This is a genomic window from Variovorax sp. GW531-E2 (genome assembly GCF_059423125.1).
In genome coordinates this window covers 1-52402 of the sequence record NZ_JBWKXQ010000044.1, presented here as the reverse complement: position 1 = coordinate 52402, position 52402 = coordinate 1, and the positions used below count along the sequence as shown (strand labels likewise).

Sequence of the window (52402 nt, the reverse complement as noted above, 5' to 3'; positions counted from 1 at the left end):
CCCGCCCACCCGCAGTCCCTCGTTCGCACCGGCGCCAAGGCCGGCTTCGCCTTCGCCGGCTCGGCCATCAAGGGCGCGCTGATCGGCCTGTTTCTCGGCGGCGGCGTGTTCTTCTACTACCTGAGCCAGCTGCAGGGCCCGGGCATCCCGGCGGCGCGCGCCGGTGGCGCGGGCGCCATCCTGGCGCTGATCATGTCGCCGCCGCTGTTGGTGGCCGTGCTGCTGTCGCTGTTTGTCGGTGTGTACTTTTTGCTCGGCGTGCAGCGGGGCCGCGCCCGCGCGATGCAGCACCTGGTCGCGGCGCGCGGCGAGGCCGTGTCGCAGCGGCTGGGCGACGCGATCGCGGGCCGCATCGAAGCCATGCCGCGCACCCATGGCGGCTTGCAGCGCGTGGCCGACTGGCTGTCGCCCGACGCCCTGTGCCAGCAGCTCGCACCGGTGCTCGGCGAAGGCCGGGCCGTGCGCGCGGTGGTCGGCTTCGTGCTGGGTCGCCTGCCCCTGAGCGACATGCTGGCCGAGTGGCAGCAGGAGCGTGCCGCGCACGGTGCGACGACGCCGGCGACGGGCGAAGACCCTGCCCTGCGCGCCCTGCTCACGCGCCGCATCCACGAGGTGCTGCAGGAGATGGCGACGCCCTCGCGCAAGCTCTTCTACATCGCGCTGGTGGCGCAGGCCGTCCTGCTGGGCGTGGGGCTGTGGCTCGTGCGCTGAGCCCGACCGTCTTCGTTGGTCTTGGGGCGCCCCGCCGCCCTCGCGCTGACGCCTCGGCGACAATCAGCGCCCGCGCGGGCCTTGCGGTGTGCGCGGCCTCCATGCCTGCCTGTCTCCCCTGCCCCCCGCTTTCATGATCGTCCGGAAACGCCCGTCCGGGCTCAAGCTGTTTCTGTCCTGGCGGGGCTCCGTCCTGCCGCGCATCGCCGCGGCGCTGACGCTCAACGTGATCGTGGCGATCGTCGTCACGGTGCTGCACGGGCGCTTCGGCTCCATCAAGATTCCGCTCGGCACCGTGCCCTTCGCGCTGCTGGGCCTGCCGCTGGCGATCTTCCTGGGCTTTCGCAACACCGCGGCCTACGACCGCTTCTGGGAGGCGCGCAAGCTCTGGGGCGAGGTGATCCTGCGTTCGCGCAACCTGGCGCGTCAGTGCCAGAGCCTCATCGACGGCGATGCGCCGGTGAACGCCGGCGCCGACACCGTCCGCCGCCTGGACGACCTGCGCGTGCGCATGACCTTGCGCGCCGCGGCCTTCGCCCATGCGCTGCGCCACCAGCTGCGCGGCACCGATGCCGCCGCCGACACAAAGCCCTTCCTGCGCGAAGCGGAGTGGCAGGGCCTGACCCAGGTCGCCAACCGGCCGCATGCGCTGCTGATGCATATGGGCGCCGACCTGCGCGAAGCGCTGCGTGCGCGGCGCATCGATCCGGCGCTGGCGGCGGGCGTCGACGGCACGCTGTCGGCGCTGAGCGCCGCGGCCGCGTCGTGCGAGCGCATCCTCAGCACGCCCATTCCCTTCTCGTACACGCTGCTGCTGCACCGCACGGCGTACCTGTACTGCTACCTGCTGCCCTTCGGGCTGGTGGACTCGGTCGGGTTCATGACGCCGGTGGTGGTGCTGATCGTGGCCTACACCTTCTTCGGCCTGGACGCGCTCGGCGACGAGATCGAGGAGCCCTTCGGCACCGAGTCGAACGACCTGCCGCTCGAGGCCCTGTGCCGCACGCTCGAGATCGACCTGTGCCAGTCGGTGGGCGCCCCGGCGCCGGCGCCGCTGGTGCCGGTCGACTACTTCCTGCGCTGACACCCGCCGCGCGCGCGGTGCCGGCTTTTCCTTTTCCTGCCTGACGAAAGAAAGACGTTTTGTCCCCCATGCCGCACGAAGACCGCATCCGCCTGCCCGCCCTGCGCAGCAGGATCACCACCGCCGAGGCCGCCGCCGAATGGATCCGCGACGGCATGGTGGTCGGCATGAGCGGGTTCACGCGCGCCGGCGACGCCAAGGCCGTCCCGCTGGCGCTCGCGGCCCGCGCGCGCCGCGAGCCGATGAAGATCACGCTCATGACCGGCGCCTCGCTCGGCGGCGACGTGGACCGCCAGCTGACCGAGGCCGGCGCCATCAGTCGGCGCATGCCGTTCCAGGTCGACACCGTTCTGCGCCAGGCGATCAACCGCGGCGAGGTGATGTTCATCGACCACCATCTGTCGGAAACCGTCGAGATGCTGCGCACGCGGCAGATCCCGCCGATCGACATCGCGATCATCGAGGCGGTGGCCATCACCGAGACCGGCGCGCTGGTGCCGAGCACCTCGATCGGCAACAGCGCGAGCTTCGCGATCCTGGCCGACAAGGTGATCGTCGAGATCAACACCTCGCAGTCGACCGCGCTCGAAGGGCTGCACGACATCTTCATTCCCAAGCACCGCCCGCAGCGCGAGCCGATGCCGCTGGTGGCGCCGCACGACCGCATCGGCACCAGCGCCATCGAGATCCCGCCCGAGAAGATCCTGGGCATCGTGATCACCGACAAGGCCGACAGCACCTCCACCGTGCTGCCGGCGGACGCCGAGACCGCCGCCATCGCGGCGCACCTGGTGGCGTTCTTCGAGCGCGAGGTGGCGCAGGGCCGGCTCACCGAGCGGCTGCTGCCGCTGCAGGCGGGCATCGGCACGGTCGCCAACGCGGTGATGTCGGGGCTGGGCGCCGGGCCGTTCGAGCACCTCACGATGTACTCGGAGGTGCTGCAGGACTCGACCTTCGACCTGTTCGACGCCGGCAAGCTCGACTTCGCCTCGGGCTCGTCGATCACGCTGTCGCCCGCGAAGGCGCGGCAGGTGTTCGGCGACCTGGCGCGCTACAAGGACCGGCTGGTGCTGCGGCCGCAGGAGGTGAGCAACCACCCGGAGATCATCCGGCGCCTGGGCATCATTGCGCTGAACACGGCGCTGGAGGCCGACATCTACGGCAACGTCAATTCGACCCACGTGCTGGGCACGCACATGATGAACGGCATCGGCGGCTCGGGCGACTTCGCGCGCAACGCCTACCTGTCGATCTTCGCGACCAAGTCGGTCGCCAAGCAGGGCGCGGTGTCGAGCATCGTGCCGATGGTGTCGCACGTGGACCATGCGCCGCAGGACGTCGACATCCTGGTCACCGAGGTGGGCCTGGCCGACCTGCGCGGGCTGGCACCGCGCGAACGGGCGGCGGCGATCATCGCGAACTGCGCGGCCGAGCCGTACCGCGCGATGCTGCAGGATTACTACACGCGTGCTGTGGCGACCTGCGGCGGCCACACGCCGCACCGGCTCGAAGAGGCGTTTTCATGGCACGTGCGCTACCGCGACACGGGCACGATGCGGGCCGACTGAAAGCAAAAAAGGCCGGTCCTTGCGGGCCGGCCTTTCTCTTATCAGCGCTTGAAGCGGGGGCTCAGAGCGCCAGCATCAGCTTGAGGTTCTGCACCGCGGCGCCGCTGGCGCCCTTGCCCAGGTTGTCCAGGCGTGCGATCACCACGGCGTGGCGGTGGTCCTCGTTCGGGAACACGCGGATCTCCAGCTGGTTGGTGTCGTTGAGCGCGAGCGCGTCGAGCTTGCCGTCGTCGGTCGGCGGCAGCACCTTCACGAACTGCTCGGGCGTGTTGCTCTTGGCGTAATGGGCGGCCAGGGCGTCCTGCAGGTCGCCGGCCTTGGGCTTGCCGGGCAGCAGGTCGAGGTGCAGCGGTAGCTGGACCAGCATGCCCTGCTTGAAATTGCCCACCGACGGAATGAAGACCGGCCGGCGCGTGAGGCCGGTGTAGGTCATGATTTCGGGGATGTGCTTGTGCTTCAGGCCCAGCGCGTAGGTCTCGAACAGCGGCGCCTTGCCGGCCTCGTAGTCCTCGATCATGGTCCGGCCGCCGCCCGAATAGCCGCTCACCGAAGGCAGCGACACCGGGAAATCGGCCGGCAGCAGGCCCGCGTCGACCAGCGGGCGCACCATGGCGATGGCGCCGGTGGCGTAGCAGCCGGGGTTGCCGACGCGGTCGGCCTGGGCCACGGCCTGCCAGTGGCCTTCGACGAGTTCGGGGAAGCCGAAGACCCAGCCCGGCGCGATGCGGTGGGCGGTCGAGGCGTCGATGATCTTGGGCTTCTTGCCCGGGAGCTGGTCGATCAGCGCGACCGATTCGCGCGCCGCGTCGTCGTGCAGGCACAGCACCACGAGGTCGACGCCGGCCATCAGCTCGCGCTTGGCGGCCACGTCCTTGCGCAGCTCGGGCGCGATGCTCACGAGCTCGATCTGCGGCATCGTCTGCAGCCGCTCGCGAATTTGCAGGCCGGTGGTGCCGGCTTCGCCGTCGATGAAAACCTTGGCCATATCGGAGTATGCGTAGGGTGGCTAGAAGAAAGTACGTATTGACCGCAACCGCACATCAAGTATTGGTGCGGCGCACCATGATACAGTCCGCGGTTGTTCGCCGCCCCCAGCCGTCAGGCTGCCGTCGCCCGCGAACAACAGAGCAGAAACAACAGTCTCACTCCCGATCTCCCGTTCTCAACCTCCTCCTTCCGAGAGACATCCCTCATGAAGATTCACGAGTACCAAGGCAAGGAAATCCTTGCCAAGTTCGGCGTGCCGGTGCCGCGCGGCATCCCGGCCTATACGGTTCAGGAGGCGGTCGAGGCCGCCCAGAAGCTTGGAGGCCCGGTCTGGGTCGTCAAGGCCCAGATCCACGCGGGTGGCCGCGGCAAGGGCGGCGGCGTCAAGGTCGCCAAGTCGATCGAAGACGTCAAGAAGCTGGCTGGCGAGATCCTCGGCATGCAGCTCAAGACCCACCAGACCGGCCCTGAAGGCCAGAAGGTGCGTCGCCTCTACATCGAAGACGGCGCCGACATCAACAAGGAATACTACATTTCGGCCGTGACCGACCGCGCCACCCAGAAGGTGGCGTTCATCGCTTCGAGCGAAGGCGGCATGGACATCGAGGAAGTGGCCCATTCCACCCCCGAGAAGATCATCACGGTCTACGCCGACCCCAAGGACGGCCTGACCGACGCGCAAGCCAAGGAAATTGCCGACGGCATCGGCATGCCGGCCGATTCGACCGCCCAGACGGTCGACATCCTGAAGAAGCTCTACACCTGCTACATGGAGACGGACGCCTCGCTGGTCGAGATCAACCCGCTCAACCGTGACAGCAAGGGCAACGTCGTCGCCCTGGACGCCAAGTTCAACTTCGACAGCAACGCGCTGTTCCGCCACCCCGAAATCGTGGCCCTGCGCGACCTGGACGAAGAAGACGCGGCCGAAGTCGAGGCCTCGAAGTTCGACCTCGCCTACATCTCGCTGGACGGCAACATCGGCTGCCTGGTGAACGGCGCCGGCCTGGCCATGGCCACCATGGACACCATCAAGCTGTTCGGCGGCGAGCCGGCCAACTTCCTGGACGTGGGCGGCGGTGCCACCCCCGAGAAGGTCACGGAAGCCTTCAAGATCATGCTGAAGAACAAGAACGTGGAGGCCATCCTCGTGAACATCTTCGGCGGCATCATGAAGTGCGACACCATCGCCACCGGCGTGATCGCAGCCTGCAAGGCCGTGAACCTGCAAGTGCCGCTGGTCGTGCGCATGAAGGGCACCAACGAAGTCGAAGGCAAGAAGCTGCTGGCCGAGTCGGGCCTGCCGATCATCAGCGCCGACACCATGGCGGACGCGGCCCAGAAGGTCGTGGCAGCAGTCAAGAAGGCCTAAGGAACAAGTCATGTCGATCTACATCAACAAAGACACCAAAGTCATCACGCAAGGCATCACCGGCAAGACCGGTCAGTTCCACACCGAGAAGTGCCAGGAATACGCGAACGGCAAGAACGCCTTCGTGGCGGGCGTGAACCCGAAGAAGGCCGGCGAGTCGATCTTCAACATCCCGATCTTCGGTTCGGTGAAGGAAGCCGCCACGCAGACCGGCGCCACCGTGTCGGTGATCTACGTGCCGCCGGCAGGCGCCGCGGCCGCCATCTGGGAAGCTGTCGAAGCCGACCTGGACATGGCGATCTGCATCACCGAAGGCATCCCGGTTCGGGACATGCTCGAAGTGCGCAACAAGATGAAGGCCAAGGAAGCGGCCGGCGGCAAGAAGACCTTGCTGCTGGGCCCGAACTGCCCTGGCCTCATCACGCCCGACGAAATCAAGATCGGCATCATGCCCGGCCACATCCACCGCAAGGGCCGCATCGGCGTGGTCTCGCGCTCGGGCACGCTGACGTACGAAGCCGTGGCTCAACTGACGGAAATCGGCCTGGGCCAATCGTCGGCAGTCGGCATCGGCGGCGACCCGATCAACGGCCTGAAGCACATCGACGTGATGAAGGCTTTCAATGACGATCCGGACACCGACGCCGTCATCATGATCGGCGAAATCGGCGGCCCCGACGAGGCTGACGCAGCCCGCTGGTGCAAGGACAACATGAAGAAGCCGGTCGTCGGCTTCATCGCCGGTGTCACCGCCCCTCCCGGCAAGCGCATGGGCCACGCCGGCGCGCTGATCTCGGGCGGCGCCGACACGGCCGAAGCCAAGCTCGCCATCATGGAAGAGTGCGGCTTCACCGTGACGCGCAACTTCTCGGAGCTGGCCAAGCTGCTCAAGGGCAAGCTGTAAAAAGCACACCCACCGCTGGCGGCATTCCCGCCGCTCGCATTACCACGCAGAAATGAAAAAGCGCCCGCATTGAGTTGCGGGCGCTTTTTTAACTACAACACAGTGGAATCAGAGACATGGAACTTCTTCAAAGCACGGACTTCTGGATCGGTCTGATCAAGATCGTCTGGATCAACATCATCCTCTCGGGCGACAACGCCGTCGTGATCGCCATGGCGGCGCGATCGCTGCCGCCCGCGCAACAGAAAAAAGCCGTGCTGTTCGGCTCGGGCGCGGCCGTGGTGCTGCGCATCGTGCTGACGGTGGTGGCGGCCAAGCTGTTGGCGCTGCCCTACCTGCAGATCATCGGCGGCGCCCTGCTGCTGTGGATCGGCCTGCAGCTGCTCAGCGAGGAAGACGAAGGCGACGGCGAGTCCAAGGAATACGGCAGCATGTTCGCGGCCGTGCGGACCATCCTGCTGGCCGACCTGGTGATGAGCCTGGACAACGTGATCGCCGTGGCGGCCGCCGCGCAAGGCAGCATGGTGCTGCTGGTGTTGGGTCTGGCCATCAGCATCCCCTTGGTGATTTTCGGCAGCACGCTCATGATCAAGCTCATGGAACGCTTCCCGATCATCGTCATGCTGGGTGCCGCGCTGATCGGCTGGGTCGGCGGCGAGACCATCGTGAGCGACGTGTCGCTGCACGAGGCGCTGGCAGCCAACCCCTGGATGCACTACGCGGGCGCGATCGCCGGCGCGGTGCTCGTCGTGGCCCTGGGCCGCTTCCTGCAACGGCGCGCACGCGCTGCTGCGCACTGATCCCTTCAAAAAGCGAGCGCTGACAAACGATGGCAGGTGTTGGCGTTTCCCTTTTCTCCAGTCGACCGGCGCTTAGCTGGGAGTTTGCGGCGCTGACCGATGTCGGGCGCCTGCGCGCTCACAACGAAGACGCTGTGCACGTCGACCCGGCCCTCGGCCTGGCGCTGCTGGCCGACGGCATGGGCGGCTACAAGGGCGGCGAGGTGGCCAGTGCCATGGCCATTTCGCTGATGCACGCGAGCTTCGGCCGCTGGTTCGCCCAGGCCGGCATGCAGGCGCCCGCCCGCGTGGTCCGGCGTGCGCTGCAGGCGGCCACCGACGAGGCCAACGGCGCCATCCTCCAGGCGGGCATCACCCACGAAGAACTGCGAGGCATGGGCACGACCCTGGTGCTGGCGGCGTTCCGCCCCCAGCGCGTGGTCGTCGGCCACATCGGCGATTCGCGCTGCTACCGCCTGCGCAACAACAAGCTGGAGCAGCTCACGCGCGACCATTCGCTGCGCCAGCAGCAACTCGACGCGGGCGCCATCACGCCCGAAGAGGCCCTGAACTCCCCCACCCGCAACCTCGTGACGCGGGCCGTGGGCGTGGAAGCCCAGGTGTTGCTGGAGATGCACGAGCACAGCGCCAGGCCGGGCGACCTGTACATGCTGTGCTCCGACGGGCTCAGCGAGATGGTGCCGGATGCGCAGCTTTTCACGCTTTTGAGCCGTGATCTGGGGCTGAAGGAGATGGCTTCACTTTTGGTTGCAATTTCAAACGACAATGGCGGACGGGATAACATTTCAGTTGTTCTGGCCAAGGCGGGCGTCAGCGAAGCGACCCGCGGGGCCATGTAGCAGCCAACCCAGGCGGCGGACCGTTTGCGCCGCCTGACGGTGCTGGATCTTTGCAAACGGGGAGTAATCGGCCATGCCGAAGATGATCATTTCGGTCGATGGCGTCGTCATCGGCCAAGTGGCGCTCGCCAAGAACCGCACGACGTTGGGCCGGCGCGCCTACAACGACATCGTGATCGACAATCTCGCCGTCAGCGGCGAGCATGCCGTGCTGCACATGAGCGGCGGCGAAGTCGAAATTGAAGATCTCAACAGCACCAACGGCACCTACGTCAATGCGCTGGCCGTCCAGAAGCAGGCGCTCCAGGACAACGACGTCATCGAGGTCGGCGGCTGCCGCATCCATTTCCGTTCGCACAGCAACCTCATGGCCGGCCCCGGCTCCGTGCGGGCCTCGCTCTCCGAGTATTCGGCGCCGATGCCGCTCTCGTCGGCGCCCACCGAATCGGGCGCACTGGTCGAGCTGGGCGTGCCCGTGCTGCGCGTGCTCTCGGGCGCCAACGAAGGCCAGGACGTCCCGCTGCAGAAGGTGGTCACCACCATCGGCAAGCCCGGCGTCGCCGTGGCCGTCGTCACCCGCCGCCGCCAGGGCTACGTGGCGGCCACCGTTGTCGGCAGCGTCACGCTCAACGGCGCCCCGCTGGGCGCCGAAGCCGTCGCGCTGCAGGAAGGCGACGTGCTCGAACTCGGCGGCGCCTCGCGCATGCAGTTCGTCCGGATCTGAGCCGCTTCCGGCGCCCCGCTCCGCCCCCCGTTTTTTCGCCGACAGGCATTTGTTGTCCAAGGCTGACCAGCCATGAGCGCATTGCGGCGGCACTGGCCGCGCATCGCCATCACGCTGCTGCCGGTGGTGCTGGCGCTGCTCCATGCCACCGGCGTTTGGCGGCTGGGTGTGATCGAGCATCTGGACCACCTGATCTACGACGCCCGCCTGCGCGCCACCATGCCGGGCACGCCCGACACGCGGGTCGTGATCGTCGACGTCGACGACGCCAGCCTGGCGCGCGAGGGCCAGTGGCCCTGGCCGCGCGACAAGATCGCCAGCCTCACGACGGAACTGCTGGCCCGCCAGCACGTGGCCGTGCTCGGTTTCGACGTGATGTTTCTCGAGCCCGATCGCAGCTCCGGCCTCGGGCGCCTGAAGGAGATCGCAGCCGGGCCATTGAGTGGCGTGCCGGGCCTCGCTGCCGAAATCGACCAGCTCGCGCCCACCCTCGACCACGACGCCACACTGGCCCAGGCCCTGCGTGGCCAGCCCGTGGCGCTCGGCTACTACTTCACGCGCACCGAACAGCCCAGCGCCAAGGGGCTGCTGCCGGCGACGCCCGTGCTGCCGCCCGACGCCTTTCCGCCCCATGCTTCCTTCGTCACGCTCTGGAACGGCTTCGGCGCCAGCCTGCCGGTGCTGGGGCGCGCGGCGCCGGTCGCGGGGTTCCTGAATACCCTGGTCGGTGACGGCAGCGACGACGGCGTGATCCGCAGCGTGCCGCTCATCGCCCGCTACGAAGGCGAGCATGCGTCGCCCGGGCACTACGAGTCGCTGGCGCTGGCGGTGTACCGGCTGGCGAACGGCTCGCCGCCCGTGCGGCCGGCGCTCGTGGCCGGCGACGGCAACTTTCCGCGCCTGCAGGCGCTGGTGCTGGGGTCGCTGCGCATCCCGGTCGACCAGAGTGCCAGCCTGCAGGTGCCGTTCCGCGGCCCCGGCGGGCCGCGCGCAGGGTCGTTCCGCTACGTGGCCGCTGCCGACGTGCTCGAGGGCCGGCTGGCGCCGGGCGAACTCAAGGACAAGATCGTGCTGCTCGGCGCCACCGCGCCCGGCCTGCAGGACCTGCGCGCCACCCCGGTCGGCGCGGCGTTCCCGGGCGTCGAAGTGCACGCCAACATCGTCTCGGGCTTGCTCGACCGGCGCCTGCTGGCCGTGCCCGACTACGCGCCGGGTTATGAAGTGCTGACCGTGCTGGCGGCGGGGCTGCTGCTCGCGTTCGGGCTGTCGCTGCTGTCCGCATCGCGCGCCGTGCTGCTCGGCGCGGGCGTGGTCGCCGCGCTGGTCGGCCTCAACACCTGGCTCTACGTCGGCCACAGCCTCGTGCTCCCGTTGGCGTCGGCGCTCGTCATGGTGGCGCTGGCCTTCGCGCTCAACATGAGCTGGGGCTACTTCGTCGAATCGCGCGCGCGGCGCGGGCTGGTGCGGCTCTTCGGCACCTACGTGCCGCCGCAGCTGGTCGACGAAATGCTCGTGCGCCCTGGCCGCTACAGCATGCGCGCCGAGAGCAAGGAAATGACCGTGATGTTCTGCGACATGCGCGACTTCACCCGGCTGTCCGAGCAGATGGCGCCGGCCGAGCTGCAGGCCTTCCTGAACACCGTCTTCAGCCGGCTCACCGAGGTGATCAGCGCGCACCGCGGCACCGTCGACAAATACATGGGCGACTGCGTCATGGCCTTCTGGGGCGCACCCATCGACACCCCCGGCCATGCCGCGCTCGCGGTGCAGGCGGCGATCGACATGGCGGCCGCCGTGCACGACATCAACCGCCAGCACCGCGCCAACGGCCGCCCCGAAATCAGCGCGGGCATCGGCCTGAACAGCGGGCTCATGAGCGTCGGCGACATGGGCTCGACCGCGCGCCGCAGCTATACCGTGGTCGGCGACGCGGTCAATCTCGCATCCCGGCTCGAGGGCCTGAGCGGGCACTACGGGGTCGAGATCGTGGCCAGCGGCGCCACCCGCGAGGCGGCGCCCGGCTTCGTCTGGCAGGAACTCGACAGCGTGCGCGTCAAGGGCAAGGCCCAGGCTGTCGCCATCTACACCCCGCTCGTGCCGGAAGCTGCGGCCGAGGCGCAGGACACACGGCAGCAACTCGACTGCTGGAGCCAGGTGCTCGCCGCCTACCGCCGCCAGGATTGGGCGCTGGGCCGGAACTTGCTGGCTCCCCTGCTCGCCGCGGATGCGAAAAAAGTCCTTTACCAGCTCTACGCCCAGCGTTTAGCCTCGATGGCGCTTCGCCCGCAAGACCCGGACTGGGACGGCGCCACCCGGTTCGACACCAAATGACGACAGACGCATACAAGGGGTCTTCCACAATGCAGGTTCGCGTGCTGGGTTGCTCGGGCGCCATCGCCAAGGACTGCCGCACCACCTCGTTCCTGGTCGATGCGGACCTGCTCGTGGACGCCGGCACGGGCGTCGGCGACCTCACCCTCGACGAGATGGCCGCCATCGACGACGTGGTGCTCACCCACTCGCACCTCGACCACATCGCCGCCCTGCCCCTGATGCTCGACGCCGTCGGCAGCCGCCGCACCCGGCCCCTGCGCGTGCATGCCCTGGCGGCCACCATCGACGCGCTGCGGGCGCATGTGTTCAACAATGTCATCTGGCCGAATTTCGAACGCATTCCCAGCCCCGAATCGCCGTTCGTGAGCTTTCACGAGATCACGGTCGGGCAGCGCCTCGAGCTGGGCAGCGACGCCCCCAAGCTGATCGAGGTGCTGCCGGCCGTCCACACCGTGCCGGCCTGCGGCTTCGCCATCCGCCGGGCGGAAGGCGGCGCCCACTGGGTTTTCAGCGGCGACACCGAGCGCAACCCGCCCTTCTGGGAGCGGATCAACGCGATCGACGTGGCGATGCTGGTCATCGAGACCGCCTTCAGCTCCCGCGAGGAGGCTTTGGCCGAGCGCAGCCTGCACCTGTCGCCGGTGGCGCTGGCGCACGAGCTGGCGCAGATCGATCCGGACAAGCAATATCCGATCTACATCACCCACACCAAGCCGGCAGAGACCGAAGAAATCATGAGCCAGATCGAGATGCTGGCGGGGCGCGAGGTGGCGGGCTTGGCGCAGCGGGACATCCGCTGGCTCAAGGCGAACGGGGTGCTGACCTTCTGACCGGGGCCGGTCGGGCATGACAAATTTGTCGACACAATTGGCATCTGAGTGCGAGTTGTGTCACATCATGTAACCATCTTGTGACCAAAGACGGCCCGAACGGGGGTCGCAGGGTGGGGAAGCCGGGTGGCACGGATGCTGCGGAAGTTACCCCGCTCCGGGCTGGTTCCCGGGCTCTACAAACCAACCTGGAGTTAATCGAATGAACCGTCGCACTCTCGCTCGCCGCGCACAAGCCGGCTTCACCCTCATCGAATTGATGATCGTTGTGGCGATCATCGGCATCTTGGCCGCCGTGGCTCTGCCGGCATATAAGGACTACACGGTTAAGGCCCGCATGTCTGAAGTGGTCCTGGCCGCATCGCAATGCCGCACCACCATCAGCGAGGCCGTTCAATCCATGGGCGTGACCAGCATCGGAGCGACCCCCTGGGGCTGTGAAGCTACCGACCCGACCAAGATGGTGAAGTCGATTGCCACCGACGCGGAAGGCGTCATCACTGTTACCCCGAACTTCACCGCGCTGGGCCAAGCGACCGCTTTCGTGGCTGCTGACGTTTTGACGCTGACTCCCTGGGTTGGCACGGGCGGCGGTGCCGCTGGCTCAAAGCTGACCCTGGCCGCGGCAAATGCGGACCAAGGCAAGCAAATTTCCGAATGGAAGTGCGCTGGGGCAACTCCCGCAATTCAGAAGTACCTGCCAGGCTCCTGCAAGTAAGGCAGACAGCATCTAGAAAGGCCGCCTTCGGGCGGCTTTTTTGCGTCTACGCGATACCGGGCGGTGTGGCTCGGCTGCGCGCAGGGTTTGAACTGGGCTGAGGCGCCCCTATTGGTTTTGGCAGGCAGGCCAAGACCAGCGGGACAGCTGGCATTTGACCTGAGTTATTCGAATTTGTTGAATGCCGCCAAGCGGTTGTTGTTGCGCGACGTGCGGCATTTGTTGATCGAATGCATCGCATAGCATCAAAAGTCACATCAAGACACATTTTCAAATAAGTGCAAAAACTCCTTCGGCCGGCTGATCAAGCTGTTGACCACGAATGGCGTGGACTTTTGTGCGCGGCATGCCTTGGTCTTCAGCCCTCGCGTCGCCAACGCGGTCTGACAGCCATCGAACTGTTGGTCACGCTCTCCATTTTGGCGATCCTGCTCGGCATTGCCGCCCCTTCGATGTCGCGCTTCGTCAACCAGTGGCGTGCTTCCAATACCGTCAACGCCCTGACCGGCTCGCTGCGCATTGCGCGCACCGAGGCCATTGCACGTGGGCGCCCGGTCGTCGTGTGCCGGGTAGCGTCCAGCACCGCCACCGCCTGTGAGACCGCCGCGGGCGCCAAAGGCTACGCCAGCGGCTGGATCGTGTTCGTCAACAACGATCGCGACGCCAACAACGACTTTTCTTCGACGAACGGCGATGAACTGTTGCTTCGTCAGGTGGAGCCCTCCGGCATCGCGTCCATCAAGCTCAAGACCGCAGGGCGCTTTGTCTTCATGCCCAACGGTCTGCTGAACGGCGCTGCCAACGGCATCGACATCGACGCCACCGGTTTCAGCAGTGCCAGCGCCACGCCGTGGGCGCGCAAGGCCCTCTGCATCACCAAGCCTGGTCGTGTCCGCTACGTAGCGAACGCGACCGACTGCGATAGCAACGAGGGATGAGGTCGCCCGACAGCTCGGCTGTACCTGGACAGCCCCGCCCTCTCTTCACGGACATGAAAACCCACAACAGACAACGAGGCGCCACCCTCATCGAGGTGCTGGTGGCCATCGTCATCCTGGCCGTTGCCCTGTTCGGCATGGCGGGGCTCACGTCTTCGGCCATCAAGTACAACCAGTTCTCCCGCATGCGGGCCACCGGCTTGAGCCTGGTGACCGACTACACGGAGCGCGCCCGAGCCAATCTCTCCGGCTTTGCGAACTACGCCAACACCACGGCGTACACCGCCAGCACGCGTTCGGCCGCTACGACCGACCCCACGGAGGCACCGGCCAGTTGCCAGGTCGACACCTCCAACCCCACGAATCCCATCAATACCTGCGGCGCGGCCATTGCGAACTACGACAAGTCCCAGTGGCTCACCAACGTCGCCAATCGGTTGCCGGGCGGCACCGCCTACGTCACCGCAGACCTGACGGACGCACCGGCGGGCGTGAACGGCCTGCCAGCCACCCGCGTGCTGAACATCTGGTTGATCTGGACCTCGATCCAGGAGGGCGATGGCTTTCGTCAGTCGCAGCCGTGTCCCAAGGGCGCCAACATTTCCGAGACGACCGAGGCTTCGCTGACCTGCATGTATTTCCGGGTCACGCTATGAGAAACACCGCAACCTTCTCGCCCCGTGCGCGCCGGCAGCACATCGCCGGCTTCACCCTGCTCGAATTGCTGATCGCGCTGACGCTCGGGCTGGTGATTCTGGCGTCCAGCCTCTCGATCTATGTCGCATCCAGTCGGGGCAGCCAGATGTCCCAGGTCGAAACGCAGATGAACGAGGACGGCATCCTCGCGCTCAACCTGATCCAGCAGCAACTCAAGCAAGCCGGTTACTCACGGCAGATCATTCCAGGCAGCGGTGCCACTGTGATGGGCAACTACGCGGGTCCGGCTGTGCGTGGGTGCGACGGTGGCTTTACCGATGCCACCGCTGCGGGCGCCTTTGGCAGCCTGGCGTGCAAACCGGGCGGTGGCAGCGACGCCATTGCCATCCGGTACGAGGCCACCACGGACAACACGACGCCCTCGACCGACAGCACGCCGTTGGCGACAAATTGCGTGGGCACCGGCATCCTCGAGGCGACCCCCTCGCAGGTGGCCCCACCCCCGACGCCCGCGTCTGCAGCGCCAAACTACACCCTGGCAGACAACCGCTACTCGGTGACTGACGCGAGTACGCAGCCCATGCTGTCCTGCCGCGGATCGGAGAAAAGCAGCGCCACAGCCAACGCCATCGGCGCCGCGCAGCCATTGCTGGCCAATGTCGAAGACATGCAGATCCTCTACGGGGTGGCCAATCGCCCCAGCGCCGAACTTGCCTCTACCTACGACCCCATGCGGCACCAGATCGTCAAATACCTGGATGCTTCGGGGGTTGACGCATTGGCCAGCAGCGGTGTCCTTCCCGATCTCACTGAAGACCGCTGGAGCCGAGTGTTGAGCGTGCGTGTGTGCCTGCTCATGCGCAGCGATCGGACCGTGAAGGACGTGCCCGCCGGTGGGACGTCTTACAAGAACTGCAGCAACGTTGACGTCACGAACAACGATGGCTATCTGCGCAGGGCCTACATCACCACGGTGCTGCTGAGAAACCGCCTGATCATCCAATGAGCACCATGCCCTCCAACCATCGTGGCCCGTGCAGCTTCTCGGGACACACCCCTTTCCGGCAAGAACGCGGCGCAGTGCTGGTCATCACCCTGATCCTGATCGTGATCATGTCGCTGCTGGGCACTTTCGCGATCCGCAATGCGACCCAGAGCGAGCGCAGCATCAACGGCATCCGCTCGGCTGAAGTGGCCCGCGAGGCTGCAGAAACCGCGTTGCGCTTTTGCGAACAGGTGGCCATCTTCGATGGCGACGGCAAGGATTACACGGAGTACGGCACGGCCACCCAAGGCCTGCGCGGCAGGATCATCACCACCACCATCGGGTCGGAGTTCGATCCCGACGCGGAGTGGCGCAAGAGTGCCAGCTGGACTGGCAACAAGGTGATCAAACTTCCGGCGGACTACTACAACAAGAAACCGTCCGGCTCAGACATCGACTCTGCGCAGTTGGACATCGAACCACGCTGCCTCATCCAGAAGATCGAAAGCACATCCACGCCCAAGCTCACGGGTTACCTGATCACCGCGCGGGGCTTCGCCAACAACGCCAAGTTCGACGACGCGACCGGGAAATCCGTCCGGGGCGCCGAATCGTGGATGCAGTCCGTGCTGTCGCGTAGCAGTTGATTCCCATGCACCCGCCTATTTCCGCCATGACACACCCATCTTTCGATTCCCGCAGGCACCGTCGCGGCTTCACGTTGATCGAAGTCATGATCGTCGTCGCGATCGTTGCCATCCTCGCGGCCGTCGCGTTGCCGAGCTATCAGGAGTACGTGCGCCGTTCCAAGCGTGCTGAAGCTCAGGCCATCCTGATGGAAGCCGCGCAGTTCATGCAGCGCTATTACTCGGCCAATGACCGCTACACCGTCAGCACGGGGGGGAGCAGCGCCGCTGAGGTTGAACAGAAGAATGGCAACGTCAGCATGCTTCCCGAGCACCTGCGCAATTCGCCCAAGACGGGCACCGCCAACTACACCATTGCCGTATTCGCGCCCGACACCACGCACAGCTACACCCTCAAGGCCACCCGCACCGGCAGCATGAGCGCAGACAAGTGCGGCACGTTGACCCTGAACAGCCAAGGCGTGAAGGGGGTAGCGAGCCCAGCCACGGGCATCGACGTTGCGGATTGCTGGAAATAGCGAACGCAACGGTTCGCTCAAACAAATAGCAGTGCCTGAGATCCGGTTGGTTGCGCGCCACGAGCGTCGCACCACGTCACCGGCCTCACGGCACCTTTGAAGAAGTACCAGATCGCCCGGGGAAATCGCGATGAACAATGCATTCCAGACCTTTGCACCGACCACCTACGCGTGGCAAGCTTTTCGACGGATCGCGCACCGCTTGATCGCTGCGCTCGTTGTTGCAGCTTTTCCTGCGGTCGGCGCGTTTGCTGCCGGCTCGCCCAGCCAAGCGCCATTGTTCAGTGCAGTGCCGGGCGCCAAGCCCAACCTGATGTTCGTACTGGACAATTCAGGATCGATGGCGTACGAATACCAGGAAGGGTATTCGATGCCTGAAAGATGCAAAGGCAGTTCGTGTGATTACGCGTGGTATCGCATGCGATCGAGCAGCGTCAACACGCAGTACTACAACCCTTCGATTACTTATTCGCCTCGAGTCAATTCAAACGGTGTCGCAGAAGTCAATCCGCTTGTTTTCATAGACAACCAATCATCCAGAAAATTTACATATTCGGCGCCGGGCATCGATTACACGATCAATGACGATAATTACGTCCCGTCCTATGTCACGTACACGACGGCGGGCAGCATAGACAGTGATGCGAAATTTTCCTATGTTCGATGCACGAACACCAGCTGCTCCTCCAATACCACGACAGATATCACTCCGACATCAGGCGGCGTGACGTTGCCCACCGGGCACAAGCGCACAGATTGCGGAGCAAATGCGACCGAGTGCACCAAGGCAAAAGAACTTCAAAACATTCTCAATTGGTATCGCTGGTATCGCACTCGCACCCTCGCGGTCAGTACGGCCGTGGGTCAGGCGATGCAAAACTATGACAACAAGTTTCGTGTGGGATATGTTCAATACAACTACACCAACACGGCAACCGAAAAAAGCGGAACGGCAACCAGCATCGTACGAGGTGTTCGGTATTTCAGCGACGACAAGGATGATGCCAATAAGAAGTGGAAAACACAGTTCTACAACTGGATCTATGGAATCATTCCGGCTCAAGGAACGCCAAGCCATAATACGTTGTCCCTCGCAGCCAGCTATTACAATGGTGACGTCAAATCGACTTACGGAAATCCCTGGAAAAATGATCCGACGAGCACGGGTGAAACCAGTGCAACCAACGATCTGAGCTGCCGGCGTGCTTACTCGATCGTGTTGTCCGATGGCGCGTGGAATTCTGCAACCACAAAAAACGCCGATATCAAATATGCCAGCACGCAAGGCACGAATTACAGCGGAAATCCGTCTGGCAACCCCGCCGCGCTTCAATTCAATCCGAGCGGAGCCACGGGGTCCAGCAATACCAATACCAATCTGGCAACCAAGCTCGCAGCCCGCAATCTCTACATCCCTTACAGCGATGGAGAGGCCAGCAGCTACGGTTTCGCCGACCTGACGGCCCGTTACTTCTGGCGCACGGACTTCTCTGACACGCTGCCTAATAACGTCCCTCCCATTGAAGGCCAGCACAACCCCACTTTCTGGCAGAACATGACAACCTTCACGATTGGCTGGGGGTTGACGCCGTCGGGGGAGTCTGGAACGGCCAACGGTTTGACCTGGGCACAAATCAATGCATACAACAACGATTGGCTTGCCGGTAATTCAACAACGCGTCCCAAGTGGGCATCTGGCGATTTGAACTCGACCTCTGGCAGTGCGGCCGATGCCCGGCGCGTCGATGACTTCATCCGCGCCGGCTTCACTGGTGGTGGTCGCGCGTACAGCGTCTATTCGGGCGAAGATGTTCGCCAAGCTCTCGACAATGCGCTCAGCAGCATGGTGGGTTCGGGCAACGATGCCGGTGTGGCCGTGTCAGGCAACAGCAGCGAATTCCAGACACTGGAAAACCAATACAAGTACACGACGGAATATCAAACGGCCGACAACAGCGGTGACATCAAGGCTTTCCAGCTGAATGCCAGCGGCGGCTATCTTTCTGTGGATTCGTCCGGCAAGGCAGTTCCCGCATGGTCCGCCAATGCCAAGATGCCGGCCCTGACGAGCCGGAAGATTTTTTCCCTGTCGGACTACGACGCCAATGCGCCCAGCAAACTCGCCACCAAGCGTGTGGAGCTGAACTACAACACGACGCTGAATAATTTGCCGCTCGACTTCAAGGCGCTGTTGAATGCGGACAACCTGCAAAAAACCGACAGCAGCTTCATCCGCTACCTGTTGGGTGAGGACCCGCAGAAGGACATCAACAACACCGTCTATCGCTCACGCAAGCAGCCGATCGGCGCCTCGGTCAATTCGCCGCCGGTGTTCGTGGGTGGACGTATCGACATGGGCTACAACATCTATGGCTCGGTCGATGGCAAGGACACCTATGCCGCCTATAAGGGCAACAAGACATCGCTGCCTCCGACCATCTTTGCGGCCACCAACAACGGCAAGGTCCATGTGCTGAACGCCGCCAAGAACGACACCACGCTGTCGGGCATTCCGGCCGGTACGGAACTGGCCGAATTCATGCCCAAGGGGGCCATGGCCTCACAGATCGATCTGGCCAACTCGAATTTCCGCTTCCGCTACACGCTTGATGGGCCATTGGTGGAGCACGACGTGTACGACACGAACAACCTGACCCCTGCGGGCGGAGCCGCCGCATGGCGCCAACTGGTGTTCGGCACGGGTGGGCGCGCGGGCAGCTTCATGTATGGCTTGGAGTCACCCATGAACTCGGGGAACCGGACCCCGACCAAGGATCACTTTCTCTGGGAATTGAACAACAAGACCGAGGGATACGACAACCTGACCAATGTGACCAACAACCCCACCGCAGGTCAGCTGGACGACGGCACTTGGGTTGTGCTGACGGGCAGCGGCCACTACCCGGCGACGGGTAAGCAGGTCGGGCTGTACGTGGTGGAGGCGATCACCGGAAAACTCAAGAAATTCATCCCGCTGCCAGCCGCGTTTGGCAACGCCGTCACCGGCGGCAACCGCGGCCTGGGCGGTGTAGTCGCCGTGCGGGACACCACCCGCAAGATCGTTGCCGCCTATGCCGGTGACGCCAACGGCAATCTGTGGCGTTTCGACCTGCGTAGTTCGAAGTTCGTGGTGTCCTATGACCGGCCGCTGTTCACCACGCCGGGTGGCAAGACGCAGCCCATCTATGCGGCGCCGACATGGCAGGTCCACCCCGGCGACGCGAGCGCCTGCACGTACAGCACCACGTCGCAGTGCGGCGCCATCGTGGTGGTGGGCACCGGCATCCTGTTGGACGAGGACGACCTGACGACGCCTGCAACAAAGCAGGCCATCTACGGCATCTGGGACCAGACGCCGATCGGGGGCAACGACAAGACGGGCTTCAACAAGGTCGTGCTCACGGATCTGGTGGCGCAAACCATCGACATGGGATCGGCGAAACTGGGAACCGGCATCGAGAATGGCAAGAATTTCTACCAGGTCAGCGCCAACCCCGTGGACTGGAAAACCAAAAAGGGGTGGTTGCTGAATCTGGGGGTGATCAACTACACCGGGGCCATGGCCAATGGTGAACGCGTTGTGGGCGACCTGGCCAACCTGGGCAGCAGCGTGATGATCACGTCATTCCTGCCGGAAGACCGGAACCTGGGCCTCGAGTCCTGCACGGCCACTGGCAGCCTGCCCAACATCATTTACGTGCTCGACGCGCTGACGGGCAAGAACAAGTATTCCTTCGACGTCGATTCCAACGGCAGCTTCGATTTCTATTCGATCGTCTCCATTCCTGCTGGTGGCTTCACACGTGGCAACGTGAGTTCGCGCAACATGATCGGCCAGCCGAACGAAGGCCGGCCGGACCTGAGGCCCGATGTCGATTGCACCAACGAGACTGGCTATCTGACCGGGGTGGGCGGCACGCAGAAGGCCGGTGACGGCTGCTCGGCGCCCAAGGTCTGGCGCCGCGCCTGGAGGCCGGTGGTTTCGCCACCGTTCTGAGATCCTGCCGGTACGGCGAGCTGTCGCCGGCAGGGTTGTCGGGCGTTGCTCTCTGGCCCGACCGGGCCGCCGTTCGGAAATTCGGGCCAAGGGCACAATGTCAACGGATGACCGTTGACATTGCCTGCGCCCCCGCACCTGTGGCCGACCGCGCAAGTCTCGTGATGCTTGCGGGGCTGGTGGCATTCCCTTTCTTGAGCCCGTTGGTCGCGGGACCCTCAGTCAATACTTGGCAGTCGTTCGTCACAGGGGCATGCCTTGCAGGACTGCTGGTGCTGATGCCAACAGCCCCTCTGCAACGAAAGATGTGGATCTGGGTGGCCGCAAGTGCGTTCTTCGTCGTGCTGTCAGACGCGGGCCGAGTCACCGCGATCCTGTGGCCCACATTGGGCGTGTTCGTGGGAATAGGCGCTGCAGCCTCTATTGGCGCGGGGGCGGTCAGCGGTCAAGGGCCGCATGCCCGTTCAGTGGCGGTGGGCCTGCTCGTCGCAGGCTCGCTGACCGCGGTCCTTGGCCTGCTCCAGTACTACGGCTGGGCGGAGTTTCTTGGTCACCTGACCACCTCTCCCTCCGAAGGACGTGCCTGGGGGAATCTTCGCCAGCGCAACCAGTTCGCGACGCTGATCAACCTGGCCTTGGTCGCGGCGCTATGGCTGTATGCGTCGCGGCGATCTCGACGCGCCGACTGGGCGTTGGGTGTCGCCGCCGTTCTGCTGGTTGCAGCCGTGGCGGCGTCAGTGTCCCGCACGGGCTTGCTGCAACTGCTGTCGATCACCGGCATCGCCGCCGTCGCGGCCTGGCGGGAGCGCCGCGGATCGCCAAGAGGCCCGCAGAGCGAGCGTTTCGGTCTTCCTGCACCGTGGGTCCTGCTCGGCGCGATCCCCTTGTATGCTGCATTTCATTGGCTGCTGCCGTACCTGGCCAGCGGCGGTGACGCTGGCCACGCGGTCGCCTCCGGCACCGGCATGCTCCACCGCCTGCAGCCCGCCGCCGTTACTACCGACAGCCGCGTCGTCCTCTGGCAGAACGTCCTGACCCTGATCGCTCAGCGCCCCCTCACCGGCTGGGGCTGGGGCGAACTCAGCTTCGCCCACTTCGCCACGCTGTACAACGGCCCGCGTTTCCCCGTGATCCTCGACAACGCCCACAACCTGCCGCTGCACCTCGCGGTGGAGCTGGGCATTCCGGCGGCGCTGCTGATCTGCGGCGGATTTCTGTGGATGGTGGGGGCGGCAAAGCCGTGGCGCGAGCGCGATCCCTTGCGGCTGATGGCGTGGGGCCTGCTCGGCGTCATCCTGTTGCACAGCCTGCTCGAGTATCCGCTCTGGTACGGCCCGTTCCAGCTGGTGTTCGGCCTGTGCCTCGGCATCCTGTGGCCGGCATCGTCCAAGTGCCCGGAACCGAGCGGCAGAAAGCGCGCCGCATTCGCCGCCGCCGCAGCCTGGATCGCCCTCATCGGCTACGCCGCCTGGGACTACACCCGCATCAGCCAGATCTACCTGCCGCGCGACGCCCGCATGTCGGCCTACCGCGACGACACGCTCGCCAAGCTCCAGGGCTCGTTGCTGTTCTCACGCCAGGTGGATTTCGCCGAGGTGACGCTCACGGCCGTCACCCCGGCGAATGCGGCGCACATGCACGAACTGGCCGGGCGCGTGCTGCATTTTTCGCCCGAGCCGCGTGTCATCACGAAGTTGATTGAAAGCGCCGAGTTGCTGGGCCGCGATGCCGAAGCGCACGCGCTGGCCGAGCGCTTCCGTGTAGCGTTTCCAGCCGCGTTCGCCCGCTGGCTGGACAACCGCCCGGACGACGCGCCCGAGCTATAGCCGCTGGATTTCAACCCGCCGTCGCGACGTAGCTGCCCGACTTCCCGCCGTGCTTCTCCAGCACATGCACGTCGGTGATCCGCATCCCGCGGTCGACGGCCTTGCACATGTCGTAGATGGTGAGCAGCGCGACCTGCACGGCGGTCAGGGCTTCCATTTCCACGCCGGTCGGGCCGACGGTCTCGACGGTCGCGGTGCAGGCCACCTGCGGCGCCTGGCCGCCCTCGGCGAGCGCGAAGGCCACGGCCACGCGGGTCAGCGCGAGCGGGTGGCACAGCGGGATCAGGTCGCTGGTCTTCTTGGCCGCCTGGATGCCGGCGATGCGCGCGATGCCCAGCACGTCGCCCTTCTTGGCGGTGCCCGATTCGATCAACGCCAGCGTCGCAGGCTGCATCTCGATGCGGCCGGTGGCCACGGCCACGCGGTGGGTGGCAGGCTTGGCCGCCACGTCGACCATGTGGGCCTGGCCCTGGGCGTCAAAATGGGTGAGGGTGCTCATCGGTGAACGTTCGTTTTGAAGATGCATCATACGAGCCCGAGCCACAGACGAGGAATGCCGCGCTTGACTCCCTCTTCCCACAAGAAAACCCGCCCGACGCCCCTCCGGCATGCGGTGTGTGCTACCTTTTTGATAGCTTCCCAGGTGCTGCTGCCGGCCCCCGCGCTGGCGCAGGTGCAGCAGATCCTGCCGGGCCTCGGTGACGGCGGCGAGATGACGGCCAGCGCCGAGCGCCGACTGGGCGACCAGATCGTGCGCGAGCTGTACCGCGACACCGACTACATCGACGACCCGGTGATCGCCGCCTACGTGCAGGACATCTGGCAGCGCCTGCTGGCCGCCGCGCGCGCGCGCGGCGAGCTCACGCCGGAGCTCGATGAGCGCTTTGCCTGGACCATCCTGCTGGGGCGCGACCGCAACATCAACGCCTTCGCGCTGCCCGGCGGCTACCTCGGGCTGAACCTTGGGCTGCTGGCCGCGGTCGGCAGCCGCGACGAGCTGGCGACGGTGCTCGGGCACGAGCTGTCGCACGTCACGCAGCGCCACATCTCGCGCATCATGAGCAAGCAGGGCAAGCAGATGCCCCTGATGATCGCCGGCCTGATCCTCGGGATGATCGCCGCCAGCAAGAGCCGCAATTCCGACGCCGGCCAAGCCGTGATCATGGGCAGCCAGGCGCTGTTCATGCAGAACCAGCTGAGCTTCTCGCGCGACATGGAGCGCGAGGCCGACCGCATCGGCTTCGGCGTGATGACGCAGGCGGGCTTTGCGCCGCAGGGCGCCGCGGCGATGTTCGAGAAGCTGCAGTACGCCTCGCGCCTGAACGATAACGGCTCGTACCCGTACCTGCGCAGCCACCCGCTGACGACCGAGCGCATCTCGGACATGCAAGGGCGGTTCCAGTTCCGCGCCGACGCCGCACCGCCGGTGGTGCCGCTGGTCATGGACCACGCGATGGTCGCCTCGCGCGCCCGCGTGCTGACGCGCCCGGGCGTCGACGTGCTGCGGCTGTGGGTCAATGCGGCCTCGAGCGGCGAGTTCGCGGGCAGTTCACCGGCCCAGCAGGCGGGCACGCTCTACGCGGCGGCGATGGCGGCCAAGGAGCTGCGCGATTTCAAGGCGGCGCGCGCGCTGGCCGAGCGGCTCGTGGTGCGCACGGCCGACGATGCGGCCGCAAGCAAGCAGGCGCGCTGGCTGCAGGCCGAGATCGAACTCGCGGCCGGTGGCGCCTCTCGCGCGGCGGCACTGCTCGACGCCAAGTCGAAGGAGCGGCCCGAGATGATCCTCGCGGCCGAAGCGGCGATCGCCCAGCGCCAGCCCGCGCCGATGGTGCCCGTGCTGCGCGACTGGGTGGCCGTTCATCCGCGCGATGCCACGGCCTGGCGCACGCTGGCCAATTTGTACGGGGCGCAGAACGACACGCTGCGCGCCATTCGTGCCGACGCCGAGGCCAACGTGGCGATCCTCGACTACCCGGCGGCGCGCGACCGCTTCAAGGCGGCGCAGGAGCTGGTCCGCAAGTCGGGTGCGCCCATCGACCACTACGAGGCATCGATCATCGACACGCGCGCACGCGCCGTCGACGTGCTGGTCAAGCAGCAGGCCGAGGAGCCGCCGCTGAAGTAGTGAAGTGTCGAGGGGCGGCGCTCAGCGCCGGGAGGACAGCAGCCCGCCCAGTGCGCTTTCGATGAGCAGCCCGAGCAGTGAGTAGATCAGCGAGCCCAGCAGCGCGGCGAGGAAGCCGTTCACATGGAAGCCGCCGAGCAGGCCCGAGGCGGCCCAGAACAGCAGGGCGTTGATCACGAACAGGAACAGCCCGAGCGTGACGATGGTGACCGGCAGCGTCAGGATCACCAGCACCGGCCGCACGACCATGTTGAGCAGGCCGATCACGGCCGCCGCGAGCAGTGCCGAACCGAAACTCTGGACCTGGACGCCGCTGTAGAGGTAGGCGACCGCGAGCAGCGCGACGGCGCTGAGCAGCCATTTGAGGAGGATGCGCATGCGCCGCAGGATACCCCACGGGCCCGCACAAAAGAACAAGCCCCGCTGCGTTGCCGCAGCGGGGCTTGTGTCGGTTCGGGAGGGCGTGCGGCCCTGATCAGGCTTACTCGGCCAGCTCGTTGGCCAGTACCAGCAGCGCGCCCATGCCCATCACGGCGCCGGGAAAGGCCCAGCCCGATTGCTTGGGCGGGGTCTGGTCGGGCGTGACCGGTTCCAGGTCGACGCCGATCTTCGGGCGGCGCGCATCGACCACGTGGGTGGCCGCGTGCTCGCGCTTGAGTTGCTGCGTCAGGTCGGTCAGCGGGCCCTTGGCCAGCACCGCCGTCACCTGGCCGCCGTTGCGTTCGAGCAGCGGCAGCATCTGCGCCTGCACCTTGCTGAACCACTTGGCGCGCCAGTTCTCGCGCGCGCTGTGGCTCACCCACTTGCTGATCCGGTGTGTCATGCGCGGCGCGCAGGCCACGAGCACCCAATGGCGCGCCACGACGTTGTCGGCATCCGGCGCCAGTTCGGCGAACTGCTCGCTGGCATAGACGGCGTCGTCGACGTAAAGAATGATCTTTTCCATGAGTGCTCTCCTTTGATAGTTAGAGTGACAGAGACCGGATTGATGCAAGAAGTTTCAGTGCGGGGCGTTTATCGTTCAACGAACGCTCAGTGGGCCGGGGTGGCGGGAGCCGGCTTGCGCGAAGCCACCCACTTGCCGATGGCCAGCACCAGCAGCGCACCGATGATGCCGGCGGCGTACTTGATGGTGTCGGTCTGCGGCACCTTCGGCACCCAGGTCCAGTTGGCGGGGTTCGCCAGGGCCGGGTCGGACACGGCCATGGTGCCGGCGATCCAGCCCAGCAGCATGCCGCCCAGTGTGATGATCATCGGGAAGCGGTCCATCAGCTTGATGACCAGCTGGCTGCCCCAGACGATGATCGGGATGCTCACGAGCAGGCCGAAGATCACCAGCGGCATCTGGTGGCCGTCGCCCGCGCCTTGTGCGGCACCGGCGATGGCGATCACGTTGTCCACGCTCATGACCAGGTCGGCCACGATCACGGTCTTCACGGCGCCCCAGAGGCGGTCGCTGCCGGCGATGTTGCCGTGCGCGTCGTCATGGTCGGGGGCCAGCAGTTTCACGCCGATCCACAGCAGCAGGATTGCGCCCACCAGCTTCAGGAACGGAATCGCGAGCAGCGTGAGCGCGAAGAAGATCAGGATCACGCGCAGCACGATGGCGCCGGCGGTACCCCACAGGATGCCCTGGGTGCGTTGCGCGGGCGGCAGCTTGCGGCAGGCCAGCGCGATGACGACGGCGTTGTCGCCGCCCAAAAGAATGTCGATCATGATGATCTGACCGACTGCGACCCAGAATTCCGGGGCCATGAACTGTTCCATAGATTCCTCTTTGTCTTGGCGCCACGCCCGCAGCTCCCTGATGGGGACCACGACGGGCAGCGGCATGCCGATGCGTTTCGATTCACCCTGCACGGGTGCGGTCGAAAGCGGGGGAGCGAAGGCCGGGTGACACCGGGGACTTGCGAACGCTTCGACCAAACCTGCGCAGGTTCAAATCGAAGGTCTCGCTCGACAACAGCAAGCGCGCCGACCTGCGTCCGCGCGTGTGTCGCCCGACAGGCCGGAAGTGTTGTGCTTCGTATTGACGACCTGACGATTCACGCTGCCCGGGGACAGCGATCGGGAGCTACTCCCCTTCGTGGGCGGGATTAGATCATTGAAGACCGCGCCGAGGCAACCAAAAGTTTTCTTTACATTTGAAGGCAAATGTCCGGAGGGGCGCATGCAGCGGGCATTTGATGCTCCATTTTTGGGAGCGACTATGGCCCTAAAAAGGAGCGGGACATTGCGGGACTATGATCGCCGCTCGCTGTTTTTTCACTCTCCATGGCCGCCATCCACATCACCGACATCGAGGCCGCCATCAACCACTGGCGCGAGAAGTCTCCCTCGCCCGACGGCATCACGCTGGCGCCCGAGCTGCGCGCGCTGGCCGAGGTCTACGCGCTCATGGTCTTCCACCACGAAGACGAGGTCGACGAGGTCGGCTTTCCCGCCAAGGCCTGGGCCGCTTGGCTCGACTGGTACCACAGCACGCCCGACACGCCCTGCATCGCGATCTGCTCGACCAGCCAGGGCGACGACGAGTGCAAGGGCTGCGGACGCACCTTCGACGAGGTGCAGTACTGGCCGGCCATGACGCCGGTCGAGAAGCGCGTCACCTGGCGCCGCATCACCATGGAAGACTCGGCCTGGCGCTTCAACCGCTATGCCGAGCGCGCACGCGAAGCCGAGCCGACCGCTGCAGAGACCGAGTTCGACCCGGACGACGAGAAGCACTGGGCCCCTTGACCATGCGCCGCCTCGCGCAAGCCCCCAACCTCGCGATCGCGACCGTGTGGGCGCACGCCTTGCGCGAGGAGGGCGTGGCCGCCACCGTGCAGCGCGAATTCCTCGGCGCGGTCATGGGCCAGCTGCCGCCCGACCAGTGCCTGCCCGAGATCTGGATCGACGACGAATCGCAGTACGAGCTCGCGAAGCGCCTGCTGCACGAACTGCAGCACCGCCCGCAACGCAGCTGGCGCTGCGTGTGCGGCGAGCAGGTCGAAGGCGGTTTCGAGCAGTGCTGGCAGTGCGGCGAGATGATGCCGGCGGCCTAGCCGCGCGGACCCTTCACTTCCACTTGAGCAGTTCGACGTCGATGCTGTTGACGCCGTCGCCCAGCGTCAGCGTGCTTTCCTGGATCGTCGCCTGCAGCTGCATGCTGCGCTGCGCCAGCCTGGCGAGCGCCTGCGAGGCCTCGGTGGGCACGCGGTAGACCTTCAGGTTCTGCGGGCGTGTGAGCTTGCTCTCGATGCCGCGCCACCAGATCTCGGCCGCGTGGTTGAAGCAGTAGACGATCACCTCGTCCGCCTTGCCGCAGGCCTTGATGATGGGCTTGTCTTCCGGCTGGCCGACCTCGATCCAGATCTTGGTCTGGCCCGTGAAGTCGCGCAGCCACACGTCGGGCTCCTCGACGTTCGACAGGCCCGCGCCGAAGGCCAGCGTGCCGTCGCCGTTGCAGATGTCCTGCAGCTGGTGCGCGTTGAGCGCGAGTGCGACCAGCCGGATCATCATCCGCTCGTCGGTCTCGCTGGGGTGGCGCGCCAGGGTCAGCGCATGGTCGGCGTAGTAGCCGTGGTCGATGTCGGCCACCGCGAGGGTGGCCTTGAAGATGGTGGATTTGAGAGCCATGGGTGCGCGAGTGTATGCGCGCGCCCCTCCGGCCTCAGAACGCCAGCGACGCCTGCAGGTACAGCGTGCGCGGCTGGCCCACGTACTTGCCGCCGTTGTTGTCGACCGAACGGTTGTAGTAGCGGCGGTCGAACAGGTTCTTCACGCCCACCGCCAGCTTCAGGTGGCTCAGCGAGGGGCCGAAGTCGTAGGCGGCGCGCAGGTTCACCGTGCCGTAGCCCGGGATGTCGCCCAGCCGCCCGCTCGGGTCTTCCACGGTGATGTACTTCGCGCCGTCGTCCGGCGAGCCCGGCGAACGCTGCTTGGATTGCGCGTAGAGGTCGGCGTTGAGCGTCCACGGCCCGCGCTCGTAGCGCGCGCCGAGCGTCGCGACATGGCGCGAGTAGAAGGGCAGGTCGCGCCCCGCGAACACGCCGGCCTTCGAGGTGGCCTGCGTGTACGTGTAGGTGCCCGACACCGACAGCCCCTTGAGCGCGTCGCTCAGGCTGCCCAGGTCGTAGCGCAGCGCCGACTCCAGCCCGCGGTGGCGCGTGGCGCCCAGGTCGGTCCACTGGCCGACGTCGCCAGTGATGGAGCGCGCCAGCTGCAGCTCCTTGTCGAAGTTGATGTTGAACAGCGTCAGCTCGCCGCTCCACGATTCGCCCTTGTACTTGGTGCCGATCTCGTAGGTCTTGGCCTTTTCGGGGTGCAGGCTGGTGGTCGACTGCGCGAGCTGGGCGTACTGCTGCGGGCCGAACGACACGCCGGCATTGGCGAACAGCGTCCAGCGCTCGCTCATGCGGTAGAGCACCGACAGCGTGGGCAGCACCTCGTTGGAGTCGATCTTCGGGTAGATCGCGTTGGTGATGCGGTTGTTGGCCACCGTGAACACGTCGTTGTGCGAGCGGAAGGACTCGTAGCGCACGCCGGGCGTGACCGTCCAGTTGCCGAAGTCGATGCGGTCGTCGATGTAGAACGCGTGCGCGGTCGTGCCGCCCTTGCTGGTCTGGTAGGCGGGCTGCGCGAGCGCGTAGGCGTCGAAGCCCGGCGCCGGCCGGTAGTAGCTGCTGCGCGTGGCCGTTTCGGAGGCCTCTTCCTTCAGGTAGCGCGCGCCGATGCTGATCTCCTGCACCACGCTGCCCGAGTCGATCAGGCGCGAGTAGCGGGGCTCGAAGGCGTAGGTCTTGTAGTTGCGCGGCGCGGTGGTCAGGCGGCGGCGGTTGGCGTTGGCGCCCGTGCCTTCCTGCTCGAGGTAGCTGCTGCGGTACGAGTCCGTGTAGTAGGTCAGCATCTCGAACTTGTTCACGCCGTCGTTGTGCGTGTACTTGAGCGAGCCGTCGGTGCGGCGCCCGGTGAACTCGTCGAAGGGGCGGTCCGACTGGAACGGGTTGGCGGCGAACTGCGCCGTCGTCAGGCCGCCGGGCATGCGCCCCTTGCCTTCGAAGTGGTGCAGCGAGATCGCGATGTCGTCGGTCTTCGAGAGGCGGTAGGCGCCCTTGAGCATCAGGTCGTCGATGCGGGTCTTGTCGTTGCTCTGGCGAAAGCCGTCCCCGTGCGTACCCGAATAAAGCAGTGCCAGCCCCAAACCGTTCTCGTTGGTGCCGCCGATGAACAGGCTGGGCGTGCTCTTGGTGCCGCCGCCGTGGCTGGCGCTCTCGACACCCACGCCGACTTCGCCCGCGAACTGCTTGGGGATCGAGCGCGTCACGAAGTTGATGATGCCGCCCACGTTCTGGGGGCCGTAGCGCACCGAGCCCGCGCCGCGCACCACGTCGACCGCCTCGAGGCTGCCCAGCGACACCGGCGCCAGCGACAGCTGCGGCTGGCCGTAGGGCGCGTAGGCCAGCGGCACGCCGTCCAGCAACACGGTCGAGCGCGGCGACAGCCGCGAGGTCAGGCCGCGCACGCCCACGTTGAGCGAGATGTCGCTGCCGCCGGTGCCGTTGCTCTCCTGCACCTGCACGCCGGGCACCTGGCGCAGCACGTCGCGCACGCTGGCCGAGCCGCTTTCCTGGATCTGCTGGCGCTCGACGATGCTGCGCGCGCCGGCGTGCTCGAGTACCTTGGTCTCGGTGGGCGTGCCGAGCCAGTCGCCGGTGACGGTGATGGCCTCGAGCGACTTCGACGGCTCGGCGTCGGCCGCGAAGCTGTGCAGGCTCAGGGGCAGCAGGGCCAGGGCGATGGCGGTCTTTTTGTGCGGGAACAAGGGGAGTCCTCCTCGATGTATTTGTGATGGATGAAGGGATGGGGTGCGTGCGTCGTTCAGGGCGCCGTGCCGCGGGACAGCGCCTGGCTGCGGGCGGCCGCGGCGCGCCGGCGCCACCAGAGCCACACGCCGCTCAGGCCGAGGCCGGCCAGCGCCAGGCCCAGCAGCGCGGTGACCGCCTGGTGCACCACGCCGCCGAGCACGCCGGTGTGCAGCGGGTAGATCACGACCACCACGCCGTTGCCGGTGTCCATGTCCTGCCAGCGGCGCACGCCGAGCAGCTCGCCCGTGACCGGATGCACCCACACCGAGCCGATGCCGTTCGGGTGCGGGTCGTCGGCGAGCCGGAAGCGCACGCGCAGCGGCCGGTCCGCGCGGCCGGGCACCTGCACGTAGCCGATGGGCTGGCCGGGGAACACGGCCTGCGCGCGGGCGACGAGATCGTCGAGCGGCAGGCGAGGGCCGGTGGCGGTGCCCTTGGGCACCCCGGGCGCCTTGGCAGGTGTTTGCCCGAGCGCGGTCGAGATGAAGCCGCCCAGCGGTCGCCAGGCCATGTAGGCGCCGGTCAAGACCGACACCGCGATCAGAAGCCCGAGCACGGCGCCGCCGGTGCGGTGCAGGTCGAACAGCCCGCGCAGCAGGCCGCGGTCCAGCACGATGCGCAGCGAGGGCGGCCAGCGCGCCGGCCACCACAGCACCACGCCGGTGACCAGCAGGAACAGGTAGGCCAGCGCGGCGATGGCGAGGATGCCCTTGCCCGTGTCTTCCAGCAGCAGGCTGCTGTGCAGCTCGAACAGCAGGTTGTAGGCGCCTTCGTGCGTGCCGCGGCGGCCCTGTTCGGCGCCGGTGGCGGGGTCGAGGTAGAGCGTGCCGTCCCACGGGCCGCGCACCAGCACCCAGAGCGTGTCGCCGGGCTGGCGTGGCGGGCGCAGCGTGAAGTTGGTGTCGGGGCCGAACTCGGCGAGCAGGCGCTGGCGCAGGGGCTCCAGCGGCGCCGGAGCCGCACTGCTGTTGCTGTGCGCGACGAAGAGCTCAGGATGCGCTGCGCGGTCGAGCGGCAGCGCCACCACCAGCAGGGCGCCCAGGAGCGCCGTGAGGGCGAGCAGCGGCCCGAGCGTGAGGCCGATCCATCGGTGGAGCGTGAGCCAGAGGCGTCTCAGTGGGGCGCGCCGCATGAACAACGGGGACGTCGAGGCGTCCCGTCAGGGTTGTCGGCTGGCGTGCCCTGCACAGGGCACGTTGGCTGGTGGGTATCGAATGGCGAACGAGGCGCACCGGCCGTGGGCGGCACGGGCCGGCGGATCGTCGCGGGGGAAGCCTAAATTCTACGGGCCAGCTCGGCCGCCTTGCCGGTGTAGCTGGCGGGCGTCATGGCCAGGAGGCGGGTCTTCTCTTCCTCGGGAATGGCCAGCGAGCGGATCAGCCCGTGCAGCGCCTCGGCCGTCACGGTCTTGCCGCGCGTGACTTCCTTGAGCTGCTCGTAGGCGCCCTGCACGCCGAAGCGGCGCATCACGGTCTGGATCGGCTCGGCCAGCACTTCCCACGAGGCCTCGAGGTCGTCGGCCAGCGCTTCCTGGTTGATCTCGAGCTTGCCCAGGCCGGTGGCCAGGCTCGCGTAGGCCAGCGTGGCGTAGCCGAAGGCCACGCCGATGTTGCGCAGCACCGTGCTGTCGGTCAGGTCGCGCTGCCAGCGGCTGATGGGCAGCTTCTCGCTCAGGTGGCGCAGCACCGCGTTGGCCAGGCCCAGGTTGCCCTCGGCGTTCTCGAAGTCGATCGGGTTGACCTTGTGCGGCATGGTCGACGAGCCGATCTCGCCCTTCTTCAGGCGCTGCTTGAAGTAGCCCAGGCTCACGTAGCCCCAGATGTCGCGCGAGAAGTCGACCAGGATCGTGTTGACGCGCGCCACGGCGTCGAACAGCTCGGCCATGTAGTCGTGCGGCTCGATCTGGATGCTGTACGGCTGGAAGCTCAGGCCCAGGCCCAGCGGCGCGGGCGTCTCGACGACCTTGCGGCTGAAGGCTTCCCAGTCGAACTCGGGCCAGGCGGCCAGGTGGGCGTTGTAGTTGCCCACGGCACCGTTCATCTTGCCCAGCAGCTGCACGGCGGCGATCTGCGCGCGGGCCTTGGTCAGGCGCACCGCCACGTTGGCGATTTCCTTGCCGACGGTGGTCGGGCTGGCGGTCTGGCCGTGCGTGCGCGAGAGCATCGACACGTCGGCGAACTGGTGCGCCATTTCGCGCAGCTTGGCGATCAGGCCGTCGATGGCCGGCAGCACCACGGTGTCGCGCGCGGCCTGGATCTGCAGGGCGTGGCTGGTGTTGTTGATGTCTTCGCTGGTGCAGGCGAAGTGCACGAATTCGGCGGCGGCCAGCAGCTCCGGCCGGGCTTCGAACTTCGACTTGATCCAGTATTCGACGGCCTTCACGTCGTGGTTGGTGGTCTTCTCGATGTCCTTGATGGCCAGGGCGTCGGCCTCGGAAAAGTGCGACACCAGACCCATCAGGTACTTGCGGGCGCCGCCCGTGAGGGGCTTGAACTCGGCAAAGCCGCAGTCGGACAGCGCAATGAACCAGGCCACCTCCACCTGCACGCGACGGTGCATATAGCCCTGTTCGCTCATCAGCGGGCGCAAGGCCGCGAGTTTGGCCGCATAGCGGCCGTCAAGGGGGGAGAGGGCGGAGACGGTGGAAAAGCTCATGCCCGAATTTTAGGCGGCCGCCGGGTGGCCGCGCTGCGGGGGAATTCGGGCGCCGTCTTTTTCCCTTCACCTAAAATGCCTGCGAACAAACGTTAACAAGCGATGGGGAGAGAGCCTTCATGAAACTGATCGGATCCGCCGCCAGCCCGTATGTGCGCAAGGTGCGCGTGGTGCTGGCCGAAAAGCGGCTCGACTACCAGTTCGTGATCGAAGACGTCTGGTCCGCAGACACCACGATCGCCCATTCGAACCCGCTGGGCAAGGTGCCGTGCCTGATCATGGAAGGCGGCGAGGCGATGTTCGACTCGCGCGTCATCGTCGAATACATCGACACCCTGTCGCCCGTGGGCAAGCTCATTCCGCAGCAAAGCCGCGAGCGCGCCGAGGTCAAGACCTGGGAAGCGCTGGCCGACGGCGTCATGGACGCCGGCGTGCTGTGGCGCCTCGAAGCCACCTGGACCGGCCGCACCGACGGCGAGCGCAGCGCCGCCTGGATCGAGCGCCAGCGCGCCAAGGTCCAGGCCGGCGTGGCCGCCATGGCCAAGGGCCTGGGCGACAAGCCCTTCTGCAGCGGCATCCACCTGAGCCTGTCCGACATCGCGGTCGGCTGCGCGCTGGGCTGGCTGGGGCTGCGTTTTCCCGAGATCGACTGGCGCGGCGACCACGCCAACCTGGCCAAGTTGTACGACAAGCTCATGCTGCGGCCGAGCTTCATCGACACCCAGCCCTGAAACGACAAAGCGCCCCGTGGGGCGCTTTTTTCTTGGGGCCGTTCGGACCACCGCATGCGGGAAGGCCGAGGGGGCGCTGCGTCATCGCGGGCCCCGCTGTCGGCGGGAAGACAAAAATGCTGCGAGGCGCCCCGACACGAAGGAGGGAGGGAGGGAGGAGGAGAAGAATCGCCTCGGGATTTCAACCGGACGGCAGGCGCCCGGAAGACCTCGCAACATGAAAACCTGTGGGCCTTGGCCGCCCACGCTCAAGTATGAGCGCGGTGCCGCCGCACGGTTCCCATTCGAGTGGTAAACGTTTGTGACTCAAAGTTCACATTGCAGGGCGCTCAGTCGCCGCTGGGGCCGAGCTGTTTCTCGATGACCTGGATGAAGCCGTTCTCGTCGGGCGCCGTCATGCTCGACCAGGCCTGCACCACCTTGCCGTCGCGCCCGATCAGGTACTTGTAGAAATTCCACTTCGGCGTCGTGCCCGAGGCCTGCGCGAGCTGCTTGAACAGCGGGTTGGCGTCGGTGCCGCGCACGGCCGACTTGGCGAACATCGGGAATTTCACGCCGAAGGTGCTTTCGCAGAAGTCGGCGATCTCCTTGTTGGAGCCCGATTCCTGGGAGAAGTCGTTCGAGGGGAAGCCCAGCACCACGAGGCCGCGGGCGCGGTACTTCATGTCCAGTGCCTCCAGCCCCTTGTACTGCGGGGTGAAGCCGCAAAAACTGGCCGTATTGACCACCAGGACCACTTTTCCGGAGTACTGGCAAAGGTTCTGGGGCTTTTCATCCTGCAGCCGCGGGAAGCTGTGCTGCAGGATCGCCGGGCATCCCGCCGCCGCGCCCACCACGGGCGCCCCGGGGGCGGTCTGGGCACCCGCCGGGAGGGCGGCCACAAGGCCCGCCCCGAGTGAAAAGGCCGTGGCGCAACGTCGCAGCATCGACGATCGGGCGGGGGTTCGCATGACGGGCTCCTGGATCGAAAAGGGGGTGAGCATCTATGGCGCAAGCGCGCGCGTAAGCACATCATCGCGCGTCTGTCACGGGCGCGCCAAACGGCCCGACTAAAATCGGCGGCCATTGAAAGACTTTGATGCTCTACCCGGAACTCTTCAGACAACTCGAATCCGTCCGCTGGGACATGGACAAGGACATCCCCTGGCAGTCGTTCGACGCTTCCTTGCTGACTGAAGAGCAGGCGCAGACCATCAAGATGAATGCCATCACCGAGTGGTCGGCGCTGCCGGCCACCGAGATGTTCCTGCGCGACAACCGGCACGATAGCGACTTTTCGGCGTTCATGTCGATCTGGTTCTTCGAAGAGCAGAAGCACTCGCTGGTGCTCATGGAGTACCTGAAGCGCTTCAGCCCGCAGCACGCACCCACCGAGCAGGAACTGCACGAGGTGCGCTTCGACTTCGACCCCGCGCCCCCGCTCGAAACCCTCATGCTGCACTTCTGCGGCGAGATCCGCCTGAACCACTGGTACCGCCGCGCGGCCCAGTGGCACACCGAGCCGGTCATCAAGCACATCTACACCACGCTGAGCCAGGACGAAGCCCGCCACGGCGGCGCCTACCTGCGCTACATGAAGCGCGCCATGGAAAAGTTCGGCGACGAAGCCCGTGCCGCCTTCACCAAGGTCGGCGTGCTGATGGCCAGCGCGCGCCGCACCGCCCAGGCGCTGCACCCGACCAACCTGCACGTGAACAAGGCGCTGTTCCCGAACGACACCATCCAGAGCCGCATGCCCGACCCCGACTGGCTCGAGCACTGGCTGGACAAGCAGATCAAGTTCGACGCCGGCTGGGAAACCAAGGTCGGCGAGCGCATCCTGCACAACCTGAGCCTGCTGATGAACCGCAGCTTCAAGACCGTGCAGGAGCTGAACCGCTACCGCAAGGAAGTCTCGGCCACGCTGGGCCCCAAGCCCGAATACCAGGGCGCCTGAGCCGCCCCAAGAGTTCGATGAAATCGCCCCGCATGCCGGGGCGATTTTTTTTGGGCGCGGGCTGTCACAACGCGGCGACCTCAAACGTCTAATCGGGCATGGACGACCCGACCCTCACCTTCGACAGCCACCGCCGCCGCCTCCAGGGCATCGCCTACCGCATGCTCGGCTCCGTGGCCGAGGCCGAAGAGGTGGTGCAGGACGCCTGGCTGCGCTGGCATGAGGCCGACAAGGCCAGTTTCGACAGCGCCGAAGCCTGGCTCGTGACCGTCGTCACGCGCCTGTCGATCGACCGGCTGCGCAGCGCCAAGGTTCAGCGCGAGCACTACATCGGCCCGTGGATGCCCGAGCCCACGCTCACCGAATCGCCCGACACGCCCGAGGAAACGCTAGCGCGCGCCGACAACATCTCCGTCGCCTTTCTGGCCGTGCTCGAGCGCCTGGCGCCCGAGGCGCGCGCCGCTTTTCTCATGCGCGAGGTGTTCGACGCCGACTACGACGAGATCGCCCAGACCCTCGGCAAGAGCGAGGCCGCCTGCCGCCAGCTGGTGCACCGCGCCAAGACCCAGGTGCAGGAGGCCCGCCCGCGCTTCCAGGTCTCGCGCGAGACCCACCAGCGCCTGCTGCGCGCCTTCGCCGACGCGGCTGCGCGCGGCAGCATGCAGGACCTGAAGGCGCTGATGGCCGAAGACGTCGAACTCATCGGCGACGGCGGGGGCAAGGTGCAGACCTTCAGCAAGATCCTGCGCGGCAGCCAGCGGCTGGCGCAGCTGTACTTCTCGCTGTGGCGCCGCATGGGCGCGGGCGTGCGCATGGAGCTGGTCGAGCTCAACGGCGAACCCGGCATGCTGCGCTTTCTGGACGGCGAACTCGAATCGGCCCAGACCTTCGAGATCGAGGGCGAGCGCATCGTGCGCATCCGCGCCCAGCGCAACCCCGACAAGCTGGCGCGCATCGCCCAGCTGTTCGCGGCCAAACGGGGCGCTTGAAGAAAAAATTCGGGCAGCCTGTCACAGGGCCGGTGGCTGGCGCGTCTTCAGGGGTAGCAAGCAGATTTCGCTTTTCTTCCTTCAACCACCCTGGAGTACATCTCATGAGCCAAGCCCCCGCCCTCCGTCTCGCCTGGACCAAGTTCGCCCCCAAGTCCTTCCAGGCCATGATCGCCGTCAACGGCAGCTTCGAGTCGAGCACGCTCGGCAAGGTGCTGATCGACCTCGTCTTTGCCCGCGTCTCGCAGATCAACGGCTGCGCCTACTGCCTGGACATGCACGTGCGCGACCTGCGCGTGCAGGGCGAAGACTGGCAGCGCATCAACAGCCTGGCCACCTGGCGCGAGGTGAGCCTGTTCAACGAACGCGAGCGCGCCGCGCTGGACTGGGCCGAGACGCTCACGCGCCTGGCCGACCACCACGCCGATCGCGATGCCGAGTTCGAAGCCCTGAAGGCCGTGTTCAGCGACCAGGAAATCGTCGAGCTGTCGCTCGCCGTGGCGCAGATCAACGCCTGGAACCGCCTGGGCGTGGGCCTGCGTTCGCAGGTCGTGGCCAAGGCGATGCCCTGAGCCTCAGCGCCGTTCGACCACCATCGGCGCGATGCGCAGGTTGTCGCGCAGCTGCGTGACGGCCTCGCCCGCCGCATTGCGCGACGGGAACGGCCCAGCCTGCAGGCGGTGCGTGCCGGCTTCGCTGAACACGCGCAGCTGCGGTGCCAGCGTGGGCAGGCCGCGTGCGGCCTGGCTTCTCAGCGTCTCGGCGCCGTCGCGTTCGCGGAACGCGCCGAGCTGCACCCAGAAACCGGCGGCAGCGGAAGAGGGCGCCGATGGCGCCGATGACGTGGCCGGCGCGGCGAGCGGGGCCAGCGGCGCAAGGTCGGTCACCACCATCGCCTCGCGCGGCCCGGCCGGTGCCTCGGGTTCCGACGGTGCCGCGGCCATCACCGGCGTCTGCGGTGCCACGGGCATCGTCGCGGCGGGTGCTGCGGCGGCGGTCATCGCGACCGGCGCGACCCAGGCCGATGGCACGGCCACCGGCGCCGCCGCCACCCGGACGGGCGCGGGGGCCGGTGCCGGCGCAGGCGCCGCGGCATAGGCCGTGCCCGCGTCGCGGCGCCAGGCGCCGGTGCGGATGTCGTCGTTGGTGATGCGCTCGATCTCCACCGGCGCCACGCCGCGCAGCAGGTCGAGCTTCAGCGCCGCCGTGTAGCTCAGGTCGATCACGCGGCCGTCCACGAAGGGGCCGCGGTCGTTCACGCGCACGATCACCTCGCGCCCGTTGGCCGGGTTGCGCACGCGCACATAGCTCGGCAGCGGCAGCGTCTTGTGCGCGGCCGTCATGGCGTACATGTCGTAGGGTTCGCCGCTGGCGGTGGAGGCCGCATGGAACTTGCGCCCGTACCACGAGGCGATGCCCGATTCGCGGAACGGCCGGTCGTCGGTGATCGGCACGTAGCCCCGGCCCAGCACCGTGTACGGCTTGCTGGTGCCGCCGCTGCTGCGGATCGCCTCGATGCGGGGTTCGGCATCGGGCACGCGGTCGAGGTCCGAGGGGATGTTGGTGCCGGGGCCGTCGCGGCCACTGGCGACGCCGCCACCACTGCTGCGCGGTCCGCTGGCGCAGCCGGCCAGCACGAGCGCGGCGGCCAGGGCGCAGGCCGTCAGCGCGCGGGAGGCGAGGGCGCGGTCAGCCAAAGACCGCCTTCCACAAGGCCAGCATGGCGTCGCGTTCGGCGCTCAGGGCGGGCGGCGTGACCTGCGTGGGCTCTTCGTTCAGGCGTGCGGTGTGCTGCACGCGGCGCAGCTCGCGGTAGGCGGTGGCGGCGGCGCGACCCACGCCTTCGGGCAGCAGTCCGGCCTGTTCGGCGCGCAGCAGCAGCGCGATGTTGCCCAGGTTGGGAATCAGCTCGGGGTGCGCGCCCGAGGCCGACAGCACCAGGAACTGCACCGCGAACTCGGCATCGACCATGCCGCCGGGGCTGTGCTTCACGTCGAAGCGGTCGGCCTTCACGGGACGGGCGCCGCGCAGCTTGTTGCGCATGCCGATGATCTCGGCCTTCAGCGCCTCGCGGTCGCGCGGGGCCACCAGCACGGCCTCGCGCACCTGGTCGAAACGCGCGCCCAGTTCGGCGCCGTGGTCGGCGCTGCCCAGCACGAAGCGCGCGCGCGTCATGGCCTGGTGCTCCCAGGTCCAGGCGGTGTTGCTGCCGCGACCGAGCTGGTACTTTTCGTAGGCCTCGAAGCTGGTGGTGAGCAGGCCCGAGTTGCCGTTGGGCCGCAGTGCGGTGTCGATCTCGAACAGGTCGCCCTCGCGCGTCTTCACCGTGAGCCAGTTGATGAGCTTGCGCACGTAGGCCGCATAGACCTCGCCGGCGCGCTCGTCGTCGTCGTCGTAGACGAACACGATGTCCAGGTCGCTGCCGTAGCCGAGTTCTTTGCCGCCCAGTTTTCCGTAGCCGATGATCGCGAACTGCGGCACCTCGCGGTGCCGGTTGCGCACGTGCGGCCAGCACCAGCGTGCGGTCACGCGCAGCGTGGTGTCGGCCAGCGCGCTCAGGTCGTCGGCCACCTGCTCGACGGTGATGCGGCCATCGACGTCGCGCGCCAGCGTGCGGAACACCTCGGCGTGGTGGGCGTGGCGCAGCAGGTTCAAGAGGCGCTCTTCGTCGGCCTCGCCGGTGCGGGTGAGCGAGGTGTGGCGCGCTTCGAGTTCGCGCTCGAATTCCTCGGCGATGAAGCGGCCCGAGAGCATCTCGTCGCTCGCGAGCTCGTCGATCACGCCCGGGTGCTGCATGAGGTAGCGCGCGGGCCATTTCGCGGCGCCCAGCAGGCGCAGCAGGCGCTCCTGCACGGCGGGGCGTTCGACCAGCAGCGCCAGGTAGCTCTCGCGGCGCATCAGCGGCTCGATCCAGTCGGCCCAGCGCATGGCGGCATCGACGTGGCGCGGCGTCTGTCCCGCGCCCTCGCCGTCGGGCTCCTTCAGCCACTGGCCGGTGCGTTGCACCAGCTGGCGCAGGCGGCCCCGGGTTTCCTCGCGCAGGGCGAGCACGCGCGGCGTTTCGCACCAGTCGCGGATGCGCTCGGCGAACACGGGCGGCAGGTCGTCGAGCAGGTCGGCCAGGTCGGCGGGCGCGGCGGCCTTCTTGCCGTTGCACTTGCCGTTGCAGGGTTTCTCGCCGCCCAGCAGCTTGTCGAACTCCTGGGCCACGAACTCGCGGTGCGTGTCGAGCTGTTCGAGGAAGGGGCAGCAGTCGGCATAACCCATCGACTGCGCGATCCAGCGCAGGTCGTCGTCGTTGACCGGCAGCACGTGGGTCTGCTGGTCGTCCAGGTACTGGATGCGGTGCTCCACGCGGCGCAGGAACTCGTAGGCCGCGGCCAGCGTGTCGGCCGTGTCCTGCGGCATGAGGTTGGCGCGCGCCAGCCGCTGCAGTGCGTCGAGCGTGGGACGCGTGCGCAGCTCGGGGAACTGGCCGCCGCGCACCACCTGCAAGAGCTGCACGGTGAATTCGATTTCGCGGATGCCGCCGCGCGAGAGCTTCACGTCGTTCGCGCGCTCGGGGCGTCCGGCGCTGCGGCGCGCCGACTGCTCGCGGATCTGGCGGTGCAGGATGCGCAGCGAGTCGAACACGCTGTAGTCGAGGTAGCGGCGGAACACGAACGGCAGCACCACGTTGCGCAGCGCCTGGGCCTGGCCGCCGAGCACCACGGCGCGCGGTGCGACCACGCGGCTCTTCATCCAGGCAAAGCGCTCCCATTCGCGGCCCTGCACCTGGAAATACTCTTCCAGCGCGTCGAGCGAGACCACGCTCGGCCCCGAGTTGCCGTTGGGCCGCAGCGCCAGGTCGACGCGGAACACGAAGCCGTGCTCGGTCACGTCGCCCACCAGCGCATAGATGCGCTTCACGGCCCGCGCGAAGTACTCCTGGTTGGACAGCTTGCCGCGCCCGTCGGCATCGCCGGCCGTGTCGCCGTCCACGTCGTACAGGTAGATGAGGTCGATGTCGCTGGACACATTGAGCTCGCGCGCGCCCAGCTTGCCCATGCCGATCACCCACAGCTGCGAGCGCTGGCCTTCGGGGCCGAGCGGCGCGCCGTGCTGGGCGTCGAGTTCATGGCAGGCGTCCTGGCAGGCGATGTCCAGGGCCAGTTCGGCCAGCTCGGTCACGGCGGTGGTCACCACCGCGAGCGGGGCCTGCTGGTCGCAGTCGAGTGTGACCAGACGTTCCATCGTGAGCTGGCGCACGATGCGCAGCGCATCGCCCACGGCCACGCCGCGTGCGCGCAGGGCGTCGTAGGCGACGGTCATCGATTCGCGCCGGGGCTCGCCGGGCGGCAGCAATTCGAGCTCGGCCGCATAGCGGCGGCGCAGCCGCTGGACGAATCGGGAACTGGAAGAAAACGCGGGAGGCGTCGGATTGGATGGCAACTGATTCACACTGGTGTGGGTTGGCGCGGAACCCGGCTCAAGGCTGGCGGTCATAATTCCCGACACAGCGCGATCCTCAATGAACGACACGGCGTCTTCCCCTTCACGTCTGCTCCAAATCACCGCTGTGACAGCGCGCTGGCTATTGGGTCTGCTCTTCGCTGCGTGGCTTCTGCTGGCACTGTCAGTCGTGGTCCTGCACGCGTGGATTGTGCCGCGAATCGGCGATTTTCGCGGTGCACTCGAGGCGCAGGCTAGCAAGGCCATCGGTGTCCCGGTGCGCATCGGCGCCATCACCGCCCGTTCCGAAGGGCTATTTCCGGCCTTCGAATTGCGCGACGTGGTGCTGCAGGACGCAGACCAGCGCGAGGCCCTTCGCCTCGTGCGGGTGGTGGCGAGCGTGTCCCCGCGCTCGCTGTGGCGCCTGAATTTCGAGCAGCTCTATATCGAGGGCCCGCAGCTCGACGTGCGCCGCGACACTCAGGGAAAACTCCATGTGGCTGGATTGCACATGGAGACCGACACGACCGGAGAAACCCGCGCCGCCGACTGGTTTTTCGCGCAGCGCGAGTTCGTCATCGAAGGCGGCACCGTGCGCTGGACCGACGAGCAGCGCCGCGCCGAACCATTGCTGCTGACCGACGTGCGCTTCGTGTCCCGCAACGGCGCGCGCCGCCACGGCCTGCGGCTGGATGCCACGCCGCCGGCCGGCTGGGGCGAGCGCTTCACGCTGCGCGGCCAGTTCCGCCAGCCGCTGCTGTCGATCCGCAGCGGCCACTGGCAGACCTGGGACGGCCAGCTCTATGCCGACCTGCCCTACATCGACGTCACGCGCCTGGGCCAGTACGTCTCGCTCGACGCGCGCATCCGCGAAGGCAACGGCGCGCTGCGCCTGTGGGCCGACGTGGACGACGGGCGCATCGTCGGCGGCGCGGCCGACCTGGGCCTGAACCGCATCGACGCCTCGCTCGGCAAGGGGCTGCGGCCGCTGGTGCTGCGCGCCGTCACCGGCCGGCTGGCGGGGCAGATGAACGCGGACACCTTCGAGTTCTCGACCACCGCGCTGCAGTTCGACACCGTCGACGGCCTGCGCTGGCCGGGCGGCAACCTGTGGCTGCAGCACACGCCCGCCAAGGGCCGCACGCCCGAGCACGGCGCGCTGAAGGCCGACCGGCTCGACCTCGCGGCGCTGGCGCTCATCGCCGACCGCCTGCCGCTGGGCGAGGCCACGCACCGCGTGCTGGGCGCCTATGCGCCGCGCGGGCTGGTCGAGCGCATCGACATGAACTGGCAGGGCGCCCCCGACGCGATCGCGCGCTACCAGGCCAAGGGCCGGGTCAGCGGCTTGCGCGTGGCCTCGCAGCCGGCGCCTGCAGCCACCGCCCCGAGCACCCCGGCGCCGGCCGGTGCCCCCGCCGCGCCGCCGCGCGTGCACCCCGGCACCCCCGGCCTCAGCGGCGCCACGCTCGACTTCGACGCCAGCCACACCGGCGGCACCGCCACGCTGGCCATGGCCAAGGGCACGCTCGAATTCCCCGGCGTGTTCGAAGACCCGGTGATCCCCATCGACCGGCTCTCGACCCAGCTGCAGTGGAAGCTCGACAACGGCGCCATGCAGGTGCAGATGTCGAAGCTGCGCTTCGCCAACGCCGACGCCGAGGGCGAGGCCGAGGCCCACTGGCGCACCAGCGACCCGGCCACCTCGAGCAGCCGCGCGCAGCACCCCGGCGTGCTCGACCTGCAGGGCAAGCTCACGCGCGCCGACGGCACCCGCGTGTTCCGCTACCTGCCGCTCGACATCCCGCAGCACACGCGCGACTACGTGCGCGAGTCGGTCGTCAAGGGCACCGCCAGCACGGTCGATTTCCGCGTGCGCGGCGACCTGCACGACATGCCCTTCATGGACCCGAAGCAGGGCGAGTTCCGCATCGCGGCCAAGGTGTCGGACGTGCACTACGCCTACGTGCCGCCCTCGCTCGCGGCCGCCGCCGCCGCGCCCGCGAACCCGGCGTCGCGCACCGGCCCGCCCGCCGCGCCGCCGCCCGTGTGGCCGGCGCTCACCGGCGTGTCGGGCGAGCTGGTGTTCGAGCGCGCGGGCATGCTGGTGCGCAATGCGCGCGGGCGCATTGCGGGCGCGCCCGGCGTCGAGGTCACGAAGGCCGAGGCGCAGATCGCCGACATGTCGCACCACGCCGCGCTGCTGCGCGTCGATGCGCAGGCCAAGGGGCCGCTGGGCGAGGTGCTGCGCGCCGGCGCGCCGCTGGCCGGCGAGGCCGGGCCCTTCCTGCAGCGCGCGCGCGCCACCGGCTCGGCCGACTACAAGCTGCGCCTGGACCTCCCGCTGGAAAACGTCGACAGCACCAAGGTGCAGGCCACCGTGACGCTGGCCGACAACGAGCTGCAGGTGGTGCCCGAGGCGCCGCCGTTCACGCAGGCGCGCGGCACGCTCAGCTTCACCGACACCGGCTTCTCGCTGGCCGGCGTGCAGGCCCGCCTGCTGGGCGGCGAGGTGCGCGTCGAAGGCAAGGGCCGCTTCAGCGGGCCGCAGCGCGAACTGGCGCTGAAGGCGCAGGGCACGGCCAGTGCCGAAGGCCTGCGCGGCGCGCGCGAGGTCGACTGGCTCGCGCGCCTGGCCAAGCACGCCACCGGCAGCACGCCCTACGCCGCCACCTTCTCGATGCGCGACGACACGCCCGAGTTCTCGCTCACCAGCAGCCTGCAGGGGCTGGCGCTGGCGCTGCCCACGCCGCTGGTCAAGACGGCCGAAGAGCTGATGCCGCTGCGCATCGAGAAGAAGGTGCTGGCGCGCGACGCCCGCCGCGCCACGCAGGACCAGCTGACGCTCGAGCTCGGCCGCGTCGGCTCGGTGCAGTACGTGCGCGAGCTGTCGGCCAACGGCCAGGCGCATGTGCTGCGCGGCGGCATCGGCATCGGGCTGGCGCCCGGCGAGACGGCGCTGCCGCCCGACCGCGGCGTGTTCGCCAACGTCAACGTCGCCAAGCTCGACATGGGCGCCTGGCAGACGCTGGTGGGCACCGCCGCGGTGGTCGGCGGCGGCGAGCGCGCCGACGATCCCGACCTGGCCTACCTGCCCACGCGCATCGCGGTGCGCGCGCAGCAGCTGGGCATCGCGGGGCGCACCCTGCACAACGTGGTGCTCGGCGGCACGCGCGAAGGCGCGCTGTGGCGCGCCAACGTCGACGCCTCCGAGCTCAGCGGCTACGCCGAGTACAGCCACAGCCAGGCCGGCCGGCTCTATGCGCGGCTCGCGCGCCTGAAGATCGCGCCGGCCGAGGCCACGCAGGTCGAGACCCTGCTCGACGAGCAACCCGGCACCCTGCCGGCGCTGGACATCGTGGTCGACGACTTCGAACTGCTCGGCAAGCGCCTGGGCCGCGCCGAGATCGACGCCGTCAACCGCGGCGGGCGCGAATGGCTGCTCAACAAGCTCGCGTTCAGCGTGCCCGAGGCCACCTTCACCGCCAAGGGCACCTGGGCCGCGCCGGCGGGCGGCGGCGCAAGCGCCGGCCAGCGCCGCACCACGGCCATGAACTTCAAGCTCGACATCGCCGACGCCGGCGACCTGCTCACGCGCTTCGGCATGCCCGGCGTGCTGCGCCGCGGCAAGGGGCGGCTCGAGGGCGAGGTGAACTGGCGCGGCTCGCCGTTCTCGCTCGACTACCCGAGCCTGGGCGGCCAGTTGCAGGTCGACGTGGAGCAGGGTCAGTTTCTCAAGGCCGACCCGGGCCTGGCCAAGCTGCTGGGCGTGCTGAGCCTGCAGGCGCTGCCGCGCCGGCTCACGCTCGATTTCCGCGACGTGTTCAGCCAGGGCTTCGCCTTCGACTTCATCCGTGGCGACGCGAAGATCAACAAGGGCATCGCCAGCACCAACAACCTGCAGATGAAGGGCGTGAACGCCGCCGCGCTCATGGACGGCTCGGCCGACATCGTGCGCGAGACGCAGAACCTGCGCGTGGTGGTGGTGCCCGAAATCAACGCCGGCACGGCCGCGCTGGTGGCCACCGCCATCAACCCGGCCATCGGCCTGGGCACCTTCCTCGCGCAGTGGGTGCTGAGCAAGCCGCTCGCGGCGGCCGCCACGCAGGAGTTCCACGTCGAAGGCACCTGGGCCGACCCCAAGATCGCCAAGGTGCCGCGCTCGCTGCAGCTGCTGCCCGGCCTGCCGGGTGGATCGACATCCACGGGCGCCAGCGAAGGCAAGAAAACGGAGACCACGCAATGAAAGTCGCAGCCATCCAGATGGTGTCCGCCATCGCCCGCGAAGCCAACCTCGTGCGCGCCCATGCGCTGCTCGGGCAGGCGGCGCGCGACGGCGCCGAGCTCGCGGTGCTGCCCGAGTATTTCTGCATGATGGGCGCGCGCGACACCGACAAGCTCGGCCTGCGCGAAACCGCCGGCGCCGGCACGGTGCAGGGCTTTCTGGCCGATGCGGCGCGCGAATTCGGCCTGTGGATCGTGGGCGGCACGCTGCCCATCGAGAGCGACGACGCCGACCACGTCTTCAACAGCTCGCTGGCCTTCTCGCCCGAAGGAAAGTGCGTGGCGCGCTACGACAAGATCCACCTGTTCTTCTTCGACAACGGCACCGAGCGCTACGACGAGCGCCGCGTCATCGCACCCGGCGCGCAGCCCGTGGTGTTCGAGCTGCCCTCGCGCGACGGCCACGCCTGGCGCGTGGGCATGAGCGTGTGCTACGACCTGCGCTTTCCCGAGCTGTACCGCGCGCTGGCGGGGCAGGGCGCCGACCTGCTGTTGGTGCCCAGCGCCTTCACGCGCACGACAGGCGCTGCCCACTGGGAGGTGCTGCTGCGCGCCCGCGCCATCGAGAACCTGGCCTGGGTGGTCGCACCCGCGCAGGGCGGCACGCACGAGAACGGCCGCCAGACCTGGGGCCAGTCGCTGGTCATCGACCCCTGGGGCACGGTGGTCGCGCAGCAGGCTGCCGAAGAGGGCGTGGTGCTGTTCGACCTCGACGCCCGGCAGGTCGAGCGCACGCGCGCCCAGCTGCCCGCGCTGTCGCACCGCGTGCTCGCCTGACGATGGCCGACGAGGCGCTCGACGTTCCTGCACCGCCGCCGCCGCAACAGCAGCCGCAGCGCCGGGGATGGGGCATCGCCTTCGCGCGCCTGCGCTCGCTGTGGAAGCGCTGGTTTCTGTGGCTGCTGCTGGCGGTGCTGGTGTCGGCGCTGCTGGTCACCGTCGTGTGGCTGGCCGGTCGGCACGAGGTCGAGCAGGTGCAGGCCGCGCTCGAGCGCGACACCGCCGACGCCGTCGTCGACCTGCGCAGCGGCCTGCAGCGCAACGCCCAGAGCCTGCGCGCCACGCTCGCGCCGGGCATGGAGCGCACGCACTGGGCCGACCGCGCGGCGGCGCAGCTGCGCGAGCACCGCGAATGGCTGCGGCTCGAATGGCGCGATGCGCAGCTGCAACCCATCGAAGCTGTGAACACGCCCTACCGCACGCGCATCCTCGAAGAAAGCAACCGCGGTCCCGCGCAGGCCGACGTGGCGCAGGCCTGCGCCACTGCGCGCAAGGCCGGCGCGCCCGCCTACTCGCCCAGCCACTACGTGCCCGTGGCCGGCGGCGGCGGCGTCGAGGTGATGGAGCTGTGCCTGCCGATGGACGCCGGCGACTACCTGGTGGCCAGCTATTCGCTGCGCGACACGCTGGTCGAGCTGGTCGGCCCCACGCTCACGCGCGGGCAGGAGGTCGCCTTCACCGAGGCCGACGGCACGCGGCTGGTGGCGCTGGGCACCTCGCGGCGCATCGGCACGCGCGTGTTCACCTCGCAGCAGCGCATCGACCTGCCGGGCGCCTCGCTCATGCTGCGCGTGGACGGCTGGCGCGCCGCGCCCGACCTGTTCCCGAACATGCTCACGGCGCTGGTCACGGCGATCTCGATCGCGCTCGTGTCGGTGCTCGTCCTGCTGGCGCGCGACACCCGCCGCCGCCTGCGCGCCGAGCGCGACCTGGCCGACGCGCTGGCCTTTCGCAAGGCGATGGAAGACTCGGTCATCACCGGCCTGCGCGCGCGCGACCTGCAGGGGCGCATCACCTACGTCAACCCGGCCTTCTGCGAGATGGTCGGCTTCACGCCCGAAGAGCTCATGGCCGACAGCGTCGAGGCGCCCTACTGGCCGACCGAGCTGGCGCACGAGTACCACCTGCGCCAGACGCGCCGCTTCGCGGGCGGCCTGCCGCCGCGCGAGGGCTTCGAGTCGGTCTTCATGCGCAAGGACGGCACGCGCTTTCCGGTGCTCATCTTCGAGGCGCCGCTGATCAACGCGCACAAGGTGCAGACCGGCTGGATGAGCGCCTTCATCGACGTGAGCGAGCAGCGCCGCGTCGAGGAACTCTCGCGCGCCAGCCAGGAGCGCCTGCAGGCCAGCGCGCGCCTGGCCACCGTGGGCGAGATGGCCTCGCTGCTGAGCCACGAGCTCACCCAGCCGCTGGCCGCCATCGCCAGCTACGCCACCGGCTCGCTCAACCTGATCGGGCCCGAGGCGCGCGGCGAGCAGGCCGAGGTGGCCATGGCCGTGAAGCGCATCGCCGAGCAGGCCGACCGCGCGGGCCAGGTGATCCGCAGCGTGCACGACTTCGTGCGCCGGCGCGACCGCATGCGCGAGGCCGTGGCGCCGCAGGCGCTGATCGACGCCGTGCTGCCGCTGGTGCGGCTGCAGGCGCGCAAGCTCGACGTGACGATCGAGATCGTGTGCGAAGAGCGCCTGCCCGCCGTGGTGTGCGACCGCACGCTGGTCGAGCAGGTGCTGCTGAACCTGGCGCGCAACGCCATGCAGGCCATGGACGGCGCCGACCACGCGCCCGGCAGCCGCGTGCTGCGCCTGCGCGTGGCGCGCGCCCTGCCGGTGGGCGCCACCGTGCCGGCCGACGGCCGGCGCTGGCTCGAGTTCTCCGTGGCCGACCTGGGCTGCGGCATCAGCGAGGAGGTGGCGGCGCGCCTGTTCACACCCTTCTTCACCACGCGCCCCGACGGCATGGGTCTGGGCCTGAGCCTGTGCCGCACCGTGGTGGAGCAACATGGCGGCGCGCTGATGTTCGAGCCCAACCGTCCCCGGGGCACCGTCTTCAGGTTTACGCTCCCGGCTGCGGGATAGCCGCCTTTTTCTTCTTCTTCGTTTTCTCTGTTCCGCTGGACCTCATGGCATGCAACCGCTGATCGATGGCTTGATCTTTATCGTGGACGACGACGCCAGCGTGCGCGAGGCGCTGGCCTGGCTGCTGCGTTCGCGCCGCCTGGCCAGCGAGCACTTCGGCAGCGCCGAGGCCTTCGAGCAGTACCTGGACGAGGCGCCGCTGCCCGACCAGCCGCGCTGCCTGCTGCTGGACGTGCGCATGCCTGGCATGAGCGGGCTGGTGCTGTTCGACCGGCTGGCCGAGCGCGGCCTGCTGGCCGAGATGCCCGTGATCTTCCTGACCGGCCATGCCGACGTGCCCACCGCCGTCGAGGCGGTCAAGCGCGGGGCCTTCGACTTCTGCGAGAAGCCGTTCTCGGACAACGCGCTGGTCGACCGCATCGAGCAGGCGCTGGGCATGTCGCAGCGCGCGCTCGAGGTGCAGCGCGTGCGCCGCGGCCTGGCCGACCGCATCGCCGAGCTGACCGACCGCGAGCGCGACGTGATGCGCCTCGTGGTCGAGGGCCTGCCGAACAAGCTCATCGCCGACCAGCTCGCGATCAGCGTGCGCACGGTGGAGGTCCACCGGGCGCGCGTGTTCGAGAAGATGGAAGTGAAGTCGGCGGTGGAGCTGGCCAACCGCCTGCGCGACCTCTAGCCCGCACCGCAGGTCGGGCCTCAGCTGTGCACGTGCTGCGCCGCGCCGTCGCGCGTGGCCATCTCCAGCATGCTGCGGCCGTCGACGATGCCGACGACGTTGCCGTCCTCGCCCAGCCCGGCGATGGCGCCCTCGAACACGCAGAACAGCACGCAGCCGCCGTCGGAGCGCGGCTGGTGGATGTCGCCGGCGGGCTCGTGCATGTAGTCGCCCGGGCGGCCGATGTCGTTGCGCTCGTAGTAGATGTCGCCCTCGAGCACGATCACCTCGATGGCGCCCAGGTGGTGGTGCACCGGCGCCTCGGTGCCGGGATCGACCTTCAGCAGGCAGGTGAAGCCGCCGCTGCGCCGGTTGATGCTCAGCAGCTTGTAGGCCACGCCGGGCATGACCCATGGCTTCCACGGATAGTTGTCGAGCTTCTGGAAATGCGGGTACGGCAGCGTGATGCGCGCGTGGGCGGCGCTGGCGGGCGGCGTGGCTTTCAGGGCGGTCAGGGTCATGGTGTCTCCGTGGGTGATGCGGCCGGGATCGGCCTGCGAAGCCAGTCTAGGAGCGGCTTCCCACGCCATGGCATGTTGGCCCGAACGAAGCACGGGATGTCGAAAGCGGCGCGCTTTTGCGCAAGTTGTTGCGCGGTTCAGCGCATGCGGCGGTAGGCGCTTGGCGCCGCGCCGAGGAAGGCGCGGAAGCGCGTCGAGAAGTACGCGGCGCTGCCGAAGCCCATGCGCGCGGCCACGGCCTCGACGGGCAGGTCGCTGGTGCGCAGCAGTTCGGCGGCGCCTTCCAGGCGGCGGCGCAGCAGGTACTGGTAGGGCGCCATGCCGCTGGCCGCCTTGAAGCTGCGGATGAAGTGGTCCTGCGACAGGTGCACCAGCCCCGCCAGGTCGGCCAGGCCCAGCGGCGTGGCCAGGTGCGCGTCGATGTGCTCGGTCACGCGGCGCAGCTGCCGCGGCGTCAGGACCGGCTGCCGGCGCGCGCCCTCCGCGCGCGGCGGCGCACCGCGCCCCGGTGCGCAGTGGCGCCGCACGAGGTGGTGGGCCAGCAGGTGCTGGCTCTGCGAGAGCAGCAGCGAATCGGGGCTTGCGGGCACGCTGCCGTACAGCTCCACCTCGCTCACCAGCATCTGGAAGAAGCCCTGCAGCCACGGGTCGCGGATCGCGAAGAAGGGGTCGATCTCCACCGCCGGCCCGAGGCCTTCCTCGGCGGCGACGCGCGCGATCAGCGCCTGCCCGATGTACAGGTGCACCACGCCGCAGCGCCCGCCGATTTCCCATTCGGTGCCGTCGCAGGGAATGAAGCTCACGCTGCCCAACCGCGAGCGCGAGGCGACGAGCTTGCCGCGCTCGTACTTGCGCACCGCCGTGCTGCCGTTCTCGTGCAGCACCAGCACATGGTGCGCCGCGCCGTGAAAGGGCAGCCAGCACGCGTCCTGCTGCCAGCGGGCGGCGAACAGCTGGTCGCCGCCGGTCACGAGGTACTGCGGTTGCGCGCCAGTGCCCGCGGCAATGATGTCCGGGGCAAAGCGGGATGCGACGCTCGATGGGGCCGGCGCGATGGCGTTCATCGGAGTTTCCTCTCGTGTCCGCCCGGCGCGCGGTGCGCGCGCCGCGTGCAGGCCGCGCGATGTTAGGGCCGGCGGTGCCGAGCCCTCATGCGGGATTTCCTGACGGTGCCGCGCGGGGTGCGCGCAGCACCTGCGCTCAGATCTTCTCGGCGACGAAGATTTCGACGCGGCGGTTCTGCGCGCGGCCGGCGGCCGTGCCGTTGTCCGCCAGCGGCTCGCGCGAGCCGCGGCCGTCGGTGGTGATCACCGTGGTCGACACGCCGCGGCCCACCAGGTGGTTGCGCACGCTGTCGGCGCGGCTCACCGAGAGGCGTTCGTTTCCTTCCTCGCTGCCCGTGCTGTCGGTGTGGCCGACCACGCGCAGGCTGGCGGTGGTGGCGCTCTTCAGGCCTTCGGCGACCTTGTCCAGCACCTGCGCGAGGTTGCGCTTGACGTTGGCGCGGCCGGTGTCGAACGAGAGTTCATTCGGAATCACGACGTGAAGCTGGTTGTCGGCGGTCTGCGAGATCACCACGCCGGTGCCCTTGGTGGAGCTTTCGAGCTCGGCCTTCAGCGCGTCCAGTCGGGCGGTCCAGCTGTTGGCCGGTGCGGCCTGCTGTGCGGCCGGTGCTTCGGCCGGCGGGGTCGACGATGCGCACCCCGCGATGAACAACACAGCGGCCAGGGCCGCGCTAGACACAACAAACTTCCTCATGAATTTTCCCTCTGCTTGGACCAATGAAAACTGAAGCGGGAACCGGCCGTTCGATAGGGCGGCCGGTTTCCCGGTGGGGCGGCGATCAGCCGCGCTGTGCGCGCTCGCCCACGTAGATCTCGACGCGGCGGTTCTGTGCCCGGCCGGCGTCGCTGTTGTTGTCGGCCACCGGCTCGTGCGAGCCGCGGCCTTCGATGCGGAACGCCGCGGCGCTCACGCCGCGCGCCACCAGGTAGTCGCGCGTGCTGGCGGCGCGGTCTACCGACAGCGGGTTGTTGATGGCGTCGGAGCCGGTGCTGTCGGTGTGGCCGATGATGCGCACCTCGGCGTTCGGGTTGTTGCGCAGGCCGTTGGCGAACTGGTCGAGCACGGGCGCGAAGTTCGACTTGATGTTGGAGCGGCCCACGTCGAACGACACGTCGCTCGGAATGGCGAGCTTGAGCTCGTTGTTGGCCGTCTGCGTCACGGCCACGCCGGTGCCCTGGGTGGCGGCTTCCATCTGGCGCTTCTGGTTTTCCATGCGCTGCGACCACAGGTAGCCGCCGAGCGCGCCGGCCGCCGCGCCGACCACCGCGCCCGTGCCGATGGCACCGCGGTTACCGCCGGTGGCCGAGCCGATGGCGGCGCCGCCGAGCGCGCCGATGCCGGCACCGATGCCGGTGTTGCGCTGGGTGTCAGTCATTCCGCCGGCACAGCCGGACAAAACGAGGGCAGCTGCGGTGGTTGCAAGAACGAACTTTTTCATGGCGATCCCTTTCAAGGTTGAATCAAGCGGGCCACAGCTTAGCCCCCGGCGGGTATGCGATGGTACGTGCTCAAAGCCCTACGGAAAATAAGAAAACTTTCGCCATCGCCCGTGAATGCTGCGATGATTGCTACTAAAGTTGTAGCAATGGGGTGCTTGTCCGACAGTGGGCCGCGCCGTGTGGCTACACGAGCAATTCACACTTTGGGCGGCGAATCCTTGTCCTCACGCTCGGCGTCGGGGTCGTCATGCAATTCACCCTTGTTACGCCCGGAAAACATGGTCCACCAGATGATCAAGATCAGGACGAGTCCCGCGGCGAGGGCTTCAAGCAGAATCAAACCCATGAGAAATGGACTCCAGTGGCTGGTCGGGCTTGCGATCGTAGCAACGCTTGCCGGCTGTTCCCTCGGCCCCCGCGCCCCCGACACC

General features: G+C 67.6%; 46 protein-coding genes. 29 read left to right on the top strand and 17 right to left on the bottom strand.

Translation table 11 applies throughout. The features are described 5' to 3' along the window. The 3 genes from AC07XP_RS22610 to scpC all read left to right on the top strand — a co-directional run. Nucleotides 1-711: hypothetical protein (locus tag AC07XP_RS22610; protein ID WP_495265923.1), on the top strand; the 711-nt coding region annotated here is incomplete at its 5' end. Nucleotides 712-844: 133 nt separating this feature from the next. Beyond that, on the top strand, nucleotides 845-1795 hold the full coding sequence (locus AC07XP_RS22605) for a bestrophin family protein (protein WP_495265922.1): 951 nt from the start codon (nucleotides 845-847) through the stop codon (nucleotides 1793-1795). Between the two features lie 68 nt (nucleotides 1796-1863). Further along, the gene (gene scpC, locus AC07XP_RS22600) at nucleotides 1864-3363 is read left to right on the top strand and encodes a succinyl-CoA:acetate CoA-transferase ScpC (protein ID WP_495265921.1); all 1500 of its coding nucleotides are present in this window, start codon (nucleotides 1864-1866) and stop codon (nucleotides 3361-3363) included. A gap of 61 nt (nucleotides 3364-3424) precedes the next feature. Here the strand turns inward: scpC and argC are convergent, their stop codons facing one another. Next, nucleotides 3425-4348, bottom strand: coding sequence for an N-acetyl-gamma-glutamyl-phosphate reductase (gene argC, locus AC07XP_RS22595; protein ID WP_095950437.1), 924 nt, complete (start codon nucleotides 4346-4348; stop codon nucleotides 3425-3427). 207 nt (nucleotides 4349-4555) lie between these two features. On the opposite strand from argC, the gene sucC reads away from it, so the two are divergent. From sucC to AC07XP_RS22520, 15 genes are all read left to right on the top strand, one after another. Further along, nucleotides 4556-5722 (top strand): ADP-forming succinate--CoA ligase subunit beta, encoded by a 1167-nt coding sequence (sucC, locus tag AC07XP_RS22590; protein WP_062475330.1) that lies wholly within the window; start codon nucleotides 4556-4558, stop codon nucleotides 5720-5722. A 10-nt stretch (nucleotides 5723-5732) separates the two neighbouring features. Further along, nucleotides 5733-6626, top strand: coding sequence for a succinate--CoA ligase subunit alpha (gene sucD, locus AC07XP_RS22585; RefSeq protein ID WP_056575184.1), 894 nt, complete (start codon nucleotides 5733-5735; stop codon nucleotides 6624-6626). A gap of 116 nt (nucleotides 6627-6742) precedes the next feature. Beyond that, entirely contained in the window at nucleotides 6743-7426 is a 684-nt protein-coding gene (locus AC07XP_RS22580) for a TerC family protein (protein ID WP_495265920.1), read from the top strand. A gap of 29 nt (nucleotides 7427-7455) precedes the next feature. Continuing rightward, entirely contained in the window at nucleotides 7456-8265 is an 810-nt protein-coding gene (locus AC07XP_RS22575) for a Stp1/IreP family PP2C-type Ser/Thr phosphatase (protein ID WP_070063289.1), read from the top strand. Nucleotides 8266-8338: 73 nt separating this feature from the next. Continuing rightward, nucleotides 8339-8989, top strand: coding sequence for an FHA domain-containing protein (locus tag AC07XP_RS22570; RefSeq protein WP_095747310.1), 651 nt, complete (start codon nucleotides 8339-8341; stop codon nucleotides 8987-8989). Between the two features lie 72 nt (nucleotides 8990-9061). Further along, nucleotides 9062-11320: a CHASE2 domain-containing protein gene (locus tag AC07XP_RS22565; protein WP_495265919.1), complete on the top strand. Its 2259-nt coding sequence runs from the start codon at nucleotides 9062-9064 to the stop codon at nucleotides 11318-11320. A 29-nt stretch (nucleotides 11321-11349) separates the two neighbouring features. Beyond that, a complete protein-coding gene (locus AC07XP_RS22560) occupies nucleotides 11350-12153 on the top strand; it encodes a 3',5'-cyclic-nucleotide phosphodiesterase (RefSeq protein ID WP_495265925.1) in 804 nt (267 codons plus the stop codon). A 202-nt stretch (nucleotides 12154-12355) separates the two neighbouring features. Further along, complete coding sequence (locus tag AC07XP_RS22555; RefSeq protein ID WP_495265918.1) at nucleotides 12356-12871, top strand: pilin; 516 nt, start codon at nucleotides 12356-12358, stop codon at nucleotides 12869-12871. Nucleotides 12872-13149: 278 nt separating this feature from the next. Further along, entirely contained in the window at nucleotides 13150-13809 is a 660-nt protein-coding gene (locus tag AC07XP_RS22550; RefSeq protein WP_495265917.1) for a GspH/FimT family pseudopilin, read from the top strand. A 53-nt stretch (nucleotides 13810-13862) separates the two neighbouring features. Continuing rightward, nucleotides 13863-14465: a type IV pilus modification protein PilV gene (gene pilV / locus AC07XP_RS22545; protein ID WP_307637715.1), complete on the top strand. Its 603-nt coding sequence runs from the start codon at nucleotides 13863-13865 to the stop codon at nucleotides 14463-14465. Further along, nucleotides 14462-15472 carry a PilW family protein gene (locus AC07XP_RS22540; protein ID WP_159274151.1) on the top strand — a complete coding sequence of 337 codons (1011 nt, stop codon included), beginning with the start codon at nucleotides 14462-14464 and terminating at the stop codon, nucleotides 15470-15472. Before pilV ends, AC07XP_RS22540 begins: the two co-directional genes overlap by 4 nt. Continuing rightward, nucleotides 15469-16098: a pilus assembly PilX family protein gene (locus AC07XP_RS22535; protein WP_235944250.1), complete on the top strand. Its 630-nt coding sequence runs from the start codon at nucleotides 15469-15471 to the stop codon at nucleotides 16096-16098. Before AC07XP_RS22540 ends, AC07XP_RS22535 begins: the two co-directional genes overlap by 4 nt. A gap of 26 nt (nucleotides 16099-16124) precedes the next feature. Then, on the top strand, nucleotides 16125-16616 hold the full coding sequence (locus AC07XP_RS22530; RefSeq protein WP_235944249.1) for a type IV pilin protein: 492 nt from the start codon (nucleotides 16125-16127) through the stop codon (nucleotides 16614-16616). Nucleotides 16617-16746: 130 nt separating this feature from the next. Further along, nucleotides 16747-20613, top strand: coding sequence for a pilus assembly protein (locus AC07XP_RS22525; RefSeq protein ID WP_495265916.1), 3867 nt, complete (start codon nucleotides 16747-16749; stop codon nucleotides 20611-20613). Between the two features lie 107 nt (nucleotides 20614-20720). Further along, the gene (locus tag AC07XP_RS22520; RefSeq protein WP_495265915.1) at nucleotides 20721-22439 is read left to right on the top strand and encodes a PglL family O-oligosaccharyltransferase; all 1719 of its coding nucleotides are present in this window, start codon (nucleotides 20721-20723) and stop codon (nucleotides 22437-22439) included. Between the two features lie 10 nt (nucleotides 22440-22449). Here AC07XP_RS22520 and moaC read toward each other — a convergent pair whose 3' ends face one another. Continuing rightward, entirely contained in the window at nucleotides 22450-22938 is a 489-nt protein-coding gene (gene moaC / locus AC07XP_RS22515) for a cyclic pyranopterin monophosphate synthase MoaC (RefSeq protein WP_062475294.1), read from the bottom strand. Nucleotides 22939-22992: 54 nt separating this feature from the next. Here moaC and AC07XP_RS22510 point away from each other — a divergent pair, with 54 nt between their 5' ends. Next, a complete protein-coding gene (locus AC07XP_RS22510; RefSeq protein WP_495265914.1) occupies nucleotides 22993-24564 on the top strand; it encodes a M48 family metalloprotease in 1572 nt (523 codons plus the stop codon). 21 nt (nucleotides 24565-24585) lie between these two features. Here AC07XP_RS22510 and AC07XP_RS22505 read toward each other — a convergent pair whose 3' ends face one another. The 3 genes from AC07XP_RS22505 to AC07XP_RS22495 form a co-directional block, all read right to left on the bottom strand. Beyond that, complete coding sequence (locus AC07XP_RS22505; RefSeq protein ID WP_095747298.1) at nucleotides 24586-24942, bottom strand: phage holin family protein; 357 nt, start codon at nucleotides 24940-24942, stop codon at nucleotides 24586-24588. A 103-nt stretch (nucleotides 24943-25045) separates the two neighbouring features. After that, nucleotides 25046-25510 carry a hypothetical protein gene (locus AC07XP_RS22500; protein ID WP_062475284.1) on the bottom strand — a complete coding sequence of 155 codons (465 nt, stop codon included), beginning with the start codon at nucleotides 25508-25510 and terminating at the stop codon, nucleotides 25046-25048. Between the two features lie 86 nt (nucleotides 25511-25596). After that, on the bottom strand, nucleotides 25597-26331 hold the full coding sequence (locus AC07XP_RS22495) for a TerC family protein (protein ID WP_062475282.1): 735 nt from the start codon (nucleotides 26329-26331) through the stop codon (nucleotides 25597-25599). Between the two features lie 507 nt (nucleotides 26332-26838). On the opposite strand from AC07XP_RS22495, the gene AC07XP_RS22490 reads away from it, so the two are divergent. Next, complete coding sequence (locus AC07XP_RS22490) at nucleotides 26839-27303, top strand: DUF3717 domain-containing protein (RefSeq protein WP_495265913.1); 465 nt, start codon at nucleotides 26839-26841, stop codon at nucleotides 27301-27303. 2 nt (nucleotides 27304-27305) lie between these two features. Further along, the gene (locus AC07XP_RS22485; protein ID WP_495265924.1) at nucleotides 27306-27611 is read left to right on the top strand and encodes a putative signal transducing protein; all 306 of its coding nucleotides are present in this window, start codon (nucleotides 27306-27308) and stop codon (nucleotides 27609-27611) included. Between the two features lie 13 nt (nucleotides 27612-27624). Here the strand turns inward: AC07XP_RS22485 and AC07XP_RS22480 are convergent, their stop codons facing one another. The 4 genes from AC07XP_RS22480 to purB form a co-directional block, all read right to left on the bottom strand. Further along, nucleotides 27625-28185 (bottom strand): YaeQ family protein, encoded by a 561-nt coding sequence (locus AC07XP_RS22480; RefSeq protein WP_159279170.1) that lies wholly within the window; start codon nucleotides 28183-28185, stop codon nucleotides 27625-27627. 34 nt (nucleotides 28186-28219) lie between these two features. After that, nucleotides 28220-30370, bottom strand: a complete 2151-nt coding sequence (locus tag AC07XP_RS22475) for a TonB-dependent receptor family protein (RefSeq protein WP_495265912.1) — start codon at nucleotides 30368-30370, stop codon at nucleotides 28220-28222. Nucleotides 30371-30426: 56 nt separating this feature from the next. Continuing rightward, on the bottom strand, nucleotides 30427-31545 hold the full coding sequence (locus tag AC07XP_RS22470) for a PepSY-associated TM helix domain-containing protein (protein WP_495265911.1): 1119 nt from the start codon (nucleotides 31543-31545) through the stop codon (nucleotides 30427-30429). Nucleotides 31546-31688: 143 nt separating this feature from the next. Next, a complete protein-coding gene (gene purB, locus AC07XP_RS22465; RefSeq protein WP_095950454.1) occupies nucleotides 31689-33068 on the bottom strand; it encodes an adenylosuccinate lyase in 1380 nt (459 codons plus the stop codon). 119 nt (nucleotides 33069-33187) lie between these two features. Here purB and AC07XP_RS22460 point away from each other — a divergent pair, with 119 nt between their 5' ends. Continuing rightward, a complete protein-coding gene (locus AC07XP_RS22460; protein WP_369630659.1) occupies nucleotides 33188-33799 on the top strand; it encodes a glutathione S-transferase N-terminal domain-containing protein in 612 nt (203 codons plus the stop codon). Nucleotides 33800-34128: 329 nt separating this feature from the next. Here AC07XP_RS22460 and AC07XP_RS22455 read toward each other — a convergent pair whose 3' ends face one another. Further along, on the bottom strand, nucleotides 34129-34749 hold the full coding sequence (locus tag AC07XP_RS22455; protein ID WP_495265910.1) for a glutathione peroxidase: 621 nt from the start codon (nucleotides 34747-34749) through the stop codon (nucleotides 34129-34131). Nucleotides 34750-34877: 128 nt separating this feature from the next. Here AC07XP_RS22455 and AC07XP_RS22450 point away from each other — a divergent pair, with 128 nt between their 5' ends. From AC07XP_RS22450 to AC07XP_RS22440, 3 genes are all read left to right on the top strand, one after another. Continuing rightward, nucleotides 34878-35735 carry a ferritin family protein gene (locus tag AC07XP_RS22450; protein ID WP_062475258.1) on the top strand — a complete coding sequence of 286 codons (858 nt, stop codon included), beginning with the start codon at nucleotides 34878-34880 and terminating at the stop codon, nucleotides 35733-35735. Nucleotides 35736-35833: 98 nt separating this feature from the next. Next, the gene (locus tag AC07XP_RS22445; RefSeq protein WP_495265909.1) at nucleotides 35834-36724 is read left to right on the top strand and encodes an RNA polymerase sigma-70 factor; all 891 of its coding nucleotides are present in this window, start codon (nucleotides 35834-35836) and stop codon (nucleotides 36722-36724) included. A gap of 104 nt (nucleotides 36725-36828) precedes the next feature. Beyond that, nucleotides 36829-37296 carry a carboxymuconolactone decarboxylase family protein gene (locus tag AC07XP_RS22440; protein WP_062475252.1) on the top strand — a complete coding sequence of 156 codons (468 nt, stop codon included), beginning with the start codon at nucleotides 36829-36831 and terminating at the stop codon, nucleotides 37294-37296. 3 nt (nucleotides 37297-37299) lie between these two features. On the opposite strand, the gene AC07XP_RS22435 is transcribed toward AC07XP_RS22440, so the two are convergent. Both AC07XP_RS22435 and glnE read right to left on the bottom strand, forming a co-directional pair. Continuing rightward, nucleotides 37300-38421 (bottom strand): septal ring lytic transglycosylase RlpA family protein, encoded by a 1122-nt coding sequence (locus AC07XP_RS22435; protein WP_495265908.1) that lies wholly within the window; start codon nucleotides 38419-38421, stop codon nucleotides 37300-37302. Further along, nucleotides 38414-41209, bottom strand: a complete 2796-nt coding sequence (glnE, locus tag AC07XP_RS22430; RefSeq protein WP_495265907.1) for a bifunctional [glutamate--ammonia ligase]-adenylyl-L-tyrosine phosphorylase/[glutamate--ammonia-ligase] adenylyltransferase — start codon at nucleotides 41207-41209, stop codon at nucleotides 38414-38416. The genes AC07XP_RS22435 and glnE overlap by 8 nt, the downstream gene beginning before the upstream one ends. A 25-nt stretch (nucleotides 41210-41234) precedes the next feature. Between glnE and AC07XP_RS22425 the strand changes: the two genes are divergently transcribed. Genes AC07XP_RS22425 through AC07XP_RS22410 form a run of 4 tightly spaced genes read left to right on the top strand, consistent with a single transcriptional unit; the run spans nucleotide 41235 to nucleotide 48967 of the window. Beyond that, entirely contained in the window at nucleotides 41235-45398 is a 4164-nt protein-coding gene (locus AC07XP_RS22425) for a YhdP family protein (RefSeq protein ID WP_495265906.1), read from the top strand. Beyond that, a complete protein-coding gene (locus AC07XP_RS22420; RefSeq protein ID WP_095747289.1) occupies nucleotides 45395-46213 on the top strand; it encodes a carbon-nitrogen hydrolase family protein in 819 nt (272 codons plus the stop codon). Before AC07XP_RS22425 ends, AC07XP_RS22420 begins: the two co-directional genes overlap by 4 nt. Nucleotides 46214-46215: 2 nt before the next feature. Next, nucleotides 46216-48291, top strand: a complete 2076-nt coding sequence (locus tag AC07XP_RS22415; protein ID WP_495265905.1) for a sensor histidine kinase — start codon at nucleotides 46216-46218, stop codon at nucleotides 48289-48291. A 49-nt stretch (nucleotides 48292-48340) separates the two neighbouring features. Next, complete coding sequence (locus AC07XP_RS22410) at nucleotides 48341-48967, top strand: response regulator transcription factor (protein ID WP_062480799.1); 627 nt, start codon at nucleotides 48341-48343, stop codon at nucleotides 48965-48967. Nucleotides 48968-48987: 20 nt separating this feature from the next. On the opposite strand, the gene AC07XP_RS22405 is transcribed toward AC07XP_RS22410, so the two are convergent. The 5 genes from AC07XP_RS22405 to AC07XP_RS22385 form a co-directional block, all read right to left on the bottom strand. Beyond that, on the bottom strand, nucleotides 48988-49467 hold the full coding sequence (locus AC07XP_RS22405) for a 2,4'-dihydroxyacetophenone dioxygenase family protein (RefSeq protein WP_159279179.1): 480 nt from the start codon (nucleotides 49465-49467) through the stop codon (nucleotides 48988-48990). A gap of 137 nt (nucleotides 49468-49604) precedes the next feature. Next, the gene (locus tag AC07XP_RS22400; protein ID WP_487847636.1) at nucleotides 49605-50531 is read right to left on the bottom strand and encodes a helix-turn-helix domain-containing protein; all 927 of its coding nucleotides are present in this window, start codon (nucleotides 50529-50531) and stop codon (nucleotides 49605-49607) included. A gap of 136 nt (nucleotides 50532-50667) precedes the next feature. Then, entirely contained in the window at nucleotides 50668-51225 is a 558-nt protein-coding gene (locus AC07XP_RS22395) for an OmpA family protein (RefSeq protein WP_062480792.1), read from the bottom strand. An 85-nt stretch (nucleotides 51226-51310) separates the two neighbouring features. Then, on the bottom strand, nucleotides 51311-51970 hold the full coding sequence (locus AC07XP_RS22390; protein ID WP_062480790.1) for a YiaD family glycine zipper/OmpA-like lipoprotein: 660 nt from the start codon (nucleotides 51968-51970) through the stop codon (nucleotides 51311-51313). A 197-nt stretch (nucleotides 51971-52167) separates the two neighbouring features. Continuing rightward, the coding region (locus AC07XP_RS22385) for a hypothetical protein (RefSeq protein ID WP_492743533.1) at nucleotides 52168-52402 on the bottom strand (235 nt) is incomplete at its 5' end.

What these genes read in the sequence shown, in the direction of transcription:
- AC07XP_RS22400 (WP_487847636.1), bottom strand. Translation starts at nt 50,531, where the DNA reads ATGAACGCCATCGCGCCGGCCCCATCGAGCGTCGCATCCCGCTTTGCC.
- AC07XP_RS22580 (WP_495265920.1), top strand. Translation starts at nt 6,743, where the DNA reads ATGGAACTTCTTCAAAGCACGGACTTCTGGATCGGTCTGATCAAGATC.
- AC07XP_RS22570 (WP_095747310.1), top strand. Translation starts at nt 8,339, where the DNA reads ATGCCGAAGATGATCATTTCGGTCGATGGCGTCGTCATCGGCCAAGTG.
- moaC (WP_062475294.1), bottom strand. Translation starts at nt 22,938, where the DNA reads ATGAGCACCCTCACCCATTTTGACGCCCAGGGCCAGGCCCACATGGTC.
- AC07XP_RS22445 (WP_495265909.1), top strand. Translation starts at nt 35,834, where the DNA reads ATGGACGACCCGACCCTCACCTTCGACAGCCACCGCCGCCGCCTCCAG.
- AC07XP_RS22500 (WP_062475284.1), bottom strand. Translation starts at nt 25,510, where the DNA reads ATGGAAAAGATCATTCTTTACGTCGACGACGCCGTCTATGCCAGCGAG.
- AC07XP_RS22560 (WP_495265925.1), top strand. Translation starts at nt 11,350, where the DNA reads ATGCAGGTTCGCGTGCTGGGTTGCTCGGGCGCCATCGCCAAGGACTGC.
- scpC (WP_495265921.1), top strand. Translation starts at nt 1,864, where the DNA reads ATGCCGCACGAAGACCGCATCCGCCTGCCCGCCCTGCGCAGCAGGATC.
- AC07XP_RS22535 (WP_235944250.1), top strand. Translation starts at nt 15,469, where the DNA reads ATGAGCACCATGCCCTCCAACCATCGTGGCCCGTGCAGCTTCTCGGGA.
- AC07XP_RS22520 (WP_495265915.1), top strand. Translation starts at nt 20,721, where the DNA reads ATGACCGTTGACATTGCCTGCGCCCCCGCACCTGTGGCCGACCGCGCA.
- AC07XP_RS22470 (WP_495265911.1), bottom strand. Translation starts at nt 31,545, where the DNA reads ATGCGGCGCGCCCCACTGAGACGCCTCTGGCTCACGCTCCACCGATGG.
- AC07XP_RS22395 (WP_062480792.1), bottom strand. Translation starts at nt 51,225, where the DNA reads ATGAGGAAGTTTGTTGTGTCTAGCGCGGCCCTGGCCGCTGTGTTGTTC.
- AC07XP_RS22540 (WP_159274151.1), top strand. Translation starts at nt 14,462, where the DNA reads ATGAGAAACACCGCAACCTTCTCGCCCCGTGCGCGCCGGCAGCACATC.
- AC07XP_RS22565 (WP_495265919.1), top strand. Translation starts at nt 9,062, where the DNA reads ATGAGCGCATTGCGGCGGCACTGGCCGCGCATCGCCATCACGCTGCTG.
- AC07XP_RS22440 (WP_062475252.1), top strand. Translation starts at nt 36,829, where the DNA reads ATGAGCCAAGCCCCCGCCCTCCGTCTCGCCTGGACCAAGTTCGCCCCC.
- AC07XP_RS22485 (WP_495265924.1), top strand. Translation starts at nt 27,306, where the DNA reads ATGCGCCGCCTCGCGCAAGCCCCCAACCTCGCGATCGCGACCGTGTGG.
- AC07XP_RS22415 (WP_495265905.1), top strand. Translation starts at nt 46,216, where the DNA reads ATGGCCGACGAGGCGCTCGACGTTCCTGCACCGCCGCCGCCGCAACAG.
- AC07XP_RS22425 (WP_495265906.1), top strand. Translation starts at nt 41,235, where the DNA reads ATGAACGACACGGCGTCTTCCCCTTCACGTCTGCTCCAAATCACCGCT.
- AC07XP_RS22450 (WP_062475258.1), top strand. Translation starts at nt 34,878, where the DNA reads ATGCTCTACCCGGAACTCTTCAGACAACTCGAATCCGTCCGCTGGGAC.
- AC07XP_RS22555 (WP_495265918.1), top strand. Translation starts at nt 12,356, where the DNA reads ATGAACCGTCGCACTCTCGCTCGCCGCGCACAAGCCGGCTTCACCCTC.
- pilV (WP_307637715.1), top strand. Translation starts at nt 13,863, where the DNA reads ATGAAAACCCACAACAGACAACGAGGCGCCACCCTCATCGAGGTGCTG.
- AC07XP_RS22390 (WP_062480790.1), bottom strand. Translation starts at nt 51,970, where the DNA reads ATGAAAAAGTTCGTTCTTGCAACCACCGCAGCTGCCCTCGTTTTGTCC.
- AC07XP_RS22505 (WP_095747298.1), bottom strand. Translation starts at nt 24,942, where the DNA reads ATGCGCATCCTCCTCAAATGGCTGCTCAGCGCCGTCGCGCTGCTCGCG.
- AC07XP_RS22605 (WP_495265922.1), top strand. Translation starts at nt 845, where the DNA reads ATGATCGTCCGGAAACGCCCGTCCGGGCTCAAGCTGTTTCTGTCCTGG.
- argC (WP_095950437.1), bottom strand. Translation starts at nt 4,348, where the DNA reads ATGGCCAAGGTTTTCATCGACGGCGAAGCCGGCACCACCGGCCTGCAA.
- AC07XP_RS22575 (WP_070063289.1), top strand. Translation starts at nt 7,456, where the DNA reads ATGGCAGGTGTTGGCGTTTCCCTTTTCTCCAGTCGACCGGCGCTTAGC.
- AC07XP_RS22510 (WP_495265914.1), top strand. Translation starts at nt 22,993, where the DNA reads ATGCCGCGCTTGACTCCCTCTTCCCACAAGAAAACCCGCCCGACGCCC.
- sucC (WP_062475330.1), top strand. Translation starts at nt 4,556, where the DNA reads ATGAAGATTCACGAGTACCAAGGCAAGGAAATCCTTGCCAAGTTCGGC.
- AC07XP_RS22495 (WP_062475282.1), bottom strand. Translation starts at nt 26,331, where the DNA reads ATGGAACAGTTCATGGCCCCGGAATTCTGGGTCGCAGTCGGTCAGATC.
- AC07XP_RS22480 (WP_159279170.1), bottom strand. Translation starts at nt 28,185, where the DNA reads ATGGCTCTCAAATCCACCATCTTCAAGGCCACCCTCGCGGTGGCCGAC.
- sucD (WP_056575184.1), top strand. Translation starts at nt 5,733, where the DNA reads ATGTCGATCTACATCAACAAAGACACCAAAGTCATCACGCAAGGCATC.
- AC07XP_RS22405 (WP_159279179.1), bottom strand. Translation starts at nt 49,467, where the DNA reads ATGACCCTGACCGCCCTGAAAGCCACGCCGCCCGCCAGCGCCGCCCAC.
- AC07XP_RS22530 (WP_235944249.1), top strand. Translation starts at nt 16,125, where the DNA reads ATGACACACCCATCTTTCGATTCCCGCAGGCACCGTCGCGGCTTCACG.
- AC07XP_RS22410 (WP_062480799.1), top strand. Translation starts at nt 48,341, where the DNA reads ATGCAACCGCTGATCGATGGCTTGATCTTTATCGTGGACGACGACGCC.
- AC07XP_RS22525 (WP_495265916.1), top strand. Translation starts at nt 16,747, where the DNA reads ATGAACAATGCATTCCAGACCTTTGCACCGACCACCTACGCGTGGCAA.
- AC07XP_RS22460 (WP_369630659.1), top strand. Translation starts at nt 33,188, where the DNA reads ATGAAACTGATCGGATCCGCCGCCAGCCCGTATGTGCGCAAGGTGCGC.
- AC07XP_RS22490 (WP_495265913.1), top strand. Translation starts at nt 26,839, where the DNA reads ATGGCCGCCATCCACATCACCGACATCGAGGCCGCCATCAACCACTGG.
- AC07XP_RS22420 (WP_095747289.1), top strand. Translation starts at nt 45,395, where the DNA reads ATGAAAGTCGCAGCCATCCAGATGGTGTCCGCCATCGCCCGCGAAGCC.
- AC07XP_RS22455 (WP_495265910.1), bottom strand. Translation starts at nt 34,749, where the DNA reads ATGCGAACCCCCGCCCGATCGTCGATGCTGCGACGTTGCGCCACGGCC.
- purB (WP_095950454.1), bottom strand. Translation starts at nt 33,068, where the DNA reads ATGAGCTTTTCCACCGTCTCCGCCCTCTCCCCCCTTGACGGCCGCTAT.
- glnE (WP_495265907.1), bottom strand. Translation starts at nt 41,209, where the DNA reads ATGACCGCCAGCCTTGAGCCGGGTTCCGCGCCAACCCACACCAGTGTG.